The organism is Paracoccus albicereus, from assembly GCF_024359525.1.
In the GTDB taxonomy this organism is placed as follows: Bacteria; Pseudomonadota; Alphaproteobacteria; order Rhodobacterales; family Rhodobacteraceae; genus Paracoccus; species Paracoccus albicereus.
In genome coordinates this window covers 1-56,491 of sequence record NZ_JAKZEU010000003.1, presented here as the reverse complement: position 1 = coordinate 56,491, position 56,491 = coordinate 1, and the positions used below count along the sequence as shown (strand labels likewise).

Genomic DNA, 56,491 nt, shown 5'->3' with positions numbered 1-56,491 from the left:
GCCATGTCGCTGGCCTGCCCGAAGCCGATCGCGCCGGCTTCCTGCAGCTTGGCCATCGGCGCAGTCGAGTCGGTGTGCTGCAGGATCACGTCCACACCCTCGGCCAGCAGCGCTGCCGCCGCATCAGCCTCTTTCGCCGGGTCGAACCAGGAATAGGCCCAGACGACGCGCATCTCGACGTCGGGATTCACCTTCTTGGCGTGGATGTAGCTGGAATTGATGCCCTGGATGACTTCGGGGATCGGGAAGCTGCCGATATAGCCGATCTTGTTCGACTCCGTCATCCGACCCGCGATCGTGCCCATCACCGCGCGGCCTTCGTAGAAGCGCGCGTCATAGGTGGCGACGTTGTCGGCGCGCTTGTAGCCGGTGGCGTGCTCGAACTTCACGTCCGGGAATTTCTGCGCGACGTTGATGGTCGCGTCCATGAAGCCGAAGCTGGTGGTGAAGATCAGCGTGTTGCCGGCCAGCGCCAGCTGGGTGATCGCGCGTTCGGCATCCGCGCCTTCTGGCACGCTTTCGATGAAGGTGGTTTCCACGCGGTCCCCGAATTCCGCCTCGACCGCCTGCCGACCCAGATCGTGCTGGTAGGTCCAGCCGCCGTCGCCCACCGGGCCGACATAGATGAAGCCGACCTTCAGCGGCTCGTCCTGGGCAAAGGCGGGGGCAGCCAGCGTGACGGCCGACAGCGCGGCGACGCTGGCGATCAGTTCTCTGCGATTCATGGGTTCTCTCTCCTGTTGTAGGTCTGCGTCTCAGCGCAGCGCGTGGAAATTCTGGCCCAGCGAGCCGGGCGCGCCCAGCCCCGCGCGCCGGCTGAATTTCTGCCGGGCCGAGATCAGGGTCAGGACGATGATCGTGGCAAGATAGGGCGCCATCGACAGAAGCTGGACGGGCACCGCGACGCCGGCGGCCTGCAGGCGCAGCTGAAGCGCGGTGACGCCGCCGAACAACCACGCGCCGGCCAACACGCCGGGCGCGGTCCAGTTGGAAAAGACGACGATGGCCAGCGCGATCCATCCCGCGCCTGCAGTCATCCCTTCTGTCCATTGCAGCACGATCGCGATCGAGATGAAGGCGCCGCCAATGCCCGCCATCGCGCCACCGAAGGCGATGGCCGCGATGCGCACGCGGCGGACCGGATGGCCGAGGCCATGGGCCGCGTCGTGATTTTCGCCCACGCCTCGCAGGATCAGGCCGGGCCGGGTGCGGTTGAGGAAGAACCAGATCGCCGCGACAGCCACGAACCCGATCCAGACCATCCAGTTTAGGCCCATCGGTCCCGCCATCATCGCTGGCGCCTTGACCCCTTCGTAGGATTTCCCGAACAACGCGGCGAGGCCGAGGCCGAACAGAGTCAGCGCAAGGCCGGATGCGACCTGATTGGCCAGCAGAAATTGCGTGAGCAGTGCGAAGACCATCGACACGGCCGCGCCGGCCGCGGCTGCGGCGACGAAGCCCATGGCCGGGCTGCCGGTCGCCACGGCTGCGGCGAAACCGGCCAACGCGCCGACGATCATCATCCCCTCGACGCCGAGGTTCAGAACGCCTGCGCGTTCGACCACAAGCTCGCCCAATGCGGCGTAGAGGATCGGCGTCGCGGCGATCAGCAGGGCGGGGATCAGGGTCGTCAGATCGATCATGCAGTGATCCTTCGTTCCACTCTGAACCGGGTCAGCAAGTCGAAGCCCAGCAGAAAGAACAGCAGCATTCCCTGAAAGACTTGCACAGTCGCGGCGGGAAGCTGCATGGTCAGCTGCGCCAGCTCGCCCCCGATATAGGTCAGCGCCAGAAGCAGTCCTGCCAACAGGATGCCGAACGGGTTCAGACGTCCCAGAAAGGCCACGATGATCGCGGTAAAGCCGTAGCCAGATCCGAAACTGTCGGTGATCTGCCCCGCAGGTCCCGCAACCTCGAACAGCCCCGCCATGCCCGCAAGCGCGCCGGAAAGACCCAGGCAGAAGGCGACCAGCGCTTCGGGGCGCACACCCGCAAAGCGCGCGGCACGTGGGGCGAGACCGGCGGCGCGGATATGCAGCCCGCGGATATGGCGGCTCATCAGCACCCAGGTTGCCAGCACGGCCAGCGCGGCGGCGAACACGCCCCAATGGGCGCCGGTGCCCGCGATCAGTTCGGGGTTTGCTGCCGAGGGATATTGCTGCAGGTTGCGCGAACCAGGGAAGCCGAACCCTTCGGGGTTCTTCATCGGACCGAAGGCCATCCAGGCCGCGCAACGTTCCGCGACATAGACGAGCATCAGTGAAACGAGGATCTCGGACGCGCCGAAGCTGTTGCGCAGCAGGGCGGGAATCATGCCCCAAGCCCATCCGCCGGCGGCACCAGCCGCAATCATGGCTGGAAACAGCCACCAATGCTCGCCCGGATAAGCCGCCAACGCGACGCCCGCACCACAGAGGCCGCCGATGATGTATTGCCCCTCGGCGCCGATGTTCCAGATCCCGGCGCGGAAGCCGACGGCAAGTCCCGACGCGATCAGGATCAGCGGCCCTGCCTTGACCAGCAGTTGCGGACGGGAATAGGCGGCGGCCTGCCCGAACAGCGGGTCCCAGAAGATCGTGCGGATCGCGGCCAGCGGGTCGTAGCCCATCACCGCGAACAGCAGGCCACCCGCGATCATCGTTGCCAGCACGGCCAAGATCGGCGTCGCGACCTGCCAGACCGGCGCGGTCTCGGTGCGGGGGACCAGCCGGATCATGCCTGCGCGGCCTCCATCCCGTGGGCGCCGCCCAGCATGAGCCCGATCTCATCGAGGCTCAGCCCCTCTGTCGGGCGTGGGGCGGACAGGCGGCCCTCGTTCAGCGCGCAGAAGCGATCGGACAGTTCCAGCAATTCGTCGAGGTCCTGGCTGATCACGATAACGCCGGCCCCTGCGCGCGCCAGATCCAGCAGCGACTGGCGCACAGCCGCCGCCGCCCCGGCATCCACGCCCCAGGTTGGCTGGTTCACGACCAGCACGCGCGGGGCCTGCAACACCTCGCGACCGATCACGAATTTCTGCAGGTTACCGCCAGAAAGCGCCCGTGCGGCGGTGCCGGGGCCAGGCGTACGAACGTCAAAATTGGCGATCACGGCTTCGGCGTAGCGGCGCGCGGCGGGTCGGTCGATCATCCCGTGTCGCACCAATCCCTTGCGCCCGCCTGCGGTCAGCAACGTGTTTTCGGACAGGCTAAAATCAGGCACGGCGGCATGGCCCAGCCGATCCTCGGGCGCGGCGAGAAGCCCTGCCTCGCGGCGCGCCTCGGGTCCGGCGCGCGACAGGTCGCGCCCCTCCAGCGTCACGCTGCCCGGCGCGCTCAGGCTTTCGCCCGACAGCGCGGCCAGCAATTCCTCTTGCCCATTGCCCGCGACGCCGCCGATGCCCAGGATCTCACCCGCACGGACCGACAGCGAGACATCCTTCAGCGACGTGCCCTCGGCGCTGGACGCGGCCATGGTCAGGCCGCGCAGGTCCAGCAGGACCGTACCCGCCGATCGCCCCGTGCGGTCGATCTCGCGCATCTGGCCGCCGACCATCATCGCCGCCAGTTCGCGGGCGGAGTGCGCCCGCGGATCACAGCTATCCACCACCCTCCCGCCGCGCAGGATCGTCGCGCGGTCGCAGTGGCTGCGGATCTCTTCCAGCTTGTGGCTGATATACAGGATCGCGCGTCCCTGACCGGCCAACGTTCTGAGCGTCGCAAACAGCAGCTCTGTCTCCTGCGGGGTCAGGACCGAGGTTGGCTCGTCCATGATCAGCAGCTTCGGATTCTGCAGCAGGCAGCGGATGATCTCGACCCGTTGCCGCTCGCCCGCGGACAGGGTGACGATGCGGCGGGCGGGATTCAGCGGCAAGCCGAATTCGGTGCTGACTTGGGTGATGCGCGCCGCCAGATCGCGCCGGGGCGGCGGGTTCTCCATCCCCAGGGCGATATTCTCGGCGACCGTCAGCGCGTCGAACAGGCTGAAATGCTGGAATACCATGGCGACGCCCGCGGCCCGCGCCGCGCGCGGATCGCTGGGCCGGTGCGGCTGACCCATCAGCTCCATCCGGCCGTCGTCGGGCTGGACGAGGCCGTAGATCATCTTCACCAAAGTGGATTTTCCGGCGCCGTTTTCGCCCAGCAGCGCGTGGATCTCGCCTTCGCGGACATCGAACGACACGTCGTCGTTGGCGCGCACGCCGGGATAGGATTTCCCGATCCCCTCGGCGCGAAAGACGATGCCTGCGTTCAAATTTGTCCCCTTGGTCAAACCGTTCCATGCATAGACCGGAAATCGCGCGGCAGGCAATTGCACAGTTCGGCAGGTCGGGGATAGTGTCGCGCCATGCCTGAAAATCTGCCGCGATTCATTCATCTCCGCACGCATTCCGAGCATTCCTTGCTGGAAGGCGCCGTCCACGCAGCCAAGCTGCCGAAACTGGCGGCCAAGATGGGCATGCCCGCCGTCGCGCTGACCGACACCAACGCCATGTTCGCCGCGCTGGAATTCAGCGTGAAGGCGATGGAGGCTGGCGTTCAGCCGATCGTCGGTTGCCAGCTGACGCTGGACGTCGCGGGCCAGCGCGGCCCTGTCGTGGCGCTGGCGCAGGACGAGGCGGGCTGGATGAATCTGATGGGTCTGTCGTCCCGCCTGTATCTGCGCGAGGGCGGCGATCTGCAACACGTCACGCTGGACGAATTGTGCGAAGCGTCCGCGGGCGTCATCCTGCTGAGCGGAGGTCCCGATGGTGTTCTTGCGCGGCTGACGGCGCAGGCCAAGCGCCCGGATGCCGAAACGCTGGCAACGCGGCTGGCAGAGGCGTTTTCGAACCGGTTCTACATCGAGCTGCAGCGTCATCCGGGCGAAGGCGGCGTGCTGCCGGCATCCGAGGCTGGCTCCGAAGCCGGTCTGGTCCGGCTTGCCTACGATCTGGACCTGCCGCTTGTGGCGACCAATGATGTCTATTTCCCTGAAACCAGCATGTACGAGGCGCATGACGCGCTGATCTGCATTGCGGAAAAGACCTATATCGACCAGTCCCAACCGCGTCGGCGCCTGACCGATCAGCATTATTTCAAGTCGCCTGACGAGATGGTCGCGCTGTTTTCCGACCTTCCAGAGGCGCTGGAGAACACGGTCGAGATCGCGCAGCGCTGTGCCTTTGCCGCGCCTCGGCGCAACCCGATCCTGCCGCGGTTTGCGGATAACGAGGTCGAGGAACTGCGCCGTCAGGCCCGAGAGGGGTTGGAGGCCCGGCTAGCGGTGATTCCGCATGCGGTCTCGGTCGAGGAGTATCAGGCGCGGCTGGATTTCGAGTTGGGCATCATCGAACAGATGGGTTTTCCCGGCTATTTCCTGATCGTCGCCGACTTCATCAAATGGGCCAAGGATCACGCCATCCCCGTCGGTCCCGGCCGCGGCTCGGGCGCAGGCAGCCTTGTCGCCTACGCACTCACCATCACCGATCTCGATCCCCTGCGTTACAGTCTGCTGTTCGAGCGGTTCCTGAATCCCGAACGTGTCTCGATGCCCGATTTCGACATCGACTTCTGTATGGACCGTCGGGAAGAGGTGATCCGCTACGTACAGGGCAAGTACGGCGCCGAGAAGGTCGGTCAGATCATAACCTTCGGCGCGCTGCTGTCCAAGGCTGCCGTCCGGGACGTCGGCCGAGTGCTGCAGATGCCCTACATGCAGGTCGACCGGCTGTCGAAGATGATCCCGGTCGAGGGCGTGAAGCCCGTCAGCGTGGTGAAGGCGCTGGCCGATGAGCCGCGCCTGCGCGAAGCCGCGCGGGAGGAGGTGGTCGCCCGCCTTCTGGACTACGCGGCCAAGATCGAGGGGCTGTACCGGAATGCCTCGACCCACGCGGCGGGCGTGGTGATCGGCGATCGGCCGCTGGACCGTCTGGTGCCGCTGTATCGTGATCCCGGCTCGGACATGCCGGCGACGCAGTTCAACATGAAATGGGTCGAGCAGGCCGGTCTGGTGAAGTTCGACTTCCTCGGGCTGAAGACGCTGACGGTGATCCAGAACGCGGTCGACCTGATCAACGGCGGCGGCCGGCCGCTGCATGTCGCGGCCGACGGGCGGCAGCTTTATGATCCGCCCGCGGGGACCGAGAACCAGATCAACACCATCCCGCTTGAGGATCCAGCGAGCTACGAGCTGTTCGCCAGCGCGCGCACGGTCGCGGTGTTCCAGGTGGAATCCTCGGGCATGATGGACGCGCTGCGGCGCATGAAGCCCACCTGCATCGAGGATATCGTGGCGCTCGTCGCGCTGTATCGCCCCGGCCCGATGGAAAACATCCCGACCTATTGCGAGGTGAAGAACGGCCTTCGCGACCTGGAATCGATCCATCCCAGCATCGATCATATTCTGGCCGAGACGCAGGGCATCATCGTTTACCAGGAACAGGTGATGGAAATCGCGCAGGTCATGGCCGGCTATACGCTTGGTGGCGCTGACCTGCTGCGCCGGGCGATGGGCAAGAAGATCGCGGCCGAGATGGCCAAGGAGCGCCCGAAGTTCATCAAGGGCAGCATCGCGAACGGCGTCGATGAGAAGAAGGCGGGTGAAGTGTTCGACCTGCTGGAGAAGTTCGCCAATTACGGTTTCAACAAGTCGCACGCCGCAGCCTATGCCGTGGTCAGCTATCAAACGGCCTGGCTGAAGGCGAACCATCCCGTCGAATTCATGGCCGCGGTGATGAACTGCGACATTCACCTGACCGACAAGCTGGCGATCTACAAACGCGAATGCGACCGGATGGGGATCGAAGTCGTCGCACCCTGCGTCAACCGATCCGGCGCGACATTCACCGTGCGCGATGGGCGCATCCATTACGCGCTAGGCGCGTTGAAGGGGGTCGGTGCCGAGGCGATGCGCCTGATCGAGACCGCGCGCGGCGACACGGTATTCACCGACCTTGCGGATTTTGCGCGCCGGGTCGAGATGCGGCGCATCGGCAAGCGCGCGCTCGAGATGCTGGCCCGGGCCGGGGCCTTTGACGTGTTGGAGCCCAGCCGGTCGCGTGTGCTGAAGGCAATTGATGCGCTGACGGCATGGTCTGGCGCGGTGCAGGAGCAGGCGGCCTCGGCCCAGAATTCTCTGTTCGGCGGGGGCGAGGACTTGCCGCCGCCCCGTCCACCGGTGGCGCCGGTCTGGCTGCCCGCCGAAAAGCTGGGGCAGGAGCATCAGGCAGTGGGCTTCTATCTATCGGGTCATCCGCTCGACGATTACCAGCCTGCCTTGCGTCGAAAGAAGGTGCAGACACTCGCCGAAATCCGGTTGGAAGCCGCTCAGGGTCCGATGGTGACCTGGGTTGCGGGTACTGTCGCCGCGCGGCAGGAGCGCAAGTCGGCCAAAGGCACAGCCTACGCCTTCGTCAGCCTGTCCGATCCGACCGGGCTCTATGAGGTGACGGTCTTTTCGGATCTGCTGAACGCCGCGCGCGAACGTCTTGAGCCGGGCCAGAACGTGGTGCTGCAGGTCAAGGTCGAACCCTCGGGCGATGATGTGAAGATGCTGGCCAACAGTGCCGCCGATCTTGAGACATTCGTCGCCGATGCAGGGGCCGGGTGTCTGGCCGTGGAGGTCGCGCAAGCCGACGCGCTGCCACGCGTTGCCGAAACCTTGGCGAAGGTCAAAACCGACATCACCGTGCCGACGCGCTCGCGCGGGCCGGTGCAATTGCGGCTGCGTGACGGACGACGCGTGATCTCCATCGAGATCGATGCGGATGCACCGCTGACAACGCCCGCTCGCCAGGCGCTGCGCGCGGTGCCGGGCGTGCTAGACGTGATCGAGCTTTAGGCCCGATCAGTCTCCGCGCAGCGATTCCGGGTCGTGTTCTTCCTGCAGGGCAGGGGGAATCTTGCCCTCGTCGAACGTGGCCCATTGGCCACCGTTCGGAGGCTGCGGCAGATCCTCGGGCAGCCAGGTCAAATGCAGGTTCGATTTGGCGATCATCAACCCCGTGATCGGCGCGGTCAGGAAGATCAGAATCGTGATCAGCAATTCGTGCCAGCTTGCGTGATGTTCCGACAGCACAAGGAACCAGATCAAAGAAGCGATCAGCACGCCACCGACACCCAGCGTCGCGGCCTTGGTCGGTGCGTGCAGCCGCGTCATCGCGTCGGGCAGCTTGACCAGTCCATAGGACCCGACCAGCCCGAATATTCCGGCGACGACCAGGATGATCGAGATCAGGATTTCGGCAATCAACTCCATGGTCTCAATCCCTCACTCGATGATGTCGCCGCGCAGGATGAACTTGGCGTAGGCCACCGTTGATACGAACCCGACCAGCGCGAAGAGCAGTGTTGCCTCGAAGTAGACGGCGGTGTCGTAGAAGATCCCGAAGAGCGTGATCAGTGCGATCATGTTGATGGTCATCGTGTCCAGCGCCAGCACGCGATCGGCGACACCCGGGGCGAAGACCACGCGATAAAGGCACAGGAGCTGGCCGACGCCGAAGCAGAGCGATGCGAAGATGAGGGCGCTGCTGATCATTCGAAAATCTCCACCAGCCGTTGTTCGTAGCGCGCCTTGATGTCGTCGCGGACCGCATCGGGGTCCGGCGCATGAAGACAGTGAACCAACAAGGCGTGCCCGTCCTCGCTGCAATCGCAACTGACCGTTCCCGGTGTCAGGGTGATCGTTCCGGCAAGCACGGTGATCGCCTCTGGCGATTTCAGGCGCAGTGGAATCACGATGAAGGCGGGGCGCAGATCCTTGTTGGGCAGGAACAGCACGATCCTTGCCACCTGCACGTTGGCCACGACGATGTCCCAGATCACCATGCCGATATAGGACAGGATCCGGCCCAGCCCGCTGACCCGCGGGCGATCGGGCCAGTATGGCGCGGTCAGCAGCGGAACCGTGATGCCGATGATCACGGCAAAAACCAGCGAGCCCCAGGCGAACCGGTTGACCAGCAGCATCCAGATCAGCACCAGAAGTGCCGACAGAAGCGGGTGCGGAAACAGGCGGCGAAGGATCATGGCCGGGCCCCTTCCTGCTGTTCGATGACCGATTCGATATAAAGCTGCGGCGTCAGCATCTGCGTCGTCGTGTCGCTGAGATACTGCGTCACCGGACCTGCTGCCAGCGTCAGCATCGCCAGGCATCCGAGCAGCATGAAGACCGAGGTGAAGGCAAGGCCGGGCGACGCGGAATCCGCCACGTCCTGGATCTGTTCATCCGTATCCAGTTTGGTCGGGATCGGGCCCGGCGCGGGGCGTGGGCCTTCGTCGGTATCATTGCCGGGCTCGGGATCCAGCGTGTGCGATTTCCAGAACAGCATCGAGCCCGCGCGGCCGAAACCCACGATGGCGAAGAGCGAGGTGATCAGGATCGTTCCCCAGATCCAGCCCATCCACGGATCTTCCGCAGTCGCGTCAAGGATAAGCAGTTTGCCGATGAAGCCGGAAAGGGGCGGCAGGCCAGCGATGGCGATCGCGGTAGTGAAGAACAGGGCTGACACGATTCCCGTGTTCTTGATCGCAGGCCGCAGCCGCAGCCAGACATCGCCGCCGCGCCGCGCCGCGATCAGGTCGACCACCAGGAACAGCGCGCCCGTCGCGAGTGTCGAGTGGATCATATAGTAAAGACCCGCGCTCAGGCCTTCGGGCGAGAAGCGCGCCACCGAGATCATCAGCGTCCCGATCGAGGCGATCGCTGCATAGGCCGCCATCCGGGTCAGACTTCGCGTTCCAGCGACCGCGATCTGGCCAAGTGCCAGCGTGAAGAGCGCGGCGGGAAGCAGCAGGTCGGTGGCGATCGTCTCGACGACCGAGTCCTGCGGGAAGACGAGCGTAAAGAAGCGGATGATCGCGTAGACGCCGACCTTGGACATGATGGCGAACAGCGCCGCTGTGGGACCGGGGGCGTTGGCGTAGGTCGAGGGCAGCCAGAAATGCAGCGGGAAGATCGCAGCCTTGACCGCGAAGACCAGCATCAGCAGGACCGCGCCCGTGCGCAATAGGGCGGTATCGTCCGGGCTCATCTCGGCCACGCGGAGCGCAAGGTCGGCCATGTTGAGCGTGCCCGTCGCCGCGTAGATCGCGCCGAGCGCGCCCAGGAACAGCGTCGAGCCGGCAAGGTTGTAAGCGATGTACTGAACGCCCGCGCGCAGGCGCATCGGGCCGCCGCCATGAATCATCAGACCATAGCTAGCGATCAGCAGAACCTCGAAGAACACGAACAGGTTGAACGCATCCCCGGTCAGGAAGGCTCCGCCGATACCCATCAACTGGAATTGCCACAGCGCGTGGAAGTGCCAGCCCTTGCGGTCCCAGCCCGAGCCGAAAGCGTAAAGCTGCACGACCAGCGCCAGGATCGATGTCAGCGTCAGCATAATCGCCGCCAGCCGGTCCAACATCAGGACGATGCCGAACGGCGCGCGCCAGTTACCCAGGCGATAGACGCGCACATCCCCGTCGGAAGCCAGCCACAACAGGTAGATCGACACGAATAGCAGCAGGCCTGTCGCGATCAGCCCGAAGACGCGCTGCAGGAACAGATCGTGCCGCATCCACAGGATGATCAGGGCGCCCATCAGCGCGGGCAGAAGGACGGGGGCAATGATCCAGTGGTTCACGATCCCACCTCGTTGCCGACGGGCTGCGATTTCGCGGGCTGGGCGACGCTGTCGCGTGCCTCTTCGTCTTCGACCGTGCGCAGATCGGGCATGATCCGATCATCGTCCGGCATGTCGATGCGGTCGTCCCCGCCTTCGATGAAGGCGCCGAGCGCCATCATCACGACGACCGCCGTCATGCCGAAGCTGATCACGATCGCGGTAAGGACCAGCGCCTGCGGCAGCGGGTCGGTGTAGGTCGGGTTTTCCGCATAATTGTCGAGGATCGGCGCGGCACCGATGACCAGACGTCCGGTCGAGAACAGGAACACGTTGATCGCGTAGGACAGCATGGTCATGCCAAGGACGACCGCGAAGGTGCGGATCCGCAGGATCAGATAGACGCCGGCGGCGGTCATCGCGCCGATGGCCGAGGCGACAAGGATTTCCATTCAGACCTCCGCCTCCCTGCGGTTTTTCGGATCGCTGTCCATCGGGTCGACATTGACGGTCTGTCCGGCATGACGGGCGATGCGGCTCAGCGAGTTCAGCGCCAGCATCACGGCGCCCAGAACGCACAGGAACACGCCAAGGTCGAAACCCATCGCGGTCGCCAGTTCGAACTCTTCCAGCAGTGGCAGCTTGAAGTAGCCATAATCCGACGTCAGGAACGGACGCCCGTTGAACCATGCGCCGACACCGGTGACAGCGGCGGCGACGACGCCTGCGCCGATCAGCGCATGATAGGGCAGACGCTGGCGCCTCTGCGTCCAGGCAAAGCCCGACGCCATGTACTGCATCAGCAGCGCGATGGCGACGACGAGGCCGGCGACGAAGCCGCCACCCGGTTCGTTGTGTCCACGCAGGAAGATGTAGATGCCAACAACCAGTGCGACAGGAAGGACCAGCCGCGTCGCGACGACCAGCATCAACGGATGGCGATCGCCCGCCCGGCGCTGTTCGGTCACCCAGTTGCGCAACCGGCGCGAGGATTTGCCCTGTAGAAGCGTTTCTGTCAGCGCAAAGATGACCAGCGCGGCGATCCCGAGAACGGTGATCTCGCCAAACGTGTCATAGCCGCGGAAATCGACGAGGATCACGTTGACGACGTTCGTGCCGCCGCCCTGTTTGTAGCTGTTCTCCAGCATGTATCCGGAAATCGGATCGGCGCCGAAGTCGCGCCGCATCATCGCGTAGGCGAGCGTCCCGAAACCGATGCCCGTCAGCGCGGCGATGAACGCATCGGTCCCGCGACGGCGGTCGGTGGTCTCGAACAGCGTGCGCTTGGGCAGGAAGTTCAGCGCAAGAAGCAGCAGGATGATGGTAACGACCTCGACCGAAATCTGGGTCAACGCGAGATCCGGGGCCGACATGTAGGCGAAGCCGACCGACACGATCAGACCGACGATGCCGACCAGGACCAGCGCCAGCAGGCGGCGGCGGTGGAAGGTGACCATGCAACCGGTGGCGACGATCAGCATGAACCAGGCGATCAGCGGCACGGGCTCGACAGGAAGCATCGGGCGGGTGATCGGACCGGCCGATCCCGTCGACCAGGCCAATGCGCCACAGAACACCACGGTCACGGTCAGCGCGGCGAGTGCCCGGCCCATCGAGCCGTTGGTGATCCGGTCCGTGAGCCAGCCGCAGAGCCTGCCGAAGTTGAGGATGGTGGCATCGAACATCGCCTTCGCCTCGGGGCGGGGGGCGGCGTCCCATGCTGCCAGCAACGGCCGATGAAGACCCAGAAGGACGGCGCCGCCCGCGATGGCGATGATCGACATGATCAGCGCGGCGTTGACCCCGTGCCACAGGTAGATGTGCGATTCCTGCGCGACGCCGGTGACGGCCGTCGCCGAGGCATCGACGAGCCAGCCGGCCGTCGTGTTGGGGAACAGGCCGATCAGCACCACCAGCACGGCGAGGAAGCCCGGCGCGACCCAAAGGCCCAAGCCGGGATCATGTGGCTTGTGGGGATACTCGTCGCGCTGCGGGCCAAGGAAGACATGCGCGATGAAGCGCAGCGAATAGCAGACCGAGAACAACGCGGCGAGCGTCGCGAGGACCATGAAGGTCTGCCGCATCGCGTCGAGATGATCGACTTCGTAGAGCATCATCTCTTTCGACAGGAAACCGTTCAGGGGCGGGATGCCGGCCATCGACAGCGCCGCGATCGTCCCGATCACGAAGGTGATGGGCATCAGCTTGCGCAAACCTCCCAGCAGCCTGATGGAACGCGTGCCGGCTTCGTGGTCGATGATGCCCGCCGTCATGAACAGCGCGGCCTTGAACGTCGCGTGGTTGATGATGTGGAAGACGGCGGCGATTGCCGCGGCCTCGGTCCCGAAGCCCAGAAGCATCGTGATCAGGCCCAGATGGCTGACCGTCGAGAAGGCCAGAAGACCCTTCAGATCATCCTTGAAGACCGCGATGAACGCGCCGAGCAGCATCGTGATGAGCCCGGTGATCGACACGATGTAAAACCATTCGGGGGTGCCCGACAGCGCCGGCCACAGCCTTGCCATCAGAAACAGCCCCGCCTTCACCATCGTCGCGCTGTGAAGATAGGCCGAAACCGGCGTGGGCGCGGCCATCGCGTGCGGCAGCCAGAAGTGGAACGGGAACTGCGCCGACTTGGTGAAAGCCCCGATCAGGATCAGCACCAGCGCGGTCGTATACCAGGGCGAGGCCTGGATCACGTCGCGCGACGCCAGGATCTCGCTGATCTCGTAGCTGCCTGCGATCTGGCCCAGGATCAGCATGCCAGCAATCATCGCCAGACCGCCGGCGCCGGTCACGGTCAGTGCCATCCGTGCACCTTGCCGCCCTTCGGGCAGATGGCGCCAGTAGCCGATCAGCAGGAAGGAGGACAGCGACGTCAGCTCCCAGAAGATCAGCAGGAACAGGATGTTGTCGCACAGCACGATGCCCGTCATCGCGCCCTGGAACAGCATCAGGTAGGTGTAGAACTTGCCGATCGGATCGGTGCGCGACAGGTAGTGACGCGCATAGAGGATGATCAGAAGCCCGATACCAAGGATCAGCGTGCCGAACAGCAGTGCCAGACCATCGATGCGGAACTGTGCGTTCAAACCGATCTGGGGCAGCCAGTCGAACCCTGCGGTGACGACCTCGCCGCGCATGATGGCGGGGATGTGGACCCACAGCCCGATCAGCGCCAGTGCCGTTGCCGTCCCGCAGGCGAAGGCGGCGACGTTTCGCCCTGACCGGATCAGAAGCCCTGGAAGCAGAGCACCGGCGAAGGGCAGCAGAGCAATGAGGGCTGGCGACATGGCGGCGTCTTCCCGGTTGGGTCTGCGACATAGGGCGTAAACGTTTTTTGCGGAACGACTTGCGGTAAGTCAACCCGAACCGGCACCGTTCCTGACGCGTGAAATCCCTTGGCGAGAGTGTCAGTTCATCACGAATGCGTGGGATACCAAATACCAAAAATCGGACGCGGACAAGCAAATCTCCTCCGTTTTTTGTTCTCTTCCAAACGAGGCGTCGGAAACTGCCTACTTTGGGCTGACAGTCGTCACGCGGACGGTTCGGTCAGCCTTGCTAAGCTCCGGACGTGCGCCTGTCCGCGACCCCTCTATGCGATGTTCGCCTTTCGTGCTAACACTCGAAAAAATTCGCGCAAAATGCGCAGCGAAGAATGAGGGCAGTCATGCAGGTCTTGGGGATCGATCCCGGCTTGAGGAATATGGGCTGGGGTATTGTCGCGGTCGACGGCCCCCGCCTTCGGCATGTCGCGAACGGAGTCATTACCCCTGAAGGCACGGATCTTGGCGCGCGACTGGTGACCCTCTACCGCGGCCTCTGCGCCGTCATCGCGGCGCACGGACCCGATCAGGCGGCGGTGGAACAGACATTCGTCAACAAGGATGCCGTCGGCACGCTGAAACTGGGTCAGGCGCGCGGTATCGCGCTGCTGGCCCCCGCCGAAGCGGGGCTGAGCGTCGGCGAATACGCCCCAAACGCGGTCAAGAAAGCGGTGGTCGGCGTGGGACACGCAGCGAAGGACCAGATCGCGCATATGGTGCGTTTCCAGTTGCCCGGGGTGGTTTTGGCCGGCCCCGATGCTGCCGACGCGCTGGCTATCGCCATCTGCCATGCGCATCACCTGCAGGGTCGCAGCCTTCGCATCAAGGCCTCGGCATGATCGGTCGTATCGCAGGTGTCATCCTGCATCGAGCCCGCGATCACGTCCTGATCGATGTCCGGGGAGTCGGCTATCTGGTCCATGTGAGCGAGCGTACCGCCGCCGGGCTGCCACCCGCCGGTCAGGCGACCGCCCTTTATACCGACCTTCTGGTGCGAGAGGATCTGCTGCAGCTTTTCGGTTTCCCGTCCATGCTGGAAAAGGAATGGCACCGCCTGCTGACCGGTGTGCAGGGTGTCGGTGCCAAGGTGTCGCTCGCCATTCTTGGCACGCTCGGGCCGGAAGGCCTGGCGCGCGCTATCGCGTTGGGGGATTGGTCGTCGGTCCGCAAGGCGCAGGGGGTCGGCCCGAAACTCGCTCAGCGCGTGGTGCTGGAACTGAAGGACAAGGCGCCCGCCGTCATGGCGATCGGTGGCAATCTGACGGTCGAGACGGAGAGTGCCGCCGTCATCGAGGATGATGCGCCCGAGACACCACCCACGGCGCCGCGTCCGCGATCATCGACCGCGCAACAAGGCGCGCAAGCGGCGTCTGACGCACTGTCGGCGCTTGCCAATCTGGGCTACGCTGCGTCCGAAGCAGCGGGCGCCGTGGCGCAGGCTCAGGCCGCGGAACCCGAAGCCGCGACGCCGACGTTGATCCGCGCGGCATTGAGGTCGCTGGCACCGAAGGATTGAAACATGGGCAATACGCGGACCTTCATCCTCATGGCGGCCATGACCGGGCTGGTCATGGCACTTGGCTGGATGCTGGGCGGCCGGGCCGGGGTGATCATGGCGTTCCTGTTCGCAGGACTGGGGAACCTGTGGGCCTTCTGGAACAGCGACAAGATGGTCCTGCGCCAGCAGGGTGCGGTGCAGGTGGATGAGCAGCGTGCACCTGATCTGTATCGCCTGACCGCCACGCTGGCGCAGAACGCTGGCCTGCCGATGCCGAAGCTTTACATCCTGCCGACCGAACAGCCCAACGCCTTCGCGACCGGCCGCAACCCCCAAAACAGCGCTGTCGCAGTGACCCAGGGCCTTCTCTCGAACCTGTCGCGCGACGAGATCGCGGGCGTGATCGCGCACGAACTGGCCCATATCAAGAACCGCGACACGCTGACGATGACCATCACCGCCACGATGGCCGGTGCGATTGCCATGATGGGCAACATGATGCTGTTCACCGGCGGGCGCGAGGGGAGGGGCGGTCTGTTCGGCGGCATCCTTGCCATGATCCTCGCCCCCATGGCCGCTGGCCTGGTGCAGATGGCGATCTCGCGCACCCGCGAGTATGAGGCTGATCGCGAAGGCGCGGCCATCAGCGGGCAGCCACTCGCGCTTGCGGGCGCGCTGGCGAAGATCGCGCAGATGGCCGGCCGTTCTGTCAACATGCCGGCAGAGCGCAATCCTGCTTCGGCCGCCATGTTCATCGTCAATCCGCTGCACGCGCTACGCGCCGACAGGTTGTTCGCGACCCATCCCCCGACGGAAGAGCGGATCGCGCGGTTGCAGGCGCTGGCCGGAACGCCGGGTCCTGCAGCGCGGCAAAGCTCCATCCCGCGCGTCGGCCGATGAGTCAACCCGACCCGAACCTGCGGCCTGAACGGATGGAGGGCGAAGCCGAGGATCGCGCCCTGCGGCCGCAGGCGCTGAGTGAGTTCATCGGTCAGGCCGAGGCACGTGCAAACCTGCGGGTGTTCATCGACAGCGCCCGGATGCGCGGCCAGGCCATGGATCACACGCTGTTCCACGGTCCCCCCGGTCTGGGAAAGACGACGCTGGCGCAAATCATGGCGCGTGAGCTTGGGGTCAACTTCCGAATGACCTCCGGCCCCGTGTTGGCGCGCGCAGGGGATCTGGCCGCGATCCTGACCAATCTTGAAGCACGCGACGTGCTGTTCATCGACGAAATTCACAGGATGAATCCGGCGGTCGAGGAGGTCCTTTATCCCGCGATGGAGGATTTCGAGCTGGATCTGCTGATCGGTGAAGGGCCTGCCGCGCGCACCGTGCGGATCGAACTGCAGCCCTTCACACTGGTTGGCGCGACGACCCGGCTGGGATTGCTGACGACGCCTCTGCGCGACCGCTTCGGCATCCCGACCCGCCTGCAGTTCTACGAGATCGCCGAGCTCGATCAGATCGTGCGGCGCGGCGCGTCCAAGATGGGGATCGCCGCCGAGCTGGAAGGCACGATGGAGATCGCGCGTCGCGCCCGCGGCACCCCGCGGATCGCGGGGCGGTTGCTGCGCCGTGTGATCGACTTCGCGCTGGTCGAAGGCGACGGGAGACTGACGCGCGCGATTGCGGACAGTGCGCTGACACGGCTCGGGGTAGACGATCTGGGCCTCGATGGCGCCGACCGGCGGTATCTCAGCGTGATCGCCGAACATTACGGCGGCGGCCCCGTGGGGGTCGAGACCCTGTCGGCCGCGTTGTCTGAAAGCCGTGACGCGATCGAGGAAGTGATCGAGCCCTACCTGCTGCAACAGGGCCTGATCGCGCGCACCCCTCGCGGCAGGCAACTCGCCGCGCGGGCGTGGCGGCACCTGGGATTGGACGCACCCCGCCTGCCGGATCAGGAACGGCTTTTCGATGACTGATGCCGAGGCCCGCATCCGCGCGAGCTTCGCGCGTCAGTCGATGATGCAGACGCTGGGTGCGGAGTTGGGCGAAGTAGGCGAAGGGCGCGTGACGATCACTGCGCCGATCCTGCCCGGCGCCCTGCAGCAACACGGCGCGGGTCATGCGGGGCTGACCTTTTCCATCGGTGACAGCGCTGCGGGCTACGCTGCGTTGACGACGCTGCCGCAGAGTGCCGAGGTGATGACGGTCGAGATGAAGATCAACCTGATGTCGCCCGCGACGGGCGATCGCCTGGTGGCAGAGGGTCGCGTCATCCGCGCTGGCCGGCGGATCACCGTCGTCGCCGCCGATGTCTGGGCCGAAACCGACGGCACGCGTAAACACATCGCGATGCTGCAGGGGACGATGATCGCCGTGTGACGGCCCGCTTAGCCCTGAGCGAGCTGAGCGTCTTCCTGAGCGATGGCGGCCTCGATCAGCTGCCGCCAGATCCGATCAATCAGCTCGGGGTCCAGACCCTGATCTGCGGCATGACGGCGGGCATTCGCGACGACTTCCTCGACCCGCGCGTCGATCCTCGCAGGCAGGCCGATCCGCCGCTTGATCCGCGCCGCCTGATCGATCAGCAACCGCCTTTCGCCCAGCAGGGCGATCAGTGCGGCATCGAGCGCGTCGATCCGGTCACGCAGGGTGTCCATGTCGGGAATATCGTGGATCGGGGTCTTCATCAGGTGCATTCGCTTGTCGGCACACGACGGCACCGGTCAAACCTCGGCCCCGTCCCTAGAGGGCGGGGCCGTCGATGGATCACGCCGGGGCAGGATCACCTTCGGGACGGGGTGCCTTGCCGGCCTTCGGGACCGAGGCCACCGACGGGATCGTCGAACCCGGATGATCGTCGTCACCATCCAGGGTCTCGCCGCGGATGATCTTGCCGATCTCTTCGCCGGTCAGCGTCTCGTATTCCAGAAGACCCTTCGCCAGACGTTCGAACTCCTCTTCCTTCTCGATCAGGATCGAGCGCGCAGTGTCGTAGCCTTCCTCAATCAGGTCGCGGACTTCCTGTTCGATCATCTCCTTGGTCGAAGCGGAAACCGAGAAGCCACCCGTGTTGCCGGAATAGCCTTCATGCGCCTCGGCATAATCGACGGCACCGACCTTGTCGGACATGCCCCACCGCATCACCATCGCGCGGGCGAGCTGGCTTGCCTGCTGGATGTCGCCGGCCGGGCCGTTGCTGACGCCTTCTTCACCGTACTTGATGATTTCTGCGGCCTTGCCGGCCATGGTCATCGCAATCTTCTGCTTGGCCTCGTCCTTGTGGAAGTTCAGCCGATCCATCTCGGGCAGCGAAACCACCATGCCGAGCGCGCCACCACGTGGAATGATCGTCGCCTTGTAGACGGGATCGCATTTCGGCATCGACAGCCCGACGATGGCGTGACCAGCCTCGTGGTAGGCGGTCTTTTCCTTCTGTTCGGGCGTCAGGACCATACTGCGGCGCTCGACGCCCAGCATCACCTTGTCCTTGGCGTTCTCGAAATCTTCCATGCTCACGAAGCGACGGCCGATCCGGGCGGCCATCAACGCGGCCTCGTTCACCAGGTTCATCAGGTCCGCGCCGGAAAAGCCGGGCGTGCCGCGAGCAATAATACGCAGATCGACGTCGGGTCCGACCGGCACCTTACGCGAATGGACGCCAAGGATCTTCTCGCGGCCCTTGATGTCGGGGTTCGGAACGTGGATCTGTCGGTCGAAGCGGCCGGGACGCAGAAGCGCAGGGTCCAGCACGTCCTTGCGGTTGGTCGCGGCGATGATGATGATGCCTTCGTTCGCCTCGAACCCGTCCATCTCGACCAGAAGCTGGTTCAGCGTCTGCTCGCGCTCGTCGTTGCCGCCGCCGATGCCGACGCCGCGCGAACGGCCGACCGCATCGATCTCGTCAATGAAGAGGATACACGGCGCCGATTTCTTGGCCTGCTCGAACATGTCGCGCACGCGGCTGGCACCGACGCCAACAAACATCTCGACGAAGTCGGACCCCGAGATGGTGAAGAACGGCACACCAGCTTCGCCCGCGATTGCGCGCGCAAGCAGCGTCTTGCCGGTGCCCGGAGGGCCGACGAGCAGCGCGCCCTTGGGAATCTTGCCGCCGAGACGGCTGAATTTCTGCGGATTGCGCAGGAATTCGACGATCTCTTCCAGCTCTTCCTTGGCCTCGTCGATGCCGGCCACATCGTCAAAGGTCACGCGGCCGTGCTTTTCGGTCAGCAACTTGGCGCGCGACTTGCCAAAGCCCATCGCGCCGCCCTTACCGCCGCCCTGCATGCGGTTCATGAAGAAGATCCACACGCCGATCAGCAGGATGAAGGGCAACCAGACGCCCAGAAGCGACATGAAGCCCGATTGCTGCTGCTTGACGACCTGAACTTCGACGCCCTGCGCGATCAGCTCGCCCGCGATCTCTTCGCCCTGAGGACGTACGGTGGCGTATTGCTGACCGTCGCTCATGGTGATGCCGACGTCTTCGCCGTCGATCGTGACCGAGGCGACCTGGTCATTTTCGACCCGCTGGATAAAGTCCGAATAGCTGATCTGGCGGCTGTTCATCTGCGACGAACCCCCGCCGAACAGGTTGAACAGCGCCAGGATCATCAGAAACAGCACGACCCAGAAGGCCAGATTGCGCGCGTTACCCAAGTCAGATTCCTCCGGGGGACGGTTTAACGGAAGATAGGCATGAAGCCGCCCCGTTCAATGCAGGATATCACGACTAGCGTCTAGTGTCGCACCAGCATTGTCTGAAAATCGGCGATATCACGCGACGGCAAACAGGTGACGCGTGATCCGGCCTGCAGCAGGGGCGCCGCGACCAACTTGCCGTTCTCGCGGATCGCCGGGGTGCCCGCCGCCTCATCGCGATCAAGCCCGGCATTGCGCCACGGCAGGCGGACCAGATCCTCGAGCCCGACGGCCGAAACCTCCTGTCCCGCCTCCAGACCCTCGATGCGCCAGCGGTTGTCCCAGACCGGGCTTGCACCATCGACGCTTGGTGCGCGCATCGCAGCCGCAGGCTCGCGGATGACGTGCAGGCGTTCGCCATCGGGTTCCAGCATGGCGCCGTCCAGCGTGACCCGGGACCCGCCGGCCAGCCCGTTCAACGCGTGTGAGACCGCCGCGCGGCGCGGCGGGTAGTCGGCGCCGGTGATCCAGCGGCAGGCGGCGACAACGATGCGCCGCCGAATCTCGGCAGGCGCACGACGGATTGGGCCACGTGGCAGGATCAGCGTGCCCCGTGTCGCCCGCGCATCGCGGCAGATTTCGGCGGCGTAAAGCGCCAGGGCGTCCCGCGCCTCGCTGAGATTGGCGGCGACCTTAGCCAGAGCCATCGTGTCGACCCCCAGATCGGCCATCGCCTTGCGGACACGGACACGTTCGAAATCGGTGTTCTGGTTCGAGGGATCGTCGATCCACCCGATATCGCGCGCCTGCATCCACTCGCGCAGTTCGGCACGGCCCACGCCCAGCATCGGCCGGATCCAGCGCAATCCGAAGGCGTCGCGCCATTCGGCCATTTCTGCCAGCCCGTCAATGCCAGCCCCGCGCGCCAGACGCATCATTAGCGTCTCGGCCACATCGTCGCGGGTATGGCCCAGCAGGACCGCAGGCAGATTGTTGCGTTGCGCCCAGCCTGAAAGAAGGCGCAGTCGCGCGTCCCGCGCTTCGGCCATCAGGTTTCCGGCCTCGGTTTCTCGGGTCCAACGCAAGACGACATGGGGGATGCCAAGGGCCGTTGCCGCCTCGCCCGCCTGCTTCGCCTCGACTGCGCTGTCCGGTCGCAGTCCGTGGTCTACGGTCGCTGCCATCAGCGTCCGGTCGCGCGCCCAATCCGCCGCAATATGAAGAAGCGCGGTCGAGTCGCCGCCGCCGGAAATCGCGATCCCGAGGATGGGCATGTCGCCCGCCAGCCGATTCAGTGCGGCACGGATGCGGTCGGCGGCACCAAGGCTCACCGCCGCGCCCACCTAGCCATGTTCCGCCATGTCGGCACCGAATTCGGGGTCCAGCCCCTCGACGCCATCGGGAACGGGCAGGGCGGCCGCGCCGCAATTCAGTTGTGCCATGCGGCTTTCGGCCTCGACCGCGGCATCGCTGCCACCAAAACGGACGGGAATCTCTGCCAGATAAAGACAGGCCGCCAGCGGATCGCCCTTTTCGCCGATCACGGTCGCAAGGCGCAGAAGGCTGTCTGCGGCGCTGCTGCCCTCGGGGTCTGCCGCGAAGCTTTCCAGCCAGGCCCCGGCCGCACCATCCTGATCGCCCGCACGCTCCAGCGCGATCCCGCGCAGATACAGGGCCTGAGCCGTCAGCGGGCCGCCGGCATGGGTTTCGGCGACGGCCGCGAAGAGCTCGGCTGCGCGGCGAAAGTCACCCTGACCGAGCACCTCCCGGGCCCGGTCGAAATCAGCCTGTTCGCTGGCGGTCGTGGCTGCCGGACGCGGCGGCGCGCCTGCCGCGCCGGACGCAGGTGCCGGCATGGCGGGCATCCCTGAGTTGCCGGTGCTGCCCAGCTCGGGCTGGTTCATCAAGCTCGACAAATCGCAGTTCGGGTCCATCTCGCACAATCGGAACTCGATATCGCCCAGTCGAGTGGTGCCGTCCGCGACGACGCGGCGGATGCGGTTCTGCAACTGTTCGGCCTGGCCTGTCAGCGTGGCGATCTGCGCCTCCATCGCGTTCATCCGGTCGATCGCGGTGTCGCCCCCCGCCGCGGCGTAACCCAGCTGGCCCGAGGCCATCAGCTCGCCCCGAAGCGATTGCAGGTCGGCCGACAGCGTGCGCAGGTCGGCTTGAAGATCGGCAAGCGTCGGTCCGTCCTGCGCAAACGCGGGTGCCGAAAGCAGCGCCAAGGCCAAGGCGGCTGTTGTCGCAAACCGGCGCATCACACGCCCGCGCCCGGTGTTGTCGCGTCGGGGACGGGGGGCGCCGCACCCGCCGCGGGTTCTACAATGGTTTGCGCTCGGCGGTTCTGGGCGAAACAGACCTCTGTCGAGCAGACCTCCAGCGGACGCTCCTTGCCGAACGTGTTCGTGCGGATACGGCCAGCCTCGACCCCCTGTGCGACGAGGTATTCCTGAACCGCGCTGGCGCGGCGCGCGCCAAGGGCGAGGTTGTATTCGCGGGTGCCCTTTTCGTCGGCGTGGCCTTCCACGCGGGCGTTGAAGGCCGTGTTGTTGATCAGCCACTGCGCCTGAGCGGCCAGACGGGTCCGCGCCTCGGCGCTGAGCGTCGTCTGGTCGGCGGTGAACAGGACCGTGTCGCCGACGACCGTCCGGAAATACTCAGCGCTGGCGCTGCCGCCCAGGGAACCGCCGGGCAGATTGCCCTGATAGATCGCGACCCCCCCCGCATTCGCGTAGGGATCACTTACCTGCCGCGGAAGCTGCTGCGTCGGGGCGCAGGCGGACAGTCCGCCCGCCGCGAGGAGGAGCGCGAGGGTCGCGGCCCGTCCATGTCGAGTGATCATCTTCACGCCGGTTTCCTTCATGGCAGCAGCGGTCCCCACGCCGGATCGGAGGCCGCGAAATCAAGATCGAGCGGTCGCATGTTGCGCCCGGTGATGTCGACCGAGTGCAGCCGCGGCTCACCGTCGCCGCCCGGCGTCACGCGGGTGAACATGACGACCCGCCCATTGGGCGCCCAGGTCGGTCCCTCGTCAAGGAACGATTCGGTCAGCATCGTCTCTTCGGACCCGTCAGCGCGCATGACACCGATATGGAAGGATTCGCCTTCCTGGCGGGTAAAGGCGATACGGTCGCCGTTGGGCGACCATGCCGGTGTTCCGTAACGGCCTTCGCCAAAGCTAATCCGCACGGGCTCACCCGAACCATCTGCCGGCGCGACGTAAAGCTGCGGGCTGCCAGAACGGTCCGACTCGAAGACGATCTGGGTGCCGTCGGGGCTGTAATCGGGCGAGGTCTCGATCGCAGGCGAGGCGATCAGCGGGCGTGCGGTGCCCGTCGCGGGCTCCATCTGCCAGATATCGGAATTGCCTGCCTTGTCCTGCGAATAGACGATCCACTTGCCGTCCGGCGAGTAGCGCGGCGAAAACGCCATCGTGTCGCTGGCTTCGGTCAGCGGTCGTGAGGTGACGCTTTCCACATCCATCACGCGGATCTGCGGAAAGCCGCTTTCGAAGCTGGTATAGAGGATCGACTTGCCGTCCGGTGCGAAACGCGGCGCTAGGACAAGCGCTTCGTCGCCGGTCAGCCAGGCGATGTTCGCGCCGTCGTAATCCATGATCCCAAGCCGCTTGAGGCGAGCGTCCTTCGGGCCGGTTTCCTGGATAAAAGCGACGCGGCTGTCGAAATAAGGCGCCTCGCCCGTCAGACGGGCATAGATCTGATCGGCCATCTTGTGCGCGGCCCGGCGCCAGTCGTCACGGGCGGTCACGAACTGCATCCCGTCGCCAAGCGCCTGACCCGAGAAGATGTCGAACAGGCGAAAACGCACCGTCACCTCGGTCTCGGTCGCCGACACGTCGCCGGTCACCAGCGCCTGCGCGTTGATCGCCTTCCATTTCTCGTACCCAACCGGCGCGTCGAAACGGTCTCGGGTTTCCAGAAACGCATCGTCGTCGATGCTGCGGAAAAGGCCGGTGCCGGTCAGGTCCGCCTCGACGACCGACTGCACCTCGGCAGCGAGTCCGTCGCCGTGGAACGGTGCGATCGCGATTGCCAGGGGTTCGACTACGCCATCGGTGATCTCGATGCGCAGCGGCCCGCCCTCGTCCTCGGCGGCCGGGCCGATCTGGGGCGCCACATCGACCGACAGCCCGGCATCGGGCGCAGCCTCCTGCGCGACCAGCGGCAGGGCTGCGACGGATGTCAGAAGGGCGGCGATTGAGGCAATGCGGATCATGACCGGGTCCCTAGCAGGTCTGAACGGGCGGGAAAAGAAAGCATCAGTTCACCGATGGACCATCGGGGCGGAAGTCGACGATCACGTCTTTCCAGCGCTCGTACTTGTTCAGCGGCAGGCCGTAGCCGCCATTGCGGATCGCGCATTGCAGGATCGCGCGGCGCGCAACTTCGAAGGCCTGTTGCGCGGCGGCCGGGCCACCGCCTTCGTGGCCCATCAGCCGCAGGGTGCGATCCTCGGGCATGCCGTTCGCGTCCATCGAGAAGCGGACGGAAACCGTGGTCTGTGCAGCCTCGACAGAGAGGGCCCCCTTGTTCCAGCAAGCCTCGATCTGGATGCGGAAGCCATCACGCTCGGCCACCGACAGAGGCGGCCCCTGGCTTTCGCCTGCTCCGGGGACGTCCAATGCCTGGTCGAGCGCCATGGCGAGGGCGTCGCCACCCGGTTCGGTCCGGCTTGCACCGACGGCGGCGGCTGCCTCGGCATCTGCGACGTCCTGCTCGGCCCGCGCGGCATCATCGAGTGCCGCCTGCAGTTCGGGTGACAGGCCGCGCTGCCCCGCCGCGACTTCGGCTGCGGCGGCATCGGCCTGGCGCTGCGCCTCCGCCTGGCGCTCTGCCTCTGCCTGGCGCTCTGCTTCAGCCTGCCGCTCGGCCTCGGCTTGGCGTTCCGCCTCGGCTTGACGCTCAGCCTCGGCTTGACGCTCAGCCTCTGCCTGCCTCTCAGCTTCGGCGCGGCGCTGTTCTTCCGCCTGCCGCTCGGCTTCCGCCTGACGTTCTTCTTCTGCGCGACGCGCTTCCTCTTCGCGGATCGCCTGTTCTCTTTCTTCACGGATTTCGTCAGCACGCTCGGCAGCGATGGCGTCGGCCAGCTCCTGCGCTTGCCGTTCCGCTTCCGCCAATGCCTCGGCTTCGGCCGCCACCGCTGCTTCGGCTTCCGCACGGCGGGCGGCCTCTGCGGCGGCTTCGCGCTCTGCCTGGGCCTGTCGCGCCGCTTGCTGCTGCCGGGCGGCTTCGGCCTGCTGAGCTGCCTCGACCTCTGCACGTGCGGCGGCTTCGGCTCGCCGGGCCGCCTGCGCTTCGGCTGCCACGCGGGCCTGCCTTGCGGCCTCCGCTGCAGCCAGCCGGGCCGCGCGGTTCTCGACCAGACCCTCGGGCCGGTCCTGTGGACGCCGCGACACGTCGAGCGCCAAGGGTGATCGCGGTGCCTCTGGTGCGGTCACGCTGAGCTCCGGCTCGGGCAGGGCCGGCCGATCGGGCGAGGCTTCGCTGCTTGGCGGCGCCAGCGGTGTCGGTTGGGCAATCGCGACCTCTGCCCCGTCGTTTCCGGGCAGGGCGGGCGTTGCGGAAACGTCAGGCAATTCGGTCGCGATGCTGACCGGCGCGGACATCGACAGGCCACCGGTGTCAGGCGCGTCTTCCGCCCCATCAGGTGCGGCAAGCTCCGGCGCATCGGCCCCGGCGGCGGGCGCGACCGAAGCCTCCGGCGCGCCCGGATCGTCGCTTGCATCCGTCGGCGCGGCCAGTCCCGGCACTGCCGCAACCTCGCCGCCCACGGGGCCGGCACCACGCGCGCTGGCGGCATAATCCTGAAACTCGGCCTCGGTCATCGTGGCGACTTCGGTCATGCGGATCGCGGGCGTGTCGATCGGGCGGAACAGCGAACCCGACAGCGCGAGCCATGCAAGGAAACCCGCATGCGCGAGCCCCGAGGTCCACCTGCCGATGCTTTGCGCCCGATCCATCTGGCGATCAGCCGTTCATCTCGGGTCCGCCGGTCTCCGTCACCAGCACGATGTCGGTGAAGCCTGCGCCGTTCAGCGCGCCCATGACCTGCACGACGCGACCATAGGCCAGTTCACGGTCGGCGCGCAGGAAGATCTTGGCGGTGTCCCGCTCGGCCAGCACCGCTTGCAGGCGGGCGATCAGATCGGCCTCGCTGACCTGTTCGTCCATCAAAAGAAGCTGGCCGTCGTCCGTCAGGCTGATGACCAGCGGCTCTTCCGGCTCCGAAGGCAGGGCGACAGCCGCGGTGCGCGGCAATTCCAGGGGGACGCCGACGGTCAGAAGGGGCGCCGCCACCATGAATATGATCAGCAACACCAACATCACGTCCACGAAGGGCGTCACGTTGATCTCGGCCATGGGTGCGCTGCGCCGCCGTCCGCGACCGCCGCGCCGGCTGCGCCCCTGACGCTGGAGCGTGGCGGCCATGACCTAGGCCCCGTCCAACTGCCGCGACAGGATAGTCGCGAATTCGTCGGAGAATGTCTCGTAATTGCCCGTCAACCGGTCGGCGTCGCCCGAGAGCTTGTTGTAGAAGATCACGGCCGGGATCGCGGCCAGAAGTCCGAGCGCGGTCGCGACCAGCGCTTCGGCGATGCCGGGGGCGACGACGGCGAGGTTGGTGTTCTGGCTCATCGCGATGCCCTCGAAGGCGTTCTTGATGCCCCAGACGGTGCCGAAAAGACCGATGAACGGCGCCGTCGATCCGACGGTCGCAAGCAGCGTCAGGCCCCGCGTCAGGCGATCCTCCTCGCGCTGGATGGCGACGTTCATGGCCCGGTCGATGCGCTGGCTCGCGCCTGGGATCAGGTCACCGTCGTCGCGGTGGCTGCGGCGCCATTCGGTCATGCCGGCGGCGAAGACGCGCTCGGACGGGCCGCGCGGGTTCTCGCCCAGCCGATCGTAGAGATCGTCCAGCGGGTCGCCAGACCAGAAGCTGCGGTCGAAACGGTTCGCCTCGGCGCGCGCAGCGCGGTAGGTGATGAGCTTCTGGATGATGATCGACCACGCCCAGACACTGGCCAGAACCAGCACCACCATAACGATCTGCACGGTCAGGGAAGCGCGCCAGAACAGCGCGATCATCGAGAAATCTAGGGCCGTTGCGGCCTGATTGGGGTCCATGTCACTGCCTCAGAGTCTGGCGAGCCGTTCGCGCGGCCTTCTAAAGCGTTGATACCAGAAGGGTCAGGGGGTTGACCAACACAAAGGCGAGAGTGTCGCCAGCTTCAGTCTATGCGAAGCCGGTGGTCCGCGACCGCGGCGTAGTCATCCTGCAGGCTTTCGGCCAAGGCCTCGAGCGGGCCGTCCAGTGTGGGCAATGGTCCCTCGGCGCCAGCGAAGCCCGTGGAATTGTTGACCGCATCATACCAATGGCTGCCCCAGATTCCGTCTTCGGGCTTTTCGCCGGGCTGCCAGGACAGCATCCGTTCGGTAAAGGGAATCCCGATCGCGTCGCACAGCGTGGCAAGAGCGGGTCTCGGCGCGCGGCGGATGTCGGCGCTGTCGATGACGACCGGGACCGGGCCGCGGCGGGCGAGTTCCTCGAGCAATTCGCGCTGGCGACGAAAGCCCAATTCATCGGGCGAGGGCAGGCCGCGCTTGGCCGAGAAGCTGGCGACGACGCGTTCGGGCGCGCGGATCAGGAAGACGTTCGTCAGGTCCGCCAGCCAGTCCGTCTGCATCCCCGGCAGCATGTGCTGAACCATGTGTTTCTGGTACTGGATCGGCCGGTCCGTCGCCACCAACATCGCGTCGCGCGCGTCACGCCAGTCGGCGGGTTGGCTTTCGATGATCACGTCGCGCATCGGATGATCGAGGCCGGTCTGCAGCAGGTAGTGGGCGTAGAACGGTTCATCCACGCAGGCGCAATCACCGCGCGCGCCGAAACTGCGCATCATCGCGGTCGAAAGGTTGCGGGGTCCGGACCACATGGCGATGCGCGTGGTCATGCGATCGCCTTTCGGACGGCTTCGGGGATGCGCGTGGGACGGCCGCCCGGGCCGAGGCAGGCGATGGTGACACGCGCGGACAAGAGGGTGATGCCGTCGCGGCTCACACGCTGGTCCACGATGATCCGGGCAGGTGTCATGGCGGCGAGATCGGTTTCCACCGTCAGCAGATCGTCGAAGCGGGCGGGGCTGAGATAATCGGCCTCGACCCGGCGCACGGCGAAGACGACGCCTGCCTGATCCTTCAGCGCGGACTGGTCGATGCCCAGGTCGCGCAGCCAGTCCGTCCGGCCTCTTTCGATGAATTTAAAGTAGTTGGCGTAATAGACGATACCGGCGAGATCGGTGTCTTCGTAATAGACTCGGATGGGGATCTGGTGGCTCATCGCGGCAGGTTAGGCCGGGTTTCCGGAGGCCGCAATCAGGCGCGCGGAAAGGCGCAGCGCGTGGCTGGGATCGGTGGCGGAGGCGGGCAGGACGGGCGCATAGGCGGCGCGGATCAGGGCCGCGAGATCGGGGGAGGGCGTCACGTCGCGGGCGAAGGTCAGCATCGCGCGGACGGCCAGCGTTTCGGCAAGCTGGCCCGGATGCGCGTCGGCGAGCGGGCCGGACATGTCGAGGAAGGTCAGGCAGGCGCGGATGCCACCATCCGCGTCGAAGCGGAACAGACGGTACTGATCGGCGCCGGCTTCGGCCAGACGCGCAGGCAGATCGGGCTGGCCGGTCAGCGCCTGAAGATCGGGGACGCCCGCAAGGTCGGACCAGTCGCGGGTGAAGAACAGCATGAAATTGCTGCCCATTTCCGGATCCGTTTCGGCCATCGGGACGCCGGCATGCGCGGCGACGGCCCGGATGGCGGCACGGAAGATCGGCAGCGATTCATCGGCGAGGCCGAAGATGACCGGCGCGATGGGGCGACCCCAGCGGGCGCAGAGGAAGCTGCCGTCGGGGCGTGTGAACAGGGCTTCGATGTCGTCGGCGGACAGGCTCATGACCCGCGCTTAGGGATATGCGCGAGCGGCGTCCAGCGCGTTAACCTTTGAGCTGCGCACCAAGCGTGCGGTGGGCGCGCAACAGCGCAACACCCCGATCGTCTTTTCGACCTGCATTTGCTGGGTTTGACGGATCACAACCCGTACACCGCGCGTACACAGGCTGTACACAACCTGTACACAGGCTGCGAGCGTGCGGTTCAGGAAGCGTTAAGGGTTTCGGCTGGCTCCAAGACGCCTTCGCCAGAAAATTTTCGTGAGAGACAGGTGGGTTGGGACGCTCGGCACCCAACGCAGGGCGTTGCGCGATCGAGAGGCGGTCAGGCTGGCGCTTGGTTTCAACTGTGCTTGAAATTTGGGCATTCCGGTGAAATCAGGCGGTGTCCGGCATGAGGTGCGGCGTTGTCCATCTGGAAATCACTCGGTCCTGCGATCCCCGGCGTTGCGATCGGCGAGGCGGTGCGCGCAGGCGTCGGCGCGGTGTTCGGGCTTGCGGTCACGGGCCTGTTTCTTCTGACCGAGACCATCGATCCGACGACGGGCCTGTACCTCGTCGCACCGTTCGGGGCGTCGTCGGTGCTGCTGTTTGCCGTTCCGAACAGCCCGCTGGCGCAGCCCTGGCCATCGATCGTGGGCAACACGCTGTCGGCGATCATCGGCGTGGCGGTGTGCCTGTCCGTGTCCGATCCGGTTCTGCGGGTCGCGTTGTCGGTCGGGCTTGCGATCACCGCGATGCTGGCCTGCCGTGCGGTGCATCCACCGGCCGGCGCCGTCGCAATGACGGCGGCCCTGTCGCCCGACAGCATCGCGCAACTGGGCTTCTGTTTCGCGCTGGCACCGATCGCACTGGGGACCGTGGCGCTAGTTCTGCTGGCGACCGTCTATGCACGGATCACCGGGCGCCATTATCCGATGCGGCAATTCGACGTTCCGGGTCGGCACAGGACCGAGGACCCTGACCCGGCCGAGCGCCTGGGCCTGTCAGAGAGCGAGTTGACCGACATCCTCAAGCGGTATCGACACTCGCTCAACCTTGGCGTCGAAGATCTGGCGCGGCTGATCGGGGCTGCCGAATTGCAGGCCGCAGCGCATGCGACGGGTCCCCTGACCGCAGCCGACATCATGTCGCGCGACCTGGTCACGGTCGGTCCCGAAGCGAGGCTGAGCCGGGTCGCGGACCTGTTCCGGACCCATCGCTTCACCTCGCTGCCTGTCGTGGGCGCGGATGGCGGGCTGCGGGGCGTCATCTTTCAGATGCATCTGATCAATGCGGCGCAGGCGCGCGCCGGGCAATCAGGGCGCGGGAACGTCAGCGCGTTGCGCGCCCTGATCCTTGGTCGTGACGAAGCGTTGACTGCCGGCGACATCATGGGCCGCGACGGTCCGGTCGCGATGTCAGGGACGCCGGTCGCCGCGTTGCTGGCGCTGATGGCGGATGGTGACACGGACGCTGTCCCGGTGGTGTCCGACGCCAGGCTTGTCGGCATCGTCACACGGACGGATCTGATCGCCGGGCTGGCGCGCAGCGTGGCACGACGCGGCTGACCGAACGGTCGTGGAAAGGTGCGGTGCCGGCGCGCGGCGACGCGCGCCGGCAATCGGTCAGTTGACGATCGTCGCTTCGGTCGCGGCGCGGATATCGTCTTCGGTCACGCCATCGGCCGTCTCGACGATGCGCAGGCCGCCTTCAACCACGTCCAGCACGCCGAGATTGGTGATGATGCGGTCGACGACGCCGGTGCCGGTCAGGGGCAGGGTGCAGGATTTGAGCAGCTTGGATTCGCCGGCCTTGTTGGTGTGATCCATGACGACGATCACGCGCTTGACGCCCGCGACCAGATCCATCGCGCCGCCCATGCCCTTCACCAGCTTCTTGGGGATCATCCAGTTGGCGAGATCGCCGTTTTCCGCGACCTCCATCGCGCCGAGGATCGCTGCTGCGATCTTGCCGCCGCGGATCATCCCGAAGCTGAGCGCGCTGTCGAAATAGGCGGTGCGGTTCAGTTCGGTGATCGTCTGCTTGCCGGCATTGATCAGGTCGGGGTCTTCCTCACCCTCGAACGGGAAGGGTCCCATGCCCAGCATGCCGTTTTCGGATTGCAGCGTGATGTCCTTGTCGCCGACGTAGTTGGCGACCAGCGTCGGGATGCCGATCCCGAGGTTCACGTACATCCCGTCTTCCAGTTCCTCGGCCGCGCGGGCGGCCATCTGGTTGCGGTCCCAGCCAGCCATCTCAGGCCTCCTCACGCTTGCGCACGGTGCGCTGTTCGATCCGTTTCTCGTGCTCGCCCTGGACGATCCGGTGGACGTAGATGCCGGGCAGGTGGATCATGTCGGGGTCGAGTTCGCCCCGCGGCACGATCTCTTCGACCTCGGCCACGCAGATCTTGCCGCACATCGCGGCGGGCGGGTTGAAGTTGCGGGCGGTCTTGCGGAACACGAGGTTGCCGGTGTCGTCGGCCTTCCACGCCTTCACGATCGACAGGTCCGCGAAGATGCCGCGTTCGAGGATGTAATCCTCGCCGTCGAACTGCATCACTTCCTTGCCCTCGGCGATCACCGTGCCGACGCCGGTCTTGGTGTAGAATCCGGGGATTCCGCAGCCGCCGGCGCGCATCCGTTCGGCCAGCGTCCCTTGCGGATTGAATTCCAGCTCCAGCTCACCGGACAGATACTGGCGCATGAACTCGGCGTTCTCGCCCACGTAGGAGGACATCATCTTGCTGATCTGCTTGGTGTCCAGAAGCTTGCCCAGGCCGAACCCGTCGACGCCGCAATTGTTGGAGGCGACGGTCAGGTTCTTGACGCCGCTTTTCACGATCGCGTCGATCAGAAGTTCGGGAATGCCGCACAGGCCGAAGCCCCCGGCGGCGATCAGCATCCCGTCCTTCAGGATTCCGTCGAGCGCCGCATCGGCGCTGTCGTAGACCTTTTTCATCCGCGTCCCCCTGTTTGGCTTGGCCCCTGTCTGGCTTGCCGGATGTTCTGCCGCCTGCCTGCCGGGCTGTCAATGCAAGCGGGTGCGCTTGCGCGGCACGCGGCGCTGGCCGATGCTGCGGGCCGAACGACAGCAGGCGAGGCAGGCAGATGGCATTGACGGATGCGAAGACGCAGGTGGATCAGGCGTTCACGCGGGCTGACCCGCGAGGGCCGAGCTTCGAGAACGCGTTCGGCGGCGCGACCAGCTTCCTGCGGCGCCGCTACACCAAGGATCTGGCGGGGGTCGATGTCGCGGTGACCGGCGTGCCCTTCGATCAGGCGGTGACGAACCGGCCCGGCACACGGTTCGGGCCGCGCGCGATCCGCGAAGCCTCGACCCTGCAGCCCTATGATCCGCCCTATGGCTGGGGGTTCGATCCGCTGGCGGTCCAGAATGTCGTGGATTACGGCGACATGGCGTTCGATTACGCAAACGTCCCCGAGGTGCCGGGGCTGATCGAGGCGCATGTGGCGGGGATCGCCGAGGCCGGTGCGCTGCCGATCACGCTGGGCGGGGACCATTCCATCACGCTGCCGATCCTGCGCGCTATGGCGAAGATTCACGGGCCGGTGGCGCTGATCCAGTTCGACGCGCATTCCGACACCTGGGTTGATGACGATCCGGCGCGGATCGACCACGGAACGTTTCTTTACAAGGCGATACGCGAAGGATGTGTTTCGGTTTCAAACGCCGTGTCGGTGGGCATCCGGACCGAGAACCCGGACACGCTGGGTGTCACGATCCTGGATGCACCGATGGTTCATCGCGACGGGGTCGAGGCGGTGCTGGGCCGTGTGCGCGAGATCGTCGGCGACCGGCCGTGCTATGTCACCTTCGACATCGATGCCCTGGACCCGGCCTTCGCGCCGGGGACGGGGACTCCGGTCTGGGGAGGGCTGGCCAGCTGGCAGGCGGCGGCGATGCTGCGCGGGCTGGCGGGCATCAACCTGATCGGCGGCGATGTGGTCGAGGTCTCGCCGCCCTACGATTCCGGCGGGATCACCGCGGTCGCGGGGGCGCATGTCGCGATGGAACTGATCGCGCTGGCAGGCTGGCGGAAGCGCTGAGCGGGTCTTGCAACCCGCCACCATCATTTGCAGGATGCGCGCGATCCGCGGGCGGAGGGTTCGCGACAGGGAGAACGGCATGACGATACGGATGACTTTGGGTGCGGCGACGGTGCTGTCGCTGGTGGCGGGCGCCGCTGCGGCGCAGACCGAGATCAAGATCGGCTATGCGCTGGCCGAGGACAGCCATTACGGCGTCGCGGCCAAGGCCTTCGAGGAAGCAATCAGCGAGGCGCTGCCCGATCAGTTCACCTTCCGCGACTTCCCGTCCTCGGGGCTGGGCGGCGAGCGCGAGGTGATCGAGGGCATCCAGCTTGGCACCGTCGAGGCGACGATCGTGTCGTCGGGCACGCTGTCGAGTTTCGTGCCGGAGGCCGGTGTCTTCGACGTGCCGTTCCTGTTTCGTGACCTGAACCACGCCCGCACCGTGCTGGACGGCCCGATCGGGCAGGACATGCTGGCGAAGTTCGACGATGTCGGCATGCACGCGCTGGCCTGGGGCGAGCAGGGGTTCCGGCATCTGACCAACAATCGCGGCGCGGTGAACAGCACCGAGGATATGGCGGGTCTGAAGATCCGCACCATGGAAAACCCGGTCCATATCGAGGCGTTCGAGGCGCTGGGCGCCGCACCGACCCCGATGGCGTGGCCCGAGGTGATCCCGGCGCTGGAACAGGGCGCGATCGACGGGCAGGAAAACCCGCTGTCGGTGATCGTGTCGGCCAACTTGTCGGAAGTCCAGAAATACCTGACGCTGGACGGCCACGTCTATTCGCCGGCCATGATCCTCGTATCGCAGAAGCTGTGGAGCGAGCTGGACGACAGCCAGAAGCAGGTGTTCGAGGATGCCGCCGACAAGGCTGTCGTCGCGATGCGCGCCTATGTGGACGATGTCGAGCAATCGGGCGTCGAGACGCTGCGCGAGGCCGGCATGGAAGTGAACGAACTGGACGAGGCGCAGAAGACCGCTTTCCGCGAGGCGCTTGCCGGACCTTACGAGGATTACCGCAACCAGTTCGGCGGCGAGTTGATGGACCAGATCATCAACACGCAATAACGCCCTGACGCAGAGAAGAAAAACAACGCCGTGCGTCAGCTTGAACGTACCTTTCTGATCCTGAACGGCGCCGCGATCATCGCGGCGCTGGTCCTGATGTCGGTGGTCGTGGGCTGGAATGTCAGCCTGCGCTACCTGACCAATGCCTCGCTGCCCTGGGCCGACGAGGTGGCACGCTACACGATGATCTGGCTGACCTTCCTGGGCGCCGGGCTTGCGCTGCGGCAGGGCGCACATGTCGCGATCTCGAACGTGCAGGAGGCCTTGCCGGGCCGCGCGCAGATCATGCTGCGCTGGGCGATCCTGATCGGGTTGATGGGTTTTTTCGCCTTCATGATCTGGGTGGGCTGGGATTACATGGCGCGCAGCCAGTTTCAGCGGTCCGCCGCGCTGCGGCTGCCGATGAAATGGGTCTATGCTGCCATGCCCGCGGGCTTCGCGCTGCTGGCGGTGCATCTGGCGCTGATCGCGCCGCGCTATCTGCGCGCAGGCTTCGCGACCGGAGACGACGAGGCTGCCCGTGGTTGAGATTCTGGTGATCGCCTTTCTTGCGCTGATCGCGATCGGCGTGCCGGTGGCCTTCGCGCTGGCGCTGGCTGCCTTCACGGCGGTCGGGCTGGCCGGCGACTATCCGATGGTGGTCGTCGTCAAGGAAATGTTCTCGGGCCTCGACAGCTTTCCGCTGCTTGCGGTGCCGTTCTTCATCCTCGCCGCCGAGATCATGTCGACGGGCGCGATCTCGCAGACGCTGCTGCGCTTCGCGGGGCAGTTCGTTGGACATCTGCGCGGCGGTCTTGGCTATGCGAGTGTCCTGACGCAGACGCTGTTCGCAGGGATTTCCGGCTCGGCGCTGGCCGATGCGGCGGGGCCGGGCGCGATGATGACGCGGATGATGGACAAGGGCGGTTACGATCGCGCCTATGCCGGGGCGCTGACGATGTCGGCGTCCGTCGTGGGTCCGATCATCCCGCCCTCGATCACGATGATCGTCTATGCGCTGCAGGACAGCCGCGTCTCGGTCGGCTCGCTTTTCATGGCCGGGATCCTGCCGGGCCTGCTGATCTCGGCCGCGATGGCGGGGGTGAACTGGCATATCAGCCGCAAGCGGGGTTATCGCAGCGCCGCCGCACGGCCGTCCTGGGCCGAGATTGGACGCAATTCGCTGCATGCGGTGCCGGCGCTGTTGCTGATCGTGCTGGTTGTAGGCGGCATTCGCGCCGGGATCACCACGCCGACCGAGGCATCTGTTCTGGCTGTCTTCTACGCGCTGCTGGTGAGCATCGTCATCTATCGCAGCATGGGCCTGCGCGACCTGTGGGGCGCGTTGCACCGCGCGGCGATCATGTCGGTCGCGGTGCTGCTGATCCTGGCCGCCGCGCGGGCCTTTGCCTGGGTGCTGATCATCGAGGGCGTGCCGCAGGCGCTGGCGCAGGGCGTGATCGCGATGGAGCTGTCGCCGGTCATGTTCCTGCTGATGGTCAACCTGCTGCTGATCGTCTTCGGCATGTTCATGGACCCGCTGCCCGGCGTCATCATCCTGGTCCCGATCCTGGCACCGATCGCCGCGAATCTGGGAATCGCGCCCGAGCATTTCGCGATGGTGGTGATCGTGAACCTGACCTTCGGGCTGATCACGCCTCCGGTGGGCGGACTGATCTTCGTCATGGCATCCGCCACGAACCAGAAGCCCGGTGCGCTGATCCGAGAACTGCCGCCCTTCTTCGCCGCTGCCATCGCGGTGCTGATGGTGCTGACCTTCGTGCCGTTCTTTTCCACCTGGCTGCCGCGGCTGGGCGGGTATTGACCCGTCACCTGTCGCCCGGGCGCTATTGACCCCGCGCGCGCGCCGCGCGACACCCCTTGCATGCTGCCGCAGGATCGTCTCGACCAGATCACCGCGCGCTTCGAGTATCTCGAAGCGCGGCTGAACGCAGGTGCCGAACCGTCAGAGATCGCGACGATCAGCCGCGAATACGCAGAGCTGCGCCCGGTGGTCGAGCAGATCGCCGAATGGCGTGATGCGCAGGGCGCCCTGCGCGAGGCCCAAGCGATGCTTGCCGATCCCGAGATGCGCGAACTGGCCGAGGACGAACTGCACCGCCTGCGCGCGGCCTTGCCGGACCAGGAACAGGCGCTGCGGGTGGCCCTGCTGCCCAAGGATGCCGCCGACGCACGGCCCGCGATCCTTGAGATCCGGCCCGGGACGGGCGGCGACGAGGCGGCCCTGTTCGCGCGCGACCTGCTGGGCATGTATCAGCGACACGCCGAGGCGCAGGGCTGGCGGCTGGAGGTAATGGAGCTGGCCGAGACCGAGCTGGGCGGTATCCGCGAGGTTGTCGCCCGGATCGAGGGCGAGGGCGTCTTCGCCCGGCTGAAATACGAATCGGGCGTGCATCGCGTCCAGCGGGTGCCGGAAACCGAAAGCGGCGGGCGCATCCATACCAGTGCTGCGACGGTGGCGGTGCTGCCGGAGGCCGAGGACGTGGACATCGACATCCCGGCGGGCGACATCCGCATCGACACGATGCGCGCATCGGGTGCCGGCGGGCAGCACGTCAACACCACCGATTCGGCGGTGCGGATCACCCATCTTCCGACCGGATTGGTGGTGACCTCATCCGAGAAGTCGCAGCATCAGAACCGTGCGAACGCGATGGCGGTGCTACGCGCACGGCTTTACGACATGGAACGTCAGCGCAGTGATGCAGCGCGGGCGGCGGATCGCAAGGCGCAGGTCGGCTCGGGCGATCGCAGCGAGCGAATCCGGACCTACAACTTTCCGCAGGGTCGGCTGACCGATCACCGGATCAACCTGACGCTTTACGCGCTGGACCGGGTGATGGCGGGCGATCTGACTGAGATCATCGACGCGCTGGTGGCCCACGACCAGGCCGCCAAGCTGGCCGCCGAGACATGACGGGCACCGCGGCGCTGCAGGATGCGGTGGCGCGGCTGCGGGCGGCGGGCGTGGATGACCCGGCAGGCGATGCACGGCGTCTGCTGCTCCATGCGTTCGGCTCCGACCTGCAACGGCATCAACTGGCCGAGCGGCTGTCGCAGCCGCTGCCGGGATCTGTCGCGGCGCGGTTTCAGGCGATGGTCACGGCGCGGGCCGCCCGGCAGCCGGTCAGCCAGATCACCGGACGCCGCGCCTTCTGGACACACGATTTCGCCGTCACCCGCGACACGCTGGACCCGCGACCCGAGACCGAGGTCCTGGTCGAGGCGGCGCTGGGGCTGTCGTGGCACAACGTGCTTGATTTGGGGACGGGGACGGGCGCGATCCTGATCTCGCTTCTGGCGGCCCGGCCTGGGTCGCTGGGGCTGGGCACCGACGTGTCCGAAGCTGCGTTGCGCGTCGCGCGAGGCAACGCGACCCGGATCGGGGTTTCGGCCGACTTCAGGTTGTCGGACTGGTTCGCGAATGTCGCGGGGCGGTTCGACCTGATCGTGTCGAACCCGCCTTATATCGCGATCTCCGAGATGACCGGATTGTCGCCCGAAGTGCGGGAATGGGAGCCTGCGGGCGCGCTGACGGATGGCGGTGACGGGTTGTCGGCCTATCGCGCCATCGCGGCAGGCGCCGGCCGGCACCTGAATCACGGCGGTCATGTCCTGTGCGAAATCGGCGCCGCGCAGGGTCCCGCGGTATCGGCCCTCTTTCGCGAAGCGGGGGCAGAGGTGCGGGTGATCACCGACTTGGATGGCCGCGACCGCGTCGTGGCGTCACGATTCCGTCAGGAATCCGCTGGCTGAGCGTCGTTTGACGCATTTTTCGCTTGTCACTCTGCTTGCGGCATGTTTATTCGGTTTCGTGACGGGCTGCTTTTGCGGCCTGCGCGGGTCAGCCTAAAGTCGATTGTACCATCCGCCGGGGCGCAGACCCCGACCTGACTACAAGCACAAGATGGTGCCGTTGCGCCGACCCAAACCCGTCTCCGAGATTTCCCGGACCTAACGACGACGAACTCATGAGATCATCGAAATCGCGTTCGCGCAACAAGTCGAACCGTCAACGCTCGCTTGGCAATATCGTCAATAGGGTGTTCGATTCCTCGGGCCCCGAGGGCAAGGTGCGCGGCACCCCGCAGCAGATCATCGAGAAATACCTGACGCTGGCGCGCGACGCACAATTGTCGAACGACCGCGTGGCCGAACAGAGCTTCTTCCAGCACGCCGAGCACTACACGCGCATGCTGGGCGAGGCGCAGCGCGAACAGGCCGAACGCCAGGCGCAGCATCAGCAGAACCAGGGCGGACAGCAGCACGGCCATCGCCAGAACGGCGATGACGAGCAGGGCGACCAGCGGGATACCCGCGATCAGCGCGACAACCGCGACGGTCGTGACAACCGTGACCAGCGCGACAGCCGCGACGGTCGGGATCACCGCGACAATCGCGACCAGCGCGACAACCGCGCGAACGGCAACCGTCAGGACAACCGCGGCGAGGCCCGCGAGGACCGCGAACATCAGCGTGAAACCGCGCGTGCGGAAGCAGCCGACAACGAGGCGGCCGAGGCACCCGTGCAAGAACGCCGCGAGCCGCAGGCCGACAACGAGCACAAGGGACGGCATGGGCTGCCCGAGGCTCTGCTGCCTGCATCCGAGGCCGAGCCCGAGGCCGATCAGGGCCCCGTCGCGACCCCGGAAGACGAGGTGAAGCCGAAGCGCGCCCGCAAACCCCGCGCCGAGGGCACGCCCCGTGCGCCGCGTGGCGAAGGCGCACCCCGTGCACCGCGCGCGCGTCGCAAACCTGCTGCAGATGCGGATACGGCACCTGCCGACACGACGCAGGACGAGCAGTCCGGTCAAGCCTGATCGGGTTTCGCGTGCGCGCCTAGCCCGATGCCCTTAGACGGCCAGGGCGCGGGCCAGCGCGCAGAATCGCTCGAGGTCGATTTCCTCGGCCCGCGCGGTCGGCGGTATTCCCACGCTTTCCAGAAGCGTCTCGATCTGCGGGTGGAGTCCGCGCAGACTTGCCCGCAGCATCTTGCGCCGCTGATTGAAGGCGGCGGCGGTCAGGCGCGACAGAATCGCGGGATCGGCCGGGTAGCGCGGCTTCGGCAGGGCGGTCAGATGGACCACGGCCGAATGAACCTTGGGCACCGGAACGAACGCTTCTGGCGGAAGCGTCATGGCGATCCTCGCGTCGGCCCGCCATTGCGCCAGCAGAGCCAGACGACCATAGGCCTTGCTTCCCGGTTGCGCGACGATACGCTCTGCCACTTCCTTCTGAAACATCAGGGTCAGTGACTGCCAGAAGGGCGGCCACTCCGCCGGGGTAAGCCAGCGGACCAGCAGTTCAGTGCCCACATTGTAGGGCAGGTTGGCGGCAATGCGGATCGGCGGGGTAAGATGCGCCAGCGGGTCGATCCGCAGCGCGTCGCCTTCCATGATCGAGAGGCGGCCGGGATAGGCATCGGCGATCTCCTGCAGGGCGGGCAGGGCGCGAGCATCCTTTTCGATGGCGAGCACGTGGCGCGCACCTTCGGCTAGAAGCCCGCGGGTCAGTCCGCCCGGACCGGGGCCGATTTCCAGCACGTCGCATTGTGTCAGATCGCCTGCCTGACGCGCGATCTTGGCGGTCAGGTTCAGATCGAGAAGAAAGTTCTGACCAAGCTGCTTTTTCGCGCGCAGATCGTGGCGCGCGATCACCTCGCGCAGGGGTGGCAGGCCGTCGATCGCGCTCATCCGCGGGCGGTCGCCATGTCGCGGGCCATGCGCAGGGCTGCAATAGTAGAGGCGGGGTCAGCGATGCCCTTGCCGGCAATGTCGAAGCCCGTCCCGTGGTCGGGCGAGGTGCGCACGAAGGGCAGCCCCAGCGTGACGTTGACGCCGCCCGCGAAATCCAGCGTCTTGATCGGGATCAGCGCCTGGTCGTGATAGGCGCAGATCGCCGCGTCATAGCGGGCGCGCGCCGGGGCGTGGAACATCGTGTCGGCGGGCAGCGGGCCGATCAACGTCAAGCCTTCGCCTTGCAGGCGCAGGATCAGGGGGGCGATCCAGTCGATTTCCTGCCGGCCCATCGTTCCGCCTTCGCCGGCATGGGGGTTCAGGCCCGCGATCGCGATGCGGGGATCGGCAATGCCGAAATCACGGATCATCGCCGCGTGGGTGATGCGGATCGTGCGTTCCAGAAGGTCTGGCGTCAGCGCATCGGGCACGCGTTCCAATGCCATATGGATCGTCGCGGGCACGACGCGACAGGGCGGCGTCACCGTCGTCGACGCAAGCATCATCGCCACATCGACCCCGCCGGCAAGATGGGCGAGGTATTCCGTGTGGCCAGGATAGCCGAAACCCGCGCCTTCGATCAGCGCCTGCTTGTTGATCGGCAAAGTGCAGATCGCGGCCGCCCGTCCGCACATCACCAGATCGACGGCGCGGGCGATCACCGCGATGGTCGCGGCGGCGTTCGCCGGTTCGGGGCGGCCGGGTGTCGCCGGGGCGGGAAAATCGTGGCGCAGCACCGGCAGGTGACCTGCGGGCACGGGGGCGTCGGGTGTCTGGATCTCTGACCAGGCGGTGTCGGGCGGCAGATGCGCGGGATCGCCGAGAAAGGCGAAATCGACGCCCGAGGCCAGCGCCTTGCCTGCCAGTTCCGGGCCGATCCCGGCCGGTTCGCCACAGGTGAGAATGATGCGTCCGGTCATCTTGCCCGCCTTGTGCGGCCTGTCACGGCCGGCGGATGACCGCGTCGGCCCGCAGTTCCGCCAGGATCGAGTTGGCGAGCGCGTTGATCTTGCGGTTGAAGATATCCTCGCGGACGATCTGACGGTCGGGCAGGGCCAGCGGATCGGCCTGCGGGACGGCATTTTCCACGCCATCGGGCGGCAGCGCGGTCGAGGGGACGTCGGTCCCCTGCTGGGCCAGAAGCGCCGGCTGGCGCGAGCAGAGCATCACTACATCCACGCCTCCACCGCTGACGACGAGTGCGGATTCGTCAGCATCGAGAGATGCGAGCTGCGCCCCGATCAGGGTCGGGATCGCGTTCTGCGAGACACTTTGACGGATGGTGGCACCGCGTCCTTCGGCCTGCAGGTCGCCGCAGGTGTCGACGCGGGCCCGGACGTTGGCGGCGGCTTGGGCATCGGCAACGCGCAGCGTGGCGTAGTCCAGCACCTGTTCGGCCGCGCCGGGGCGCAGGGTTCCCTGCGAGTCGCGCAGCTGGAAGATCACGACCGCACCGGGAACGGTCAGCGGCTGACTGGTCTGGCCGGGCTGAAGCGATGTCACGATGGGGCGCAGGGCGGGGGGCAGGTTGTCCAGATCGACCCAGTCCAGGCGCCCACCGCGGCTTGCCGTGCCCGATGCGGACAGGCGGCCGGCGGCGGCGGCGAACTCTGCCTCGGACGGGCGCTGCGCGACCAGCTGCTGGGCGGTTGCCATCGCCTGCGCCTCGCTGCCCTCGGGGGCGGGAATGATGATTTCGGACAGCAGAACGCGGTCGATCACCGGGGTTTCGACGACTTTGCGCAATTCCTGATCGATCTCGGCATCGGTGACGTTGACCTGCGGGACGATCTGGCTGCGGATGAATTCGCGCCATGCGACGCCAGCCGTCACGAAATCGCGGTAGGCCTGCCGCTCGACCCCCATCTGGGCCAGCGCGGCGATGAATTCCTCGGGGCCCAGATTGGCGCGGCCGGCGAATTCGGCGAGGCCGGCATCGATCGCCGCGTCGTCCACGGTGACGCCCGCCGAGGCCGCGGCCTGCAGCTTCAGCCGATCCTCGATCAGGTCCTTTTCGGCTTGTTCGGCGCTGGAGCCGGGCGCGTTCAGCGCCTGCATGAAGCGCATCCGCTGGTCGAGCTCGTAGCGGGTGATCGCGTCGCTGTTGATGTAGATGATCGGCTCGAACAGGTTCTGCGCCTGAGCGACCGGAGCGATGGACAGGATCGACGCGCCAAGCGCGAGGGCCTTGAGAGTATTGCGCATCGGGGATGCCCTTCGGATCATGGTGGCCGGACCTTAACGCATGCAGGAACGCCGCGCCACCGTGCCCGGCACCTCGGCCTGCCGTCCGAACCCGGCCAGCCGCACCGACAGGTCGAAGCTGGTTTCCGGGCGCAGGTCCACCGAGTTCGAGAAGCTGCGTTCCAGCCCGGCATTCACGGTGATGCATTCGTTGCGGTACTGAACGCCGGCGGCCGCTGTGTGCAGCCGGTCGAAGGCGAAATCGTACCGGCCTTCGGCGGTGCCCCACCAGCCGGGTGCGAACTGCCAGCCGGTGTTGAAGGTCAGCTCGCTGACATCGACTCGACGGCTTTCGTCGGCATCGCTGTCGATCCACAGATAGCCTGCCGAAAGCTGCAGTCCGGGACGCAGCCAGCCGACGCGCAATTCGTTACGCGAGAAGTCGAATCCGTCGCTGAACAGCGCCCTGTTGGCGATGGCGAGCCCGTCGCCGCTGTCGTATTGCGCCGAGATCAGCCAGTCGGAGCGGCGTCCTGACAGGGGCGAGTCCGCCCCGAATTCCTCGGCCGGGCGGTCGCGGAAGATGCGTCCCGCAGTCAGCCCCAGCGACCAGCCGGCCGGGTCGATCCGCGTCCAGCCGATGCCGAGATTGGCCCGAAGGCCCTGCTCGCGCCGGTCCCAGCCCGGAAACCGGTTCGTCGCGAAAAGGTTGCCCTCGTCGAATTCGATCAGCTGGCTGTCTTCGTTCGGGATGTCGGTGTTCTCTGCCTCGCGGCGGGGCGAATAGAGAAGCTGCACCACCGGCTCGACCAGATGCGTCGCACCACCGGCCTGTCCCATCAGCGGCCAGCGCAGTTCGACCCCGGCGACCGGGGTCACGCGGGTCTCGATGTCGTCGTAACGGGTGTCCTGCGCGATGCGGTAGAGATCCGCGTCGAGCCGTGAGAGCGCCGAGGCGACGACGCCGCCGGGCAGGATGCGCGTCCTGCGCCAGTCGAGCCCGACCGAGGCACGGGCCATGTCGCGGCCAAGACCGTCGCGATCCGACGGGCGGCGATGGGCATGAAGCGACCATTCCATCAACCCTTCGCCGCCGATCAGCGCGGGTTCGAAGCGGCGTTGCCAGATCACGTCGGCGACCTGCGCGGGCGAGAAGGCGTTGTCCTCGTCCTCGCGCAGCGAATCGTAATTGCCGATCCGCGCGGCGAACAGCCGCTCTCGCGTGACGCGGTCCAGCGTAACGCCCGACCAGAGGCGGTCGGCATCGGTCACATCGTAATCGAGCAGATAGGCCCGGTCCGAAGCGTATTGAACCTGAGCGCGCAGCCGATATCCCCGGGGCAGTTCGAAGCGGGCAGCGCCGAACAGATAGCCGCGCGTCTCGTCCTGCACGATATCGTCGCGGCTGATGGCACCGGTCAGTTGCATCTCGCCGTTCGTGAAGGCGGCGCGATAACGGGTCTCCAGCGTCACCGTTCGCGACGCCGCGATATACGGCGTCAGCGTCACGTCGGCGGATGGACCGAGCGTGATGAAGTAGGGTGTCTTGATCCCGAAACCCAAACCCGACGTGGTACGAATTTCCGGCCGAAGGAAGCCTGTCCGGCGCTCGACCGTCGGGTCGGGGGCCGACAGCATGAACGGAAACACCGCCAGCGGCACGCCGAATGCGCGAAACTGCGGGTGATCGAAATGCAGGATGCCGGTTTCCGCATCGTGGGTGATGCTGCGGGCGCGGATCTCCCACAAGGGGGTCGGGTCGCTGGCGCAGACCTGGCATGAGGACGCCACGACATGATCGAGACGCGTCAGCCGCCCTTCGCCGCTACGTCTGACCTCGCGCGCGGCAAGCTGTAATTCGCGGGCGATCACCAGCCGGGCGCCGCGCAGGATGCCGTCCTGCAATTCGCGGTCAAGCTGCGCCGAGTCGGCGATCAGCGTCGTTTCCTCGGGTGTGCCGCGCCTGGCCGGTTCCGTCAGGTGGATCGGCCCCTCGATCGTCAGCGCGCCCGAGGCGCCGTCCACCGTCAGCCGTGAGGCGACAAGACGCGCCCCCTGGTACCAGATCACAACGCCGCCTGCAGCGATCAGCGTTCGGTCGCCCTGCAGGACGATCTGATCGGCGAGCACCGTCGCGGCCTGGTCCTGATCGCCTTCCGTCGCGCGGGCAGGGATCGTGATGTCACTATCAGGGCTGACGGCGTCGGGGGCTGTTGCCTCTTCCGTTCCGTCGGCAACGGGCGACATCCCGATCAGCGGTGCGGTGGGGGCAAGTGCCGGGCCGGGCGCGCCGCCGGACCCGCCGATGATGTCCTGCGCCTTCGCCGGCGACGCGCCCAGAAGGGTCGCGATCAGCGCCGCCGACAGCGCGGGCGTGGAAAGCCGTCTCATCCATCCTCCCGCTGCAGGACCAGTGCCAGGGCCAAGGCGATGGCGACCGCGGGCGGCGCCCAGGCCGCGATCCATGGCGCCACCTCGCCGTTGTCGCCCAGAACCTGCGCCAGATTGCGCAGGAAGAACAGTCCGATCCCCGCGCCGAACGCCAGAAGCACGGCGCCGCCGGTACTGCGGCCACGGATATGCTGCATCGTGAAGCCCGCCGCAATCACGACCATGGCGGCCATCAGGAACGGCCGCGCCAGCTCCATCTGCAGCCAGACCCTATGGCGCGCGGCCGAAAATCCCGCGCGTTCCAGCCCTGCGATGAAGGCCGGCAGGCGCCAGACCGGCACCGCATCAGGGCGACCGAACCCCTCGCGGATGCGCTGCGCGGTCAGGTCCGAGGCGAGCGTCAGCGTATCCAGGCTGCGGGCCGAGACCTCGGGGTTGGGCTGGTCCAGCGGGTATTCCTTGACATCGGTCAGACGCCATTCGCCGGGTGCCAGAACCGCCTCGCGCGCCTCGATGCGGCGGGTCGGGCCGGAATCGGTTGCGAAGATCATGAAGCTCGCGTCGTAAAGCGTGGTTGCATCGGGACTGGCCCGGCTGGCGCGGATCAGAAGCTGGCCGTCTTCCTGCCCGTTGCGGATCAGCGCCTGGCGAAGCCAGACCGCGCGGTCGCCAAGGCTGACGGTCTGCTGGCCATCGCGGTCAATCCGCGCCACCGCGTTGTCGAAAGCCTGTCCGGTCGCCGCGACGAAGGGATTCACGATCGCGACCGCCAAGGCGCCGACAAGGATCGCGGTCAGCGAAGGTGCCGCCAGAAGCCGGATGGCGGAACGTCCCGAGGCACGGATCGCCACCATTTCCGATGTCCGCGCGAGGCCGAGAAACAGCGCGATCGCCGCTAGCACGGTGATCAGCGGAAGGATCGCGTAAAAGCTGCCCGCAATGTTCAGGCCGGCCAGACGCGCCGCGCCGGCGACGCCGATGCCGCTGCCGGAAAAGCGGCGGATCATCTCGACCATCTCGATCAGGAACAAAATCAGCACGAAGACGCCGGCGACCAGAAGCAGGCTGCGCAGGAATCGCCGCGCGATGTAGAGGGCGAGCGTCATGGCATAGCCCCCGGGTCGGGCGAGGCATAGGTTCGCCGGCGTGCCCGCGGGCGGGCCGCGAGCCACAGGATCAGCGTCGCCAAGGCCGCCCCGAAAAGAGCGGGCAGGTAGAGGACCGGCCATCGTGAGGGGTCGCGACCAGCCATGTCCGCCGCCGCGTTTGCGGCGAACTGCACCGCGATCAGCGCGAGGATCGCCCAGACCACCTGGCGCCAGACGCCAAAGCGTGAATAGCCACCGATCAGCAGCGTGGCAAAGCCAAGCATCGCGGCGATCGGTGACAATAACGGCTGAGCGATGCGCTCATGCGCCTCGAGCCGGGCCTGAGCCGCGCTTTTGCCGGTCGCGTCGAGCAAGGCCTGATCCGGGTTCAGAAGCCGCAAGGTACCGTAGTCGCGCAAGTCCCTGCCACGCGCGCTGCGGCCCGCGATCATCCCGCCGATGTCGTAGCTGAGTTCCTGAAAGCGTGTGACGGTCAGTTGCCGCCGCTCGCCATCGTGGCGCAGGCGCTGGACCATGCCTTCCAGCATCACCAGCACGGGGCCGGATTCGCCGCGCAGGATTAGCGCCTGTTCGGCGGTGTAGGCGGTCTGGACGCCGGGATCGCGCGCGTCTTCCAGAAACAGGTCCAGAAGCCGGTCGTCATCGGAAATGTCGCGGATGAACAGCGTGACACCGTCGGTGGGATACTGAAACTCGCCCGGCCGCAGGAACTGGGCGGTGACATTTTCCGCAATCTCTGCCTGCCGATCGGCGAGGCGTTCGCGGGCCAGTGGCACAAGGCCGTGCACCAGGATCGCGACCATCAGCCCCACAAACACGCCGAAGACCAGGACCGGGCGTGCCATGCGCAGTGGCGACAGACCGGCCGCCTGCATCGCAACCAGTTCGGATTCGCCGGCCATGCGGTTTGTGCCATAGGCGGCGGCCGTGAAGGCCGCGACCGGCAGGACGACCGAAATCACCAGCGGCAGGGTCAGTGCCGTGAATTCCAGCACGACCAGCGCGGTCTGGCCGTCGCGCATCAACGTCTCGAACAGCGAGACGGCGCGGTTGATCCAGTAGACCGCGATCAGCACCAGCGCGAAGAAGCCGAACAGCGTCAGCATCTGCGACAGGATGTATTTGTCGATCCGCGGCATCGGCTTCCGGGCTGCACATGTGGTGTCCCTGCTTACCCGCCGCCGCGGCTCTGGCCAAGGGGAAGGCGCGGGTCTAGGTTGCCGGGCAAACCCCCAACACGAGGAAGTGCGCGATGACCGAGCCCGTCGAGATCGAGATGATTGAAACCGCCACCGACCGATTGGCGGCGCATGAGGGCCGGGTCGCACTGGTCGTGGCGCCGGGCGGCAAGCTGCCGACGGGCCTGCCGCGTGCGACGCGGGAGGTCGTGGCCCGCGCGCTTGAGTCAAAGGCGGGCAAGGCGATGAAGCCCGGCGCGACGATGGAACTGGCCTGGCCGGCCGGGATGGCGGCCGAGGCGCTGCACCTGGTGATGCTTCCCGCGAATGCCGAGGCCCTGGTGGCGCGCAAGGCGGGCGCGGCGATCGGTGCGAGCCTGGGGAAGGCCCATGTACTGGTTGTGGCCGGTGGGCTGAAGGCGGTCGAAGAGCTGATGCTGGGGATCGCGTTGCGTGCCTATGATTTCTCGATCTACCACACGCGCAAGGATGACGAGGCGGACGCGACCGCGGAGGATCCCGATCTGATCCCGCAGCGCACGGTACGCGGGGGCGGTGCGGGCGATGCGCGCCTCAGCGATGCCGATGCGGTGGTCGAGGAGCCGGCGCCCGAGGCAGAGAAGGACGCCGACCCCGAAGCGGCACGCGTGACGGTGATGGTCAAGGACCCGGCCGCAGTCGAGGGTGCGGCGGACCGTGCCCGCGCCCTGGCCGAGGCGGTGTTCTTCACACGCGATCTGGTCAACGAGCCCGCGAACGTGCTGACGACGGTCGAGTTCGCCGACCGGCTGAAGGCGATGGAATCGCTGGGCCTGAAGGTCGAAGTCCTTGAGGAGGACGAGTTGGAGCGGCTCGGCATGCGCGCGCTGCTGGCTGTCGGCATGGGCAGCGAGACGCCATCGAAAGTCGTCGTGATGCGCTGGGACGGAGGTCAGGACGGCGAGGCGCCACTGGCGCTGGTCGGCAAGGGCGTCGTCTTCGACACCGGCGGGATCTCGATCAAGCCGTCGGCCGGCATGGAAGAGATGACGATGGACATGGGCGGCGCGGGCGTCGTGTCCGGCGTGATGCGTGCCTTGGCCACGCGAAACGCAAAGGCCAACGTCGTGGGCCTGGTCGGGCTGGTCGAGAACATGCCGGATGGCCGCGCGCAGCGGCCCGGTGACATCGTGAAGTCGATGAAGGGCGACATGATCGAGGTGATCAACACCGACGCCGAGGGGCGCTTGGTGCTGGCCGACGTGCTGTGGTACGCGCAGGAGACGTTCAAACCCAAGGCGATCGTCGATCTGGCCACGCTGACCGGCGCGGTCATCATCGCGCTGGGGCACGAAAACGCAGGCGTCTTTGCCAATGACGACGCGCTGGCGGGCGCGATCTTGGATGCGGCGAAGGCTGAGGGTGAAGGCGCATGGCGCCTGCCGCTGGCCCCGGCTTATGACCGGCTGATCAAGTCGCGGCTGGCCGACGTCAAGAATTCGGGCGGACGGCCTGCAGGCTCGATCACCGCGGCGCAGTTCCTACAGCGGTTCATCCGCAAGGGACAACCTTGGGCCCATATCGACATCGCGGGCGTGGCTTTGCCGCCGGGCGGAACCGATCTGGCGCCGAGGGGCGCGACCGGTTGGGGCGTGCTGACGCTGGACCGGATGGTGCGCGACGGCTACGAAGACGCCTGATGGGCAACGCCATGTTCTACCACCTGACGCGTTCGCCTGCCGAACGGCTGCTGACGCAGCTGATCGGCAAGGCGCAGGAGGCCGGGTGGCGGATCGAGGTGAGGGGCAGCGACGCGGCGCGGATGGCACTTCTGGACGAGCAGTTGTGGCAGGGCGACGGGTTCCTGCCGCATGGCTTGGCCGGTGGCGCCCATGACGCGCGCCAGCCAGTGCTTCTGACGGTGGCGGGCGATGCGGGCGCGCCGCCGGCCAACGCGCCCGCCTGCCTGATGACACTGGACGGGGCAGGGGTCGCCCCCGAAGACTGCGCGCGGATGCAAAGGACCTGTATCCTGTTCGATGGCGGCAGCGACGCACAGGTGGCGCAAGCGCGGGATCAATGGCGGGCGCTGACGGCGGTGGGAACGCAGGCGGAATACTGGGCCGAAGAAGACGGTCGCTGGCAGCGGAAACGCTGAGCCTCTAGGCCCGCAGGCCCCCCGCATCCTGCGTTGTCGCGAAAAGACGCGACCATCGGGGCGCCGTCGGCTGGGGCAGACGCAGGCGTAACATTCCAAGCGGCAACGCCCAGGGCTGGCGCAAGGCGGTGCGGTAAAAGTCGAACACCCCGCGACGCAGGTAGGGCGACCAGTGGCACATGCGCAGTGCGTGGGGGTCCATCGGAAAGCCGAGCTGCGCCAGTTCGGCCAGTGTCCGTGCATCGTCGATCTGCACGTCGACCCAGTTTCGTCGCGGCTGGCTCAAGCCGAAGCCAAGCGCTTGCCGCCGGCCTGCGCTAAGCAGCATTTCCAGCGCGAAGTCGAACAGATCGTTCTCGCGCGAGGTGACGTTGATGATTTCGGCGCGCCTGCCGGCGGGTGTCGACAGCGCCTGTTCGGCGGTGGTGCGGAATTCGGCGCCCGCAAGCAGGATCGTCCGACCGAGGCTGCCTGCCGATACGTGGTGCAGACAGCCAAGCGCGACACGTGCGCCCAGCGAATGGGCGATCAGAGCGACCGGCCTGTTGGCCGTCTCGGCCAAGCGGTCGACGATCCGCGCCAGCGCCGATGCGCTGTCTTCTGCGCTGGCATAGGCGCGGCGCAGGCTGCCGCGCGCCTCCCAGCCGAAGCCGACCGCAAGATCCTGAGACGTCGCGGGTTCAATGCCGAGGGCACGCGGCCAGGACAGCACGCGACGGGCGCGGCCGTCGGGTTGCATCGCCAGGATGTGACGATGGGGATCGTGAGACGGGGATGCGGGAGAAAAGCGGTAGCCGTGGATCATCACGATGATGGGTGCGTCGGCGTCCAGTGTGCCGGCCACCCGCGCCGCTTCTGCCGGTGCGGCGCCGTCGTCCGCATTCACATGAACAAGGGCCATGTCAGCACCCGATTCCATCCGTTGCACATCCCCTAGGCGAAGGGTGCGACAGCCCCGTGAACGAAGTGTTAAGCCTGCGTGAAACGGGTCGGAGCGCCGCGCAACGGAGAGGATCCGGGTGCGCGGCGAGCGGCCTACGGCGGCTCTGGCGGCGATTTAGGCATTGAAATTCCCCCGCTTGGCCCTCTATGTTCCAGTCACGCCTTGCGCATGGCTCAACCAAGAGTTGCGCGGGGCCGTAAGTTTCGCAGCGCGGCGGCATGGTTGGGACGAATGTCCAGAACGGCTGTCACGCGGAAAACCGCCGCCCGTTCAGCAGGATCACCTGCGCGGGCAGTTCTCGCCGCCGCGGCGCCCTGCGCCCGGCCCAAACTGGTCCAGGACCCGATGAACCGCGCGATTGACGACAGGGAACAGCCAGCGTGCCGACAGCGCGCCGGCTTGCCACCTCGTCTTGTCCATGCCGCGCATCGGGCGCCCCCCCATCGCAGTCCGTCCTGCCCCCGGCCCCTGACACAGGCGCCGCCCGGCGGGCGACTGCTTGAAAGCACCCTACATGGCAAAGAAAATGCTGATCGACGCCACCCATGCCGAGGAAACTCGGGTGGTTGTGGTCGACGGAACCAAGGTCGAAGAATTTGATTTCGAGACCGTAAACAAGCGGCAACTCGCCGGAAACATCTATCTGGCCAAGATCACGCGGGTCGAACCCTCGCTTCAGGCGGCCTTCGTGGATTACGGCGGAAACCGCCACGGCTTCCTGGCCTTCGCCGAGATCCATCCTGATTACTATCAGATCCCGGCCGCCGACCGAGAGGCGCTGCTGGCCGAAGAACGCGCGTATGCCGAGGCTCAGGAGGCCGAGGAACAGTCGCGCGGCAAGCGCCGTGGCGCGAAGGCGCAGGCAGCCGATGACGAGGCTGAAAAGGTCGAGGGCGATGTCGTCGAAGGCGACGAGGCCGTCGATGCCGCCGAGAAGGACGAGTCGATCGAGTCCGTCGCCGAGGAGGACGTGGCCGAGGAGATCCGTCCCGCCAAGAAGCCGCGCGCCCGCCGCTACAAGATCCAGGAGGTCGTGAAGGTCCGCCAGATCATGCTGGTTCAGGTGGTCAAGGAAGAGCGCGGCAACAAGGGCGCCGCGCTGACGACCTATCTGTCGCTGGCCGGACGCTATTGCGTCCTGATGCCCAACACCGCGCGCGGCGGCGGGATCAGCCGCAAGATCACCAACGCGGCCGATCGCAAGAAGCTGAAGGACATCGCCGGCGAACTGGAAGTGCCCAAAGGCGCCGGGCTGATCATCCGCACCGCGGGCAGCCAGCGCACCCGGACCGAGATCAAGCGTGACTACGAATACCTGATGCGGCTGTGGGAACAGATCCGCGAACTGACTTTCCAGTCGGTCGCGCCCGCGCCGGTCTACGAGGAAGGCGATCTGATCAAGCGGACGATCCGCGACATCTACTCGAAAGAGATCGACGAGGTCTTGGTCGAGGGCGAGGGCGGCTACCGGACCGCCAAGGACTTCATGAAGATGATCATGCCGTCCCACGCCAAGAACGTGAAGCATTACAACGACCCGATGCCGCTTTACGCGCGCTATCAGGTCGAAAGCTATCTGGGCGGGATGTTCAACCCGACCGTGCAGCTGAAATCGGGCGGCTATATCGTCATCGGCGTGACCGAGGCGCTGGTCGCGATCGACGTGAACTCGGGTCGCGCGACCAAGGAAGGATCGATCGAGGAGACCGCGACCAAGACCAACCTCGAAGCCGCCGAAGAGATCGCGCGGCAGCTTCGTCTGCGTGACCTTGCCGGGCTGATCGTCATCGACTTCATCGACATGGACGAGCGCAAGAACAACGCCGCCGTCGAGAAGCGCCTGAAGGACAAGCTCAAGACCGACCGCGCCCGCATCCAGGTCGGCAAGATCTCGGGCTTCGGGCTGATGGAGATGTCGCGCCAGCGGTTGCGTCCGGGAATGCTGGAATCGACCACGCAGCCCTGCGCGCATTGCCACGGCACCGGCCTGATCCGCAGCGATGACAGCCTTGCGCTGACAATCCTGCGTGCGATCGAGGAAGAGGGCACGAAGAAGCGTACGCGGGAAGTGCTGGTCAAGGCGCCGGTCGCGGTCGCCAACTTCCTGATGAACGCGAAGCGCGAGCATATCGCCGGGATCGAGGCGCGCTATGGCATGTCGGTCCGGGTGGAAGCCGATCCCGCGCTGATCTCTCCCGACTTCGCGTTGGAGAAGTTCAAGACAGCGACGCGCGCCGTCCCCGAGGCGGGTGCGCATGTCGTCTCGGCCGATGCCGATCTGATGGCGCAGATCGACGACGAAAGCGTCGAGGACGACGAAGCCGACACGGCCGAGGATGATGCCTCGGACGACGCTTCGGCGCGGACGTCCGGTCCGGGCGATCGGTCCGAGGATGACGACAGGTCCGGCGATGAGGGCGGCAAGTCGCGCCGGCGCCGCCGTCGGCGCCGCCGGAAGTCGGGTGATCGGTCCGACGAGGATCAGAGCACCGACGACGCCAATACCTCAGAGGAGGGTTCGTCCGAGGAAGCTGTTTCCGACGCGGACACCGCCGACCAGGACGCTGCCGGTCAAGACGACGACACGAGCCGCGACAAGCCGCGCCGTTCGCGTGGGCGGGGCCGTGGTCGGCGGAAGAAGGACGATTCTGCGGGCGTACCGGAAGAATCGGGCGATCCGGCGAGCGAGTCAGCCGCAGCAAAGCCTGAGGGCGAAGTGGCGGATGCCGCTGCAACAGCTGAGCCGAACGCGGCCGAAGCGGAGGTGGAACCCGAGAAGGCGACGCCCGAGACGGTCGATCTTCGCGATCCTGCGCCCGCTCCGGCAGAGCAGGCCGATGACGTTGAGACCGAGTTGAACGATGGGGCGGGTGAAGAGCTTGCCAATGCGGACAGCCAGCCTGCAGCCGAACCCGAGCCTGCATTGGCCGACGCCGATCAGGCATCAGGCGAACCCCTTTCCGAAAAACCCGCCCGTCCCAAGCGGCGCGGCTGGTGGTCGCTCGGCCGCTGAAGCTGATCTGCATCGCGCCGCCCCAGCGTTGGGCGGCGCGGTTGCAACGCAGGCGTGATCGCCCGCGCGCTTCCCCCCATCTTTCGACGATGATTTAAGGGTCGCATGTTCGGACTGGACCTTGCCCCCGATGTCTTGACCGCGGCGTTTCTGCCCGCGGCCTTGGTCGCCCTGGCGGCCGGCATCCTGTCGTTTCTGTCGCCCTGCGTTCTACCCATCGTCCCGCCCTATCTGGCCTACATGACCGGTGTCGGGGTCAGCGGGCTGAAGTCCGGAGAGCGCAGCGCAGCCCTGCCGGCGCTGTTCTTCGTCCTCGGCCTGTCGACGGTCTTCCTGATCATGGGGGCCGCGGCGTCGGCCTTTGGCCGCGCCTTTCTGCAATACCAGAAGCTTCTGTCGCAGATCTCGGGCGTTGCTGTGATCGTGATGGGGCTGCATTTCCTGCGTATCATCCGGATCCCGATCCTGGATCAGGAGGCACGCCTAGAAGCCGGCCGCGGCGATGGCGGCGCGTTCGGAGCCTACCTTCTGGGGCTTGCCTTCGCCTTCGGCTGGACACCCTGCATCGGTCCGCAGTTGGGCATGATCCTGTCACTCGCCGCTTCCGGAGGAGAGGCGGGGCGGGGGACCGCGCTTCTTGCGATCTATGCACTGGGGCTTGGCATTCCGTTTCTGCTATCGGCAATCTTCATCCAGCGCGCCATGGGTCTGATGAATCGGATCAAGCCCCACATGGTGCTGATCGAGCGCATCATGGGAGCGCTGCTGATCGTCGTCGGGATCATGCTGCTGACCGGAGGTTTTGCGACGCTGTCCTACTGGCTGCTTGAGACCTTCCCGGGCCTTGCGGCGCTGGGCTAGGACCAGCGCGGTTTTCGCTTTTCCAGAAAGGCGCTGATGCCCTCGTCAGTTTCGGGCAGCATCATGTTCTCGCACATCGTCTCGCCTGCGCTGCTGTAGGCGTCGCTGAGCGAAAGCCCGCGCTGGGCGTGAAAGGCGCGCTTTCCCATGCGAACGGCGATGGGCAGCTTGGCGGCAATCGCGTGAGCCATGTGCAACGTTTCTTCGGCAAGGCTTTCCGGTGGCGCAACCCTGTTGATCAAACCCAACTCGCGGGCCCGCGCCGCATCGATGAATTCGCCGGTGGTGAGCATCTCAAAGGCGGCTTTTGCTGGCACGGCGCGGGTCAGGGCGACCATCGGGGTCGCGCAGAACAGACCGATATTGACACCGTTGACCCCAAATCGTGTGCCCTCTGCCGCGACCGCGAGATCGCAGGACGCGACAAGCTGACAGCCTGCGGCCGTCGCGACCCCGTGAACCTGTGCGATCACGGGCTGGGGCAGGGCGGGCAGCATCTGCATCATTCCAGCGCAGCGGTTGAATAGCGTGTCGTAGGCACCGCGCCCCGCGTCGGTGTCGCCGCGCGCCGCCTGCATCTCTCGTAGGTCGTGGCCCGCGCAGAATGCCTTTCCGGCACCGGCCAGAATCACGGCCCGCACGTGTTCATCGGTCTCGATCTCGCGCAAGGCGTCCGAGAGGGCGTCGATCATCCGCATCGACAGGGCATTGAAGTTCTGTGGCGAGTTCAGCGTCAGGCGGGCCACATGTCCGATGTCCTCGCGCTCGATCAGCCTGCTCATCTTGCCATCCTCCGTTTGAGGCGGAACTCTAGGCCGGATGTGGCGGAGGAGAAAGCATGACGCTTGCGATGGACCGGGATTCGCTGAATGCGTTTCTTGCACGTGACTTCGAGCAGATCGCACCGGATTTCGCGGTTGAAAGCGTGTCGGAAGACGTCCTGATTGCGCGATTGCGCGTCGGCCACGCGCATCTGCGGCCGGGAGGGACGGTCAGCGGGCCGTCGATGTTCGCACTTGCGGACCTGGCGATCTACACGGCGATCCTGTCGCGGATCGGGCCGGTGGCGCTTGCGGTGACCAGCAATGCCTCGATCGACTTCCTGCGCAAGCCGCGATCGGAGACAGACCTGCTAGCAGAGTGCCGGATTCTGAAACTGGGTCGTCTGCTGGCGGTAGGCGAGGCACTGATCTTCTCGGAAGGACTCGAAGCGCCTGTGGCCCGCTGTTCGATGACTTACGCGATTCCTCCGTCTGGTTGATTCTGACGGAGCATCGTCAATAGGGCCCAAATTGTGGTATTCAGATACCTACATTATAATTGACTGACTTGTAACGATTTTTCCTCTGGTCTGGCGCTTGATTTCGCGTTGGCGATGGTCCAAAAGCTCGCATTCGAATTTTCATGAACCCGTCAAGGGAAGACCGAGATGAAGACTTTTACCGCTACCCCGGCGGACATCGACAAGAAATGGATCCTCATTGACGCCGAAGGCGTCGTGCTGGGCCGTCTCGCCTCGATCGTCGCCATGCGCCTTCGCGGCAAGCACAAGCCGAGCTTCACGCCCCACATGGACATGGGCGACAACGTGATCATCATCAACGCCGACAAGGTGCAGATGACCGGCAAGAAGCGCGACGACAAGAAGTATTACTGGCACACCGGCCATCCGGGCGGGATCAAACACCGCACCGCGCGCCAGGTTCTGGAAGGCGCACATCCCGAGCGCGTCGTGATCAAGGCGGTTGAGCGCATGATCACCCGAAACAAGCTTGGGAAGCAGCAGATGTCCAACCTGCGCGTCTATGCCGGCACCGAGCATCCTCACGAGGCGCAGCAGCCCGAAGTGCTCGACGTCAAGTCCCTGAACGCCAAGAACACCCGGAGCGCGTGATATGGCCGAAGAAATCAAAAGCCTCGACGAGCTGAAATCCGTCGTCTCGGGCGGTGATGTCGCCGAAGCGCCTGCCGCCTCCACCAGCTCGCTCACCGAAGCGCGCCGCGAACCGCAGCGCGACGATTTGGGCCGGTCCTACGCTACCGGCAAGCGCAAGGATGCGGTCGCCCGTGTCTGGGTGCGTCCGGGTTCGGGCAAGGTCATGGTGAACGGCAAGGACATGAGCGAGTACTTCGCGCGTCCGGTGTTGCAGATGATTCTGAAACAGCCGTTCGACGTCGCGGGCGTCGCCGGGCAGTACGATGTGCAGGCCACCGTCAAGGGCGGCGGACTCTCGGGACAGGCGGGCGCGGTCAAGCACGGCATCAGCCAGGCACTGCAGCTGCACGAACCGAGTCTGCGCGCCGCGCTGAAGGCCGCCGGCTTCCTGACCCGCGATTCTCGCGTGGTCGAGCGCAAGAAGTACGGTCGGGCCAAGGCACGCCGCAGCTTCCAGTTCTCGAAGCGCTGAGTCGTTTCGAACCTATGTCGAAAAGGGGCGCGGAAAACCGCGCCCCTTTTTGCATCTTCGGGCTGTGCCGAGTGCCACCCAGAGAGAATTTTCGAACGATATCAGCGATCTGGAACTTTTCTTCTTAAACCCACTATTTTCTGGTTGCAGCCCTCGGCGGCCATCTCTAGACAGCCCCTCACCGAACGGACGACGATGCACCGGACGGAAGGAGCGGAAGGCGAAAGCACGAAGTTCCGGGTCTGAAAGGCCGAGCCAGAAAAAAGTCGAGACACTCTCTTGACCCTTTCGACGGCAAACGCTAATTAGGGCATCTGCTTCGGAAACGGAGCAAAATTCTGGGGATTTGATGACCGGTTGGGGCGTCTGGAGATTGACGCATCATCCGTGATTTTGGTTCCTCTGCTTTTTGACATTGATGATTTGATGAAGGGATATGCGGGCGGTTTTGTCGTATTCGACGAATGACGTCTT

Annotated in this window: 53 protein-coding genes (1 of these 53 cut by a window edge); 21 read left to right on the top strand and 32 right to left on the bottom strand. The window is 66.0% G+C overall.

Translation table 11 applies throughout. The features are described 5' to 3' along the window. The 4 genes in view from MLD63_RS09075 to MLD63_RS09060 are tightly spaced (at most 30 nt apart) and all read right to left on the bottom strand, a layout consistent with a single transcriptional unit that may run on beyond the window. On the bottom strand, positions 1 to 725 hold the 5' portion of the coding sequence (locus MLD63_RS09075) for a BMP family ABC transporter substrate-binding protein (protein ID WP_255329593.1). Its footprint begins 355 nt before the window's first position; 725 of the gene's 1,080 nt are visible here — the first part of the coding sequence; the start codon lies at positions 723 to 725; its stop codon lies beyond the left edge, outside the window. Between the two features lie 30 nt (positions 726 to 755). Next, a complete protein-coding gene (locus tag MLD63_RS09070) occupies positions 756 to 1,643 on the bottom strand; it encodes an ABC transporter permease (protein ID WP_255329592.1) in 888 nt (295 codons plus the stop codon). After that, a complete protein-coding gene (locus MLD63_RS09065) occupies positions 1,640 to 2,716 on the bottom strand; it encodes an ABC transporter permease (RefSeq protein WP_255329591.1) in 1,077 nt (358 codons plus the stop codon). The genes MLD63_RS09070 and MLD63_RS09065 overlap by 4 nt, the downstream gene beginning before the upstream one ends. Next, positions 2,713 to 4,233, bottom strand: coding sequence for an ABC transporter ATP-binding protein (locus tag MLD63_RS09060; RefSeq protein WP_255329590.1), 1,521 nt, complete (start codon positions 4,231 to 4,233; stop codon positions 2,713 to 2,715). The genes MLD63_RS09065 and MLD63_RS09060 overlap by 4 nt, the downstream gene beginning before the upstream one ends. Positions 4,234 to 4,326: 93 nt before the next feature. Here MLD63_RS09060 and dnaE point away from each other — a divergent pair, with 93 nt between their 5' ends. Beyond that, entirely contained in the window at positions 4,327 to 7,800 is a 3,474-nt protein-coding gene (dnaE, locus tag MLD63_RS09055; RefSeq protein WP_255329589.1) for a DNA polymerase III subunit alpha, read from the top strand. A 6-nt stretch (positions 7,801 to 7,806) separates the two neighbouring features. Here the strand turns inward: dnaE and MLD63_RS09050 are convergent, their stop codons facing one another. Genes MLD63_RS09050 through MLD63_RS09025 form a run of 6 tightly spaced genes read right to left on the bottom strand, consistent with a single transcriptional unit; the run spans position 7,807 to position 13,860 of the window. Beyond that, on the bottom strand, positions 7,807 to 8,217 hold the full coding sequence (locus MLD63_RS09050; RefSeq protein WP_255329587.1) for a Na+/H+ antiporter subunit G: 411 nt from the start codon (positions 8,215 to 8,217) through the stop codon (positions 7,807 to 7,809). 12 nt (positions 8,218 to 8,229) lie between these two features. Then, complete coding sequence (locus MLD63_RS09045; protein ID WP_255329586.1) at positions 8,230 to 8,499, bottom strand: K+/H+ antiporter subunit F; 270 nt, start codon at positions 8,497 to 8,499, stop codon at positions 8,230 to 8,232. Continuing rightward, a complete protein-coding gene (locus MLD63_RS09040) occupies positions 8,496 to 8,987 on the bottom strand; it encodes a Na+/H+ antiporter subunit E (RefSeq protein WP_255329966.1) in 492 nt (163 codons plus the stop codon). Before MLD63_RS09040 ends, MLD63_RS09045 begins: the two co-directional genes overlap by 4 nt. After that, entirely contained in the window at positions 8,987 to 10,588 is a 1,602-nt protein-coding gene (locus MLD63_RS09035; protein ID WP_255329585.1) for a monovalent cation/H+ antiporter subunit D, read from the bottom strand. Before MLD63_RS09035 ends, MLD63_RS09040 begins: the two co-directional genes overlap by 1 nt. After that, positions 10,585 to 11,019 (bottom strand): Na+/H+ antiporter subunit C, encoded by a 435-nt coding sequence (locus tag MLD63_RS09030; protein ID WP_255329584.1) that lies wholly within the window; start codon positions 11,017 to 11,019, stop codon positions 10,585 to 10,587. The genes MLD63_RS09035 and MLD63_RS09030 overlap by 4 nt, the downstream gene beginning before the upstream one ends. Continuing rightward, positions 11,020 to 13,860 (bottom strand): monovalent cation/H+ antiporter subunit A, encoded by a 2,841-nt coding sequence (locus tag MLD63_RS09025; RefSeq protein ID WP_255329583.1) that lies wholly within the window; start codon positions 13,858 to 13,860, stop codon positions 11,020 to 11,022. Positions 13,861 to 14,240: 380 nt separating this feature from the next. On the opposite strand from MLD63_RS09025, the gene ruvC reads away from it, so the two are divergent. From ruvC to MLD63_RS09000, 5 genes are read left to right on the top strand one after another with little or no spacing between them, the layout of a single operon-like run. Beyond that, positions 14,241 to 14,735 (top strand): crossover junction endodeoxyribonuclease RuvC, encoded by a 495-nt coding sequence (gene ruvC, locus MLD63_RS09020; RefSeq protein WP_255329965.1) that lies wholly within the window; start codon positions 14,241 to 14,243, stop codon positions 14,733 to 14,735. Further along, positions 14,732 to 15,412 (top strand): Holliday junction branch migration protein RuvA, encoded by a 681-nt coding sequence (ruvA, locus tag MLD63_RS09015; RefSeq protein ID WP_255329582.1) that lies wholly within the window; start codon positions 14,732 to 14,734, stop codon positions 15,410 to 15,412. The genes ruvC and ruvA overlap by 4 nt, the downstream gene beginning before the upstream one ends. A gap of 3 nt (positions 15,413 to 15,415) precedes the next feature. Further along, on the top strand, positions 15,416 to 16,294 hold the full coding sequence (locus MLD63_RS09010) for a M48 family metalloprotease (protein WP_255329581.1): 879 nt from the start codon (positions 15,416 to 15,418) through the stop codon (positions 16,292 to 16,294). Continuing rightward, a complete protein-coding gene (gene ruvB, locus MLD63_RS09005; protein WP_255329580.1) occupies positions 16,291 to 17,322 on the top strand; it encodes a Holliday junction branch migration DNA helicase RuvB in 1,032 nt (343 codons plus the stop codon). The genes MLD63_RS09010 and ruvB overlap by 4 nt, the downstream gene beginning before the upstream one ends. Continuing rightward, entirely contained in the window at positions 17,315 to 17,725 is a 411-nt protein-coding gene (locus MLD63_RS09000) for a PaaI family thioesterase (RefSeq protein ID WP_255329579.1), read from the top strand. Before ruvB ends, MLD63_RS09000 begins: the two co-directional genes overlap by 8 nt. Positions 17,726 to 17,733: 8 nt before the next feature. Here the strand turns inward: MLD63_RS09000 and MLD63_RS08995 are convergent, their stop codons facing one another. From MLD63_RS08995 to MLD63_RS08940, 12 genes are all read right to left on the bottom strand, one after another. Further along, entirely contained in the window at positions 17,734 to 18,033 is a 300-nt protein-coding gene (locus tag MLD63_RS08995; protein WP_255329964.1) for a chorismate mutase family protein, read from the bottom strand. A gap of 79 nt (positions 18,034 to 18,112) precedes the next feature. Continuing rightward, entirely contained in the window at positions 18,113 to 20,005 is a 1,893-nt protein-coding gene (gene ftsH / locus MLD63_RS08990) for an ATP-dependent zinc metalloprotease FtsH (RefSeq protein ID WP_255329578.1), read from the bottom strand. A gap of 80 nt (positions 20,006 to 20,085) precedes the next feature. Continuing rightward, positions 20,086 to 21,318, bottom strand: a complete 1,233-nt coding sequence (tilS, locus tag MLD63_RS08985) for a tRNA lysidine(34) synthetase TilS (protein ID WP_255329577.1) — start codon at positions 21,316 to 21,318, stop codon at positions 20,086 to 20,088. Between the two features lie 12 nt (positions 21,319 to 21,330). Then, entirely contained in the window at positions 21,331 to 22,215 is an 885-nt protein-coding gene (locus MLD63_RS08980; protein ID WP_255329576.1) for a tetratricopeptide repeat protein, read from the bottom strand. A 32-nt stretch (positions 22,216 to 22,247) separates the two neighbouring features. Next, a complete protein-coding gene (gene pal, locus MLD63_RS08975; RefSeq protein WP_255329963.1) occupies positions 22,248 to 22,832 on the bottom strand; it encodes a peptidoglycan-associated lipoprotein Pal in 585 nt (194 codons plus the stop codon). 17 nt (positions 22,833 to 22,849) lie between these two features. Then, complete coding sequence (gene tolB, locus MLD63_RS08970; RefSeq protein ID WP_255329575.1) at positions 22,850 to 24,226, bottom strand: Tol-Pal system beta propeller repeat protein TolB; 1,377 nt, start codon at positions 24,224 to 24,226, stop codon at positions 22,850 to 22,852. 43 nt (positions 24,227 to 24,269) lie between these two features. Continuing rightward, on the bottom strand, positions 24,270 to 25,970 hold the full coding sequence (gene tolA / locus MLD63_RS08965; protein ID WP_255329574.1) for a cell envelope integrity protein TolA: 1,701 nt from the start codon (positions 25,968 to 25,970) through the stop codon (positions 24,270 to 24,272). 7 nt (positions 25,971 to 25,977) lie between these two features. After that, positions 25,978 to 26,439, bottom strand: coding sequence for an ExbD/TolR family protein (locus MLD63_RS08960; protein ID WP_255329573.1), 462 nt, complete (start codon positions 26,437 to 26,439; stop codon positions 25,978 to 25,980). A 3-nt stretch (positions 26,440 to 26,442) separates the two neighbouring features. Next, the gene (gene tolQ / locus MLD63_RS08955) at positions 26,443 to 27,135 is read right to left on the bottom strand and encodes a protein TolQ (RefSeq protein WP_255329572.1); all 693 of its coding nucleotides are present in this window, start codon (positions 27,133 to 27,135) and stop codon (positions 26,443 to 26,445) included. A 104-nt stretch (positions 27,136 to 27,239) separates the two neighbouring features. Further along, positions 27,240 to 27,962: a sulfotransferase-like domain-containing protein gene (locus MLD63_RS08950; protein WP_255329571.1), complete on the bottom strand. Its 723-nt coding sequence runs from the start codon at positions 27,960 to 27,962 to the stop codon at positions 27,240 to 27,242. After that, positions 27,959 to 28,348, bottom strand: a complete 390-nt coding sequence (ybgC, locus tag MLD63_RS08945; RefSeq protein ID WP_255329570.1) for a tol-pal system-associated acyl-CoA thioesterase — start codon at positions 28,346 to 28,348, stop codon at positions 27,959 to 27,961. The genes MLD63_RS08950 and ybgC overlap by 4 nt, the downstream gene beginning before the upstream one ends. Positions 28,349 to 28,357: 9 nt before the next feature. Next, complete coding sequence (locus MLD63_RS08940) at positions 28,358 to 28,954, bottom strand: hypothetical protein (RefSeq protein ID WP_255329569.1); 597 nt, start codon at positions 28,952 to 28,954, stop codon at positions 28,358 to 28,360. Between the two features lie 402 nt (positions 28,955 to 29,356). On the opposite strand from MLD63_RS08940, the gene MLD63_RS08935 reads away from it, so the two are divergent. Then, positions 29,357 to 30,499 (top strand): HPP family protein, encoded by a 1,143-nt coding sequence (locus tag MLD63_RS08935; RefSeq protein WP_255329568.1) that lies wholly within the window; start codon positions 29,357 to 29,359, stop codon positions 30,497 to 30,499. A gap of 57 nt (positions 30,500 to 30,556) precedes the next feature. Here the strand turns inward: MLD63_RS08935 and MLD63_RS08930 are convergent, their stop codons facing one another. Together MLD63_RS08930 and MLD63_RS08925 are read right to left on the bottom strand one after the other, a co-directional pair. After that, entirely contained in the window at positions 30,557 to 31,186 is a 630-nt protein-coding gene (locus MLD63_RS08930; protein WP_255329567.1) for a 3-oxoacid CoA-transferase subunit B, read from the bottom strand. Between the two features lies 1 nt (position 31,187). Continuing rightward, complete coding sequence (locus MLD63_RS08925) at positions 31,188 to 31,892, bottom strand: CoA transferase subunit A (protein WP_255329566.1); 705 nt, start codon at positions 31,890 to 31,892, stop codon at positions 31,188 to 31,190. Between the two features lie 149 nt (positions 31,893 to 32,041). Between MLD63_RS08925 and speB the strand changes: the two genes are divergently transcribed. From speB to MLD63_RS08890, 7 genes are all read left to right on the top strand, one after another. Beyond that, positions 32,042 to 33,001 (top strand): agmatinase, encoded by a 960-nt coding sequence (gene speB, locus MLD63_RS08920; RefSeq protein ID WP_255329565.1) that lies wholly within the window; start codon positions 32,042 to 32,044, stop codon positions 32,999 to 33,001. Between the two features lie 79 nt (positions 33,002 to 33,080). Further along, a complete protein-coding gene (locus MLD63_RS08915; protein ID WP_255329564.1) occupies positions 33,081 to 34,058 on the top strand; it encodes a TRAP transporter substrate-binding protein in 978 nt (325 codons plus the stop codon). A gap of 30 nt (positions 34,059 to 34,088) precedes the next feature. Then, positions 34,089 to 34,586, top strand: a complete 498-nt coding sequence (locus tag MLD63_RS08910; protein ID WP_255329563.1) for a TRAP transporter small permease — start codon at positions 34,089 to 34,091, stop codon at positions 34,584 to 34,586. Then, positions 34,579 to 35,862, top strand: a complete 1,284-nt coding sequence (locus MLD63_RS08905; RefSeq protein ID WP_255329562.1) for a TRAP transporter large permease — start codon at positions 34,579 to 34,581, stop codon at positions 35,860 to 35,862. Before MLD63_RS08910 ends, MLD63_RS08905 begins: the two co-directional genes overlap by 8 nt. Before the next feature lie 60 nt (positions 35,863 to 35,922). Next, complete coding sequence (prfA, locus tag MLD63_RS08900; protein WP_255329561.1) at positions 35,923 to 36,975, top strand: peptide chain release factor 1; 1,053 nt, start codon at positions 35,923 to 35,925, stop codon at positions 36,973 to 36,975. Next, on the top strand, positions 36,972 to 37,814 hold the full coding sequence (gene prmC, locus MLD63_RS08895) for a peptide chain release factor N(5)-glutamine methyltransferase (protein WP_255329560.1): 843 nt from the start codon (positions 36,972 to 36,974) through the stop codon (positions 37,812 to 37,814). The genes prfA and prmC overlap by 4 nt, the downstream gene beginning before the upstream one ends. A 215-nt stretch (positions 37,815 to 38,029) precedes the next feature. After that, positions 38,030 to 38,878: a DUF4167 domain-containing protein gene (locus tag MLD63_RS08890; protein ID WP_255329559.1), complete on the top strand. Its 849-nt coding sequence runs from the start codon at positions 38,030 to 38,032 to the stop codon at positions 38,876 to 38,878. A gap of 33 nt (positions 38,879 to 38,911) precedes the next feature. Here MLD63_RS08890 and rsmA read toward each other — a convergent pair whose 3' ends face one another. Genes rsmA through lptF form a run of 6 tightly spaced genes read right to left on the bottom strand, consistent with a single transcriptional unit; the run spans position 38,912 to position 46,616 of the window. After that, a complete protein-coding gene (rsmA, locus tag MLD63_RS08885; protein WP_255329558.1) occupies positions 38,912 to 39,751 on the bottom strand; it encodes a 16S rRNA (adenine(1518)-N(6)/adenine(1519)-N(6))-dimethyltransferase RsmA in 840 nt (279 codons plus the stop codon). After that, entirely contained in the window at positions 39,748 to 40,713 is a 966-nt protein-coding gene (pdxA, locus tag MLD63_RS08880; RefSeq protein ID WP_255329557.1) for a 4-hydroxythreonine-4-phosphate dehydrogenase PdxA, read from the bottom strand. Before pdxA ends, rsmA begins: the two co-directional genes overlap by 4 nt. A gap of 22 nt (positions 40,714 to 40,735) precedes the next feature. Beyond that, the gene (locus MLD63_RS08875) at positions 40,736 to 41,998 is read right to left on the bottom strand and encodes a peptidylprolyl isomerase (protein ID WP_255329556.1); all 1,263 of its coding nucleotides are present in this window, start codon (positions 41,996 to 41,998) and stop codon (positions 40,736 to 40,738) included. Positions 41,999 to 42,031: 33 nt separating this feature from the next. Next, positions 42,032 to 44,368, bottom strand: a complete 2,337-nt coding sequence (locus MLD63_RS08870; protein ID WP_255329555.1) for an LPS-assembly protein LptD — start codon at positions 44,366 to 44,368, stop codon at positions 42,032 to 42,034. Further along, a complete protein-coding gene (lptG, locus tag MLD63_RS08865) occupies positions 44,365 to 45,474 on the bottom strand; it encodes an LPS export ABC transporter permease LptG (protein ID WP_255329554.1) in 1,110 nt (369 codons plus the stop codon). The genes MLD63_RS08870 and lptG overlap by 4 nt, the downstream gene beginning before the upstream one ends. Beyond that, on the bottom strand, positions 45,471 to 46,616 hold the full coding sequence (lptF, locus tag MLD63_RS08860) for an LPS export ABC transporter permease LptF (protein ID WP_255329553.1): 1,146 nt from the start codon (positions 46,614 to 46,616) through the stop codon (positions 45,471 to 45,473). Before lptF ends, lptG begins: the two co-directional genes overlap by 4 nt. 113 nt (positions 46,617 to 46,729) lie before the next feature. Between lptF and MLD63_RS08855 the strand changes: the two genes are divergently transcribed. Both MLD63_RS08855 and MLD63_RS08850 read left to right on the top strand, forming a co-directional pair. Beyond that, positions 46,730 to 48,334: a leucyl aminopeptidase gene (locus MLD63_RS08855; RefSeq protein WP_255329552.1), complete on the top strand. Its 1,605-nt coding sequence runs from the start codon at positions 46,730 to 46,732 to the stop codon at positions 48,332 to 48,334. After that, positions 48,334 to 48,792 (top strand): DNA polymerase III subunit chi, encoded by a 459-nt coding sequence (locus MLD63_RS08850; RefSeq protein WP_255329551.1) that lies wholly within the window; start codon positions 48,334 to 48,336, stop codon positions 48,790 to 48,792. The genes MLD63_RS08855 and MLD63_RS08850 overlap by 1 nt, the downstream gene beginning before the upstream one ends. A gap of 4 nt (positions 48,793 to 48,796) precedes the next feature. Here MLD63_RS08850 and MLD63_RS08845 read toward each other — a convergent pair whose 3' ends face one another. Then, the gene (locus MLD63_RS08845; protein ID WP_255329550.1) at positions 48,797 to 49,693 is read right to left on the bottom strand and encodes an alpha/beta hydrolase; all 897 of its coding nucleotides are present in this window, start codon (positions 49,691 to 49,693) and stop codon (positions 48,797 to 48,799) included. Positions 49,694 to 50,249: 556 nt separating this feature from the next. Here MLD63_RS08845 and MLD63_RS08840 point away from each other — a divergent pair. After that, a complete protein-coding gene (locus tag MLD63_RS08840; protein WP_255329549.1) occupies positions 50,250 to 52,748 on the top strand; it encodes an Rne/Rng family ribonuclease in 2,499 nt (832 codons plus the stop codon). Between the two features lie 105 nt (positions 52,749 to 52,853). Then, positions 52,854 to 53,609, top strand: a complete 756-nt coding sequence (locus tag MLD63_RS08835; protein ID WP_255329548.1) for a cytochrome c biogenesis CcdA family protein — start codon at positions 52,854 to 52,856, stop codon at positions 53,607 to 53,609. On the opposite strand, the gene MLD63_RS08830 is transcribed toward MLD63_RS08835, so the two are convergent. Next, the gene (locus tag MLD63_RS08830) at positions 53,606 to 54,391 is read right to left on the bottom strand and encodes an enoyl-CoA hydratase (protein WP_255329547.1); all 786 of its coding nucleotides are present in this window, start codon (positions 54,389 to 54,391) and stop codon (positions 53,606 to 53,608) included. The two genes, MLD63_RS08835 and MLD63_RS08830, sit on opposite strands and share 4 nt — an antisense overlap. A gap of 56 nt (positions 54,392 to 54,447) precedes the next feature. On the opposite strand from MLD63_RS08830, the gene MLD63_RS08825 reads away from it, so the two are divergent. The 3 genes from MLD63_RS08825 to rpsI all read left to right on the top strand — a co-directional run bounded on the left by MLD63_RS08825 (position 54,448) and on the right by rpsI (position 56,017). Beyond that, positions 54,448 to 54,870, top strand: a complete 423-nt coding sequence (locus MLD63_RS08825; protein WP_255329546.1) for a PaaI family thioesterase — start codon at positions 54,448 to 54,450, stop codon at positions 54,868 to 54,870. Positions 54,871 to 55,038: 168 nt separating this feature from the next. Beyond that, entirely contained in the window at positions 55,039 to 55,503 is a 465-nt protein-coding gene (gene rplM, locus MLD63_RS08820; RefSeq protein WP_255329545.1) for a 50S ribosomal protein L13, read from the top strand. A 1-nt stretch (position 55,504) separates the two neighbouring features. Then, the gene (gene rpsI / locus MLD63_RS08815) at positions 55,505 to 56,017 is read left to right on the top strand and encodes a 30S ribosomal protein S9 (RefSeq protein ID WP_255329544.1); all 513 of its coding nucleotides are present in this window, start codon (positions 55,505 to 55,507) and stop codon (positions 56,015 to 56,017) included. The last annotated feature ends 474 nt before the right edge of the window (positions 56,018 to 56,491 follow it).

What these genes read in the sequence shown, in the direction of transcription:
- MLD63_RS09070 (WP_255329592.1), bottom strand. Translation starts at nt 1,643, where the DNA reads ATGATCGATCTGACGACCCTGATCCCCGCCCTGCTGATCGCCGCGACG.
- MLD63_RS09065 (WP_255329591.1), bottom strand. Translation starts at nt 2,716, where the DNA reads ATGATCCGGCTGGTCCCCCGCACCGAGACCGCGCCGGTCTGGCAGGTC.
- dnaE (WP_255329589.1), top strand. Translation starts at nt 4,327, where the DNA reads ATGCCTGAAAATCTGCCGCGATTCATTCATCTCCGCACGCATTCCGAG.
- MLD63_RS09050 (WP_255329587.1), bottom strand. Translation starts at nt 8,217, where the DNA reads ATGGAGTTGATTGCCGAAATCCTGATCTCGATCATCCTGGTCGTCGCC.
- MLD63_RS09045 (WP_255329586.1), bottom strand. Translation starts at nt 8,499, where the DNA reads ATGATCAGCAGCGCCCTCATCTTCGCATCGCTCTGCTTCGGCGTCGGC.
- MLD63_RS09030 (WP_255329584.1), bottom strand. Translation starts at nt 11,019, where the DNA reads ATGGAAATCCTTGTCGCCTCGGCCATCGGCGCGATGACCGCCGCCGGC.
- MLD63_RS09025 (WP_255329583.1), bottom strand. Translation starts at nt 13,860, where the DNA reads ATGTCGCCAGCCCTCATTGCTCTGCTGCCCTTCGCCGGTGCTCTGCTT.
- ruvC (WP_255329965.1), top strand. Translation starts at nt 14,241, where the DNA reads ATGCAGGTCTTGGGGATCGATCCCGGCTTGAGGAATATGGGCTGGGGT.
- ruvA (WP_255329582.1), top strand. Translation starts at nt 14,732, where the DNA reads ATGATCGGTCGTATCGCAGGTGTCATCCTGCATCGAGCCCGCGATCAC.
- MLD63_RS09010 (WP_255329581.1), top strand. Translation starts at nt 15,416, where the DNA reads ATGGGCAATACGCGGACCTTCATCCTCATGGCGGCCATGACCGGGCTG.
- ruvB (WP_255329580.1), top strand. Translation starts at nt 16,291, where the DNA reads ATGAGTCAACCCGACCCGAACCTGCGGCCTGAACGGATGGAGGGCGAA.
- MLD63_RS09000 (WP_255329579.1), top strand. Translation starts at nt 17,315, where the DNA reads ATGACTGATGCCGAGGCCCGCATCCGCGCGAGCTTCGCGCGTCAGTCG.
- MLD63_RS08995 (WP_255329964.1), bottom strand. Translation starts at nt 18,033, where the DNA reads ATGAAGACCCCGATCCACGATATTCCCGACATGGACACCCTGCGTGAC.
- pal (WP_255329963.1), bottom strand. Translation starts at nt 22,832, where the DNA reads ATGATCACTCGACATGGACGGGCCGCGACCCTCGCGCTCCTCCTCGCG.
- tolB (WP_255329575.1), bottom strand. Translation starts at nt 24,226, where the DNA reads ATGATCCGCATTGCCTCAATCGCCGCCCTTCTGACATCCGTCGCAGCC.
- tolA (WP_255329574.1), bottom strand. Translation starts at nt 25,970, where the DNA reads ATGGATCGGGCGCAAAGCATCGGCAGGTGGACCTCGGGGCTCGCGCAT.
- MLD63_RS08960 (WP_255329573.1), bottom strand. Translation starts at nt 26,439, where the DNA reads ATGGCCGCCACGCTCCAGCGTCAGGGGCGCAGCCGGCGCGGCGGTCGC.
- tolQ (WP_255329572.1), bottom strand. Translation starts at nt 27,135, where the DNA reads ATGGACCCCAATCAGGCCGCAACGGCCCTAGATTTCTCGATGATCGCG.
- MLD63_RS08950 (WP_255329571.1), bottom strand. Translation starts at nt 27,962, where the DNA reads ATGACCACGCGCATCGCCATGTGGTCCGGACCCCGCAACCTTTCGACC.
- ybgC (WP_255329570.1), bottom strand. Translation starts at nt 28,348, where the DNA reads ATGAGCCACCAGATCCCCATCCGAGTCTATTACGAAGACACCGATCTC.
- MLD63_RS08940 (WP_255329569.1), bottom strand. Translation starts at nt 28,954, where the DNA reads ATGAGCCTGTCCGCCGACGACATCGAAGCCCTGTTCACACGCCCCGAC.
- MLD63_RS08930 (WP_255329567.1), bottom strand. Translation starts at nt 31,186, where the DNA reads ATGGCTGGCTGGGACCGCAACCAGATGGCCGCCCGCGCGGCCGAGGAA.
- MLD63_RS08925 (WP_255329566.1), bottom strand. Translation starts at nt 31,892, where the DNA reads ATGAAAAAGGTCTACGACAGCGCCGATGCGGCGCTCGACGGAATCCTG.
- speB (WP_255329565.1), top strand. Translation starts at nt 32,042, where the DNA reads ATGGCATTGACGGATGCGAAGACGCAGGTGGATCAGGCGTTCACGCGG.
- MLD63_RS08915 (WP_255329564.1), top strand. Translation starts at nt 33,081, where the DNA reads ATGACGATACGGATGACTTTGGGTGCGGCGACGGTGCTGTCGCTGGTG.
- prfA (WP_255329561.1), top strand. Translation starts at nt 35,923, where the DNA reads ATGCTGCCGCAGGATCGTCTCGACCAGATCACCGCGCGCTTCGAGTAT.
- prmC (WP_255329560.1), top strand. Translation starts at nt 36,972, where the DNA reads ATGACGGGCACCGCGGCGCTGCAGGATGCGGTGGCGCGGCTGCGGGCG.
- MLD63_RS08890 (WP_255329559.1), top strand. Translation starts at nt 38,030, where the DNA reads ATGAGATCATCGAAATCGCGTTCGCGCAACAAGTCGAACCGTCAACGC.
- rsmA (WP_255329558.1), bottom strand. Translation starts at nt 39,751, where the DNA reads ATGAGCGCGATCGACGGCCTGCCACCCCTGCGCGAGGTGATCGCGCGC.
- pdxA (WP_255329557.1), bottom strand. Translation starts at nt 40,713, where the DNA reads ATGACCGGACGCATCATTCTCACCTGTGGCGAACCGGCCGGGATCGGC.
- MLD63_RS08875 (WP_255329556.1), bottom strand. Translation starts at nt 41,998, where the DNA reads ATGCGCAATACTCTCAAGGCCCTCGCGCTTGGCGCGTCGATCCTGTCC.
- MLD63_RS08870 (WP_255329555.1), bottom strand. Translation starts at nt 44,368, where the DNA reads ATGAGACGGCTTTCCACGCCCGCGCTGTCGGCGGCGCTGATCGCGACC.
- lptG (WP_255329554.1), bottom strand. Translation starts at nt 45,474, where the DNA reads ATGACGCTCGCCCTCTACATCGCGCGGCGATTCCTGCGCAGCCTGCTT.
- lptF (WP_255329553.1), bottom strand. Translation starts at nt 46,616, where the DNA reads ATGCCGCGGATCGACAAATACATCCTGTCGCAGATGCTGACGCTGTTC.
- MLD63_RS08855 (WP_255329552.1), top strand. Translation starts at nt 46,730, where the DNA reads ATGACCGAGCCCGTCGAGATCGAGATGATTGAAACCGCCACCGACCGA.
- MLD63_RS08850 (WP_255329551.1), top strand. Translation starts at nt 48,334, where the DNA reads ATGGGCAACGCCATGTTCTACCACCTGACGCGTTCGCCTGCCGAACGG.
- MLD63_RS08845 (WP_255329550.1), bottom strand. Translation starts at nt 49,693, where the DNA reads ATGGCCCTTGTTCATGTGAATGCGGACGACGGCGCCGCACCGGCAGAA.
- MLD63_RS08840 (WP_255329549.1), top strand. Translation starts at nt 50,250, where the DNA reads ATGGCAAAGAAAATGCTGATCGACGCCACCCATGCCGAGGAAACTCGG.
- MLD63_RS08835 (WP_255329548.1), top strand. Translation starts at nt 52,854, where the DNA reads ATGTTCGGACTGGACCTTGCCCCCGATGTCTTGACCGCGGCGTTTCTG.
- MLD63_RS08830 (WP_255329547.1), bottom strand. Translation starts at nt 54,391, where the DNA reads ATGAGCAGGCTGATCGAGCGCGAGGACATCGGACATGTGGCCCGCCTG.
- MLD63_RS08825 (WP_255329546.1), top strand. Translation starts at nt 54,448, where the DNA reads ATGACGCTTGCGATGGACCGGGATTCGCTGAATGCGTTTCTTGCACGT.
- rplM (WP_255329545.1), top strand. Translation starts at nt 55,039, where the DNA reads ATGAAGACTTTTACCGCTACCCCGGCGGACATCGACAAGAAATGGATC.
- rpsI (WP_255329544.1), top strand. Translation starts at nt 55,505, where the DNA reads ATGGCCGAAGAAATCAAAAGCCTCGACGAGCTGAAATCCGTCGTCTCG.